Raw genomic sequence first — 57,032 nt, forward strand, 5'->3', positions numbered from 1 at the left:
AGACCCTCACTTAGCTCAGGTCGCCATCTGTCCCAAAATCCCTGACGACGGACAGTGAACCGTATGCAGACTTCTTTGGACGTTTACGTCTTGGGATGGTTGTTGAGGTCTATCGGGCTGTAAGGCTTAAGGCAGAGACCGTCCTTCGGGACAGTCTCTTTTTCATTGTACTACCAGTCAGCTCCGGCGACGTTTTCTAAACGTTTTGGAGTCCGAAGATATAAGGTTTCTATTTCGTTGAAAGGTGTACCATGTTCAAAACCAGAAAAGTCTGTAAACGTGTGTTCAATCCAAATCGTTTTTTCATCAGTTTGCAGGTCGCCTTTCGTTAGAACCTTGTAAGGACATCCTGACTTGAGCAACGCCCAGGCATCCCCAACTTGACGCTGAGCTTCTGAACTATCCCGATCGCGCCAGCTGTCTAAGTGCACGATAGCTTTTTCGCAGATATTAATGAGTTCCTCTCTGGTGTAGTTTGTTTTCATACAGCTTAATGGTGCCACAGATCAAGAAGTCCGCAACCAGCACCTGTGGATAACCAATCCTAGCTACGTTCTGAGCTACCTTTTTTACACTCACTGCACAGCTAAGTATTTGATTTTATTGAATCGAAACAATGGCCTAGCCACCTATCAGATGGCGGTTCCCAAATTCGATCCGCGCGCCTTAAGTATTTGAAAATAATAGTAAAGGTGGCGATCCCGGCAGGATTCGAACCTGCAACCTGCCCCTTAGGAGGGAACCGTTCATATCACTATTCCTTTTATGATTTCTTGCTTTTGGGTGTTTGTGCAGTGTCCGCCTGTACGTGCTTTGTACGAAAACGGGCCCTGACATCGGCCTCATCCGTCTCTGCGTGGGCATAGATACGCATCGGCAAATTCGGGTCTGACCAGCGGCCAGCCTTGGCCGCCGTGACCGGATCAACGCCCTGACGGACGACCAATTCGGTGAAAAAGCCATGCCGTCCTGCTGGGTGCGCTGAGAGGTACGGGATGCCCGCGCTTTTGCAGATCGTTTTCCAACGCGTGTTGTAACCGGTCGAGCTGCCATAGCCGAAAACACGAGGCTTCATGAACTTGCCGGTCTTGCGGTTCTTCGGGCGCTTGTGCGGCAAAGCCAGCAGCTCGTCCATCATCTGTGGTGAAACCGTGATCCAGCTCTCCGGATGTCCTTTCTGCGCCTTCACCCTGACCTTGTTCTCGGCGGGCCGTAGATCGTCAGGCTCAATCGAGACAGCCTGATCGATCCGCGCCGCCGTCTCGAACATGAACCGAACCAGCGCGGCATTATATGGGTCAGCAGCTTTACAGAACGCCTCGATCCATTCCTTGTCAGCGGGCTTGCGCTCGACGCGGCTGTTCTTCCCGCGACGCTTGTCCTGCGCGATCCGCTCAAATTTGTCATAGGGTTTCACCCGGATCAGCGGCGTGCCTTCCAGCTCGTGCGCGTTATTGATGACCGCACTCGCTGGCGTCACGATTTCGCGCCACCAAGTGTCGGTCGATGCCTTTGGTTTAAGTTTGGGGCCAAGGCCCTTCAGAAGCGCTCCGGAGATTGCGCCCAAAGGCATGTCACCAATTTCCTCGACAATCGGGATCAACTGCTTCGCGGTCTTGGGGGAGGCATTGTAGAGCATGATTGCATCGGAGAACGTCTTGCTTGGCTCATCGCCAACGACATGGCGACGTATCTGCAGCTCAGTTTCGCGGTTTATCCAGTCCCGTGCGCCCGCTTCTGTAGATGCCTTAGTGCTTCGCCGGTATGGGCCTGCGATTGGCCTGCCGTTGTACTCGACCCAGCCCTTAGCCCAGTAGAAGCGACCCCTCTTGTAGATTTGGAGCGGCATGCCTGGCCTCCTTCGAATATCTTGTCGATCTGCGCGGGCGTGATCAGCATGGTCCGCCCCAGGCGGTAGAAAGCGCCGGTTTCGTTTGCCCGCTCGCGCAGCGTGCGCTCCGAGATGTCGATCCCCATGCTGGACATAACCTCGACCCATTGGGCAGGCGTTTTTCCAAGCCCCAGGATTTGCGAGCTGTCTGATTTGTCGGCCTCTGCCATTTCAGTCGTCCTTGTCCGCTTGAGTTGAAACTGCACGCCGCATGGAATCGCTTGTTAAGCACCATTTGACGTGGTCAGATGGGAATAACCGGAATAGTTCGTCATTTTTTGCAATGTTCGCGAAAAAATACGATCTCGTCAAATGGAAACTGAGAATGGCGCGGAAAGACGCTGAACTGTTTGCTTCGATGGGTGCGCGCCTGACCATTGCGCGCAACGAAGCAGGGTTGTCTCAAGCTGCGATGGCTGAAGCGCTTGGTGTCTCGCCAAGGGCTTACCACAGCTACGAGAAGGGCCAGCGCGGCATTCCGGTGGAAGCTTTGGTGGCGTTCGGTGAGCAATTCGATGTCGATGTGCCCTGGCTCTTATTGGGCACCAAGGCGATACGCGCGGGACACGATTTCAACGCTTTAAAGGAGATCGAGACCTCGCTCGATCAGCACCTAAACGCGGAGAAAATCAAAATAAAAAGTGAAAAGCGCGGGGCCATAGTCGCGCGTTGGTACCAGTCGCATGTCGAGGGACGGGAAGTAACGGATGATGACGTTCACACTTGGATCGAACTCGTAAGGGAGTAAGCAAATGCAAAAACCAAGCGACCAATGGAAGAAACAACGCCGGGCAGCACTGGAACGCGCGCGCCGCAATATGATCGAACCCTTGGAGGTCGTTCACCTCGCACTTCTCGGTGCCAGCGCGCTGTACTTGGCCGGATTTCTGCGCCTGAACCTATTCGGTCAGAACGGCGAGTTCTCTCTGGCTTACGGAACCTTCATTCTGCTGGTAGCTGCTGCCGGACTACTTGTACCTGTTCTGACAGGATCAGCATTGACCCTGCACCTCACCGACCGACGCCTGGGAAAGCTCCTCAGTGAATGACACCACTGCAATGATGGGCTCTCGGGTCGCACAGCGACTGGCGCACCATGCTCGCGCGCAGCGAAGAGGCCTAACTTGAATGGCCTTCGGAGTGTTCATTCACCGCAGTGACTCGATCTACGATGACGTTCCCTCGGAACGCTATCAGTTCCCGCCTCAATATTTGTCCCGCGCGCAGCAATGTGAAGGTGACTGGATCGTCTATCTTGAGCCAAGCAAGGTAATAGACACGAAAGGGTACTTTGCAGTCGCAAAGGTTCAAGAGATCATCTCTGACCCTCGAAAATCTGACATGTATTTGGCAGTGATCGAGCCTGGGACTTATCTCGATTTCGGCGATCCGGTACCGTTCCGCGATACGGAGAACATCGTTGAGAGAGGCTTGCTGAACGATGAAGGCCGCATATCAGGTCGCGCACAAGCAGCTGTAAGGACGCTATCCAATGAAGACTTCGCTAGGATCATCGAGCGGGGTCTAGACGATGAGGATGACGTTCTACCCCGTGTGGGAGACCTTGCGGCCGCCACTGGCTTTCAAGATGCCCAAACTCCTTTTCAACACATCCCTGCACGTGAGCGCGTTAATCAACTTACTAGTAGGGCTGTACGAGACCGGAACTTTAGAAAGAACGTGTTGCGTGCATACGGCGAGCGCTGCGCTATCACGGGGCTGCGTTTGATCAACGGGGGCGGGCGAGCCGAAGTAGAAGCGGCCCATATCCGGCCAGTGGAGCACAATGGCCCAGACATCGTCAGCAATGGTCTTGCATTGTCAGGAACAGCGCATTGGATGTTTGATCGAGGCTTGGTCGGTCTGGATGGCGACCTAACGATACTTGCGTCGCGACAAAGCAACGACTTGGCTGCCGTGGCTGCGATGATAAATGCAACTGGAAAGTTGTTGGTTCCGGACCGTTTAGCGAATAGGCCGAGAATAGAGTTTGTAGACTGGCATCGGAGACACGTCTTTAAAGCCTGACAACGAATGAACAAGTTCTAACGCTTGACTTGCATCCTGCGGCTCCGTTTGGAGAAGGGCAGCGATCTTGTTACCGCTGCCCTTCAAGTCAGGTATCACTTGCGCTTGATTGTCTCGACAACGTGAGTAGCCTTCTTTGATTGGGCCTTTTTCACTGTTGTGAAGCGACCGGTTTTGGCGCTGCGGCCAACTTTGAACGACTTGGATTTCATTGTTTTCACTTTCGTTAGCAGATTGAGAATGGAAGGCGCGACCATCGCGCCTTCCGGTCTTTAGGCGGTGGGCTATTCTGGGATCAGAATTGGCCACGCACGGAGCCCAAACGCTTTCGCGTAGAGCCGGTTGCCGGTTTTTGGGCATGTCCGCCAAGGGCGAAAGACATACCGATGTCCCGGCGGAGGGGGCGTGTGACGCTTGGTCATTACACTCTCCACTACGGGGCGTATCTTGCCTTTTTGCCCAAAATCCGCTAACGCAGTCTTTGCTACGGAGACTGATTTGCGCGTTTTTGGGAGGCTCTGCATCGTCAAGCCCCTGATGCACGATGAAGAATTCGATGAGATGGCTCGGGCGCAATCCCGAGCCTTCTTAGTATTTTGAAGCCTCCTTGGAAATTTTGTCCAGGCGAACTGTTGCTGCGGCCTTAGAGACACCAAACTTGAACGAGACGGTCTCCGGCGTGTCGAAGATCGTGATCAAGCCTTTCGGCATTAGAAGGGTTCCAGCGAACCTATCGGCTTGCTTTTCAGCAGATTCAAAGGCCCGCAGCTTTTGCCCCGGCATCGCCCGCTCAAACGGCTGATTTTGCCCAGTGTGCAGTAGATAGTGACCGAATTCATGCGCAAGTGTGAAGCGTGCTCGATGTCCGCCCCCTAACGCCTCATCGTAAACGTCCTCCCTGACTCGTATGAAGGACCCCCTCGGGCACGTGAAGCCTTCTGCGCTGCCCATTTCAGTCACTGTGCCGACTTGGAAGCTGAAATTGTCTTCAGCTTGAGCGAGTTGTGGCAGCGCCTTTTCCAACACGTCGAGTATTGGAAACTGAGGTTCATCTTGATGCCGAAAATACTCGCGCACTTTGTCGGCAACGGCATCAACGCTGGGCCAGCTCATAGGCTGAACGCGGTAGTCTTGAGAACCAGTCATTATCCGTCCTCTTGTTTTTTGAGGATCGAAACAATGCGTTCCAACTCCTGCTGCGACAAAGCGTCAAAACTCGAACCCATTCTTCTAGCCATCAAGCCGGCGGCCTCTCGTTCCAGATTGGACGTTGGTTTGACCGTGAACGTCTTGCGGGACGCATCCGCAAGGTTTCGCAATAGGTTAGCGACTTCCCAATCGAGTTGGTAAGCAGAAACAATACCTTCTTCAAAACCCTGCGGCGGGCTTTTCTCACCTCGCTCAATGGCGGAAATGAAGGCTGGGGATTTCCCAATCAACTTCGCCATATCGGCAAGACGTTGGTCAGTGTCTATTCGAATTTTGCGGATTGCCTTCCCAAATTCAGTGATCATGGCCGTCTCCCTAGGATGGTTAACGGATGCATAACACACCCCGAAGCGCTAAACAACCTTATGGTAGTATAATTCTTCAGCCAGTATTTCCGGGTACACTCAACGCCGCAATGTGTATCATGTATTGACACATGTATCGCACTGAGATACATATCTCCCATGATCCAAAGCACTAAGGGCAAACACGCTGCCAACGCTGTGAAAGGCAAGTATGGCAAAGGCTTCCCGGGTGATTTGGTCAAGCGCACGCGGGCCATGCTTTCGGCGCTGGATGCTGCGGTTGTTGTCGGGGATTTAAGGTTCCCACCTGGCAACCACCTGGAAGAACTCAAAGGGGATCGGGCCGGACAACACTCCGTGCGCATCAATGGGCAATGGCGCATCTGCTTTGTCTGGACGCCGAACGGTCCCGCCGATGTCGAGATTGTGGACTACCATTGAGAGGATACGCTGATGAGCTTGCTTGAAGACCCGATGCACCCTGGTGAAGTCCTGAAAGAGCTTTATCTCGATCCCCTGGAGATGGGGGCCATTGCGTTTGCGCGGCGTTTGGGTGTGCCTCGGACGCGGATCGAGCGTTTGATCAAGGGCACGACTGGGATCACACCTGACACGGCGCTTCGTCTTGCCCGTGTGTTCAACACGACCCCGGCCTATTGGGTGAACCTGCAGACGAACCACGACATGGCCCTAGCAGCCAAGGAGATTGATGTGTCGGATATTGAGCCCCTCGTTGCCGTCTAGCGCGTAGGCAGTGCTCACAATATGGCTACCTGTGCTTTCAGCCATCATCATACCGATAGTGCCTGTACCTTGAGGGGCAAGCCTTCTAGCAACATTGCCTCGCGGCCGCCTGCCAAAGCGTTTAGGAATGTCTGATAAATGATAAGTTAATATCTGATATCAAACAGATTTTACGGATGTCACTTGCATTGTCTCGTATCTTGTTGTATTGAATCTGTGTTGGCGGGAGTCGTTTGCTGACTTTGTAGCGGGGTTGCCTAAATCAGCCCCATTATAAGATTTAGATTTTTTGTCTAGCAAACAATGACTTCCTTGGGCACGTGAATGCTGACAGTTCGATCGGAGTGCTCACTCGATTCGGACGCGACATGGATTGAGACCCGTGTTGGCTAAGCTCCTAGCTGGTTTTTTGAACTGGCTTGTACATGGAATAGAGTAACGTCGCCCCGTTTGGGGGTGACGTTATACTCACATAGTACGGAGAATAGCCTTGTCGGATGACGAAGACCTTCAGCAACATATCGAAGACCTCAAAGACGCGTTGAGGGAATACCCTGAACCTCAAATTCAGGGCGCAAAGCTCAATCAACTCATTGCAAACGTGGTCCCGGAGCTCGACTTCCGCCAGGCTGTTGGAATTCCCGTTGGCCCTGGTGCCCTCAAGAAATTCGTTTCAGATTATTTGTCTGACACACTTGCACACGTCGGCCATAACGGTGGGGATGTGATGTACGGAATCGAAGGTCGGAGTGCGATCGCAAGCGCGATGCAATCTGCCGCATATTGGAAAACATTCGTTAGTCCCAATTCTCAACTGGAGTTAGTTTTCCAGAAAGACAGCGAAGAGTTAGCCGTAAGAACAGTCTCGGAACTGCAGCAAGATGACCAAATTATTTCAAAAGTCACAATCGATGAACACGATAGCATTAGAGAAGACTTCCAGACTGGCCTAGACCCAGATATGGCCGAAAAATTGAAAGGGCTGGAAGGAGAAAAAGACCCATATGGTGAATGGCTGGGACGACTTCGGCAGCAAGGCAACCATATGGCGAAGAGATGGGGCGAGTTCCGACGCAAATCTCTTATCGAGTTGTTCGAGAAGAGATTGGAAGACCTGAAAATTTCAGGCGACGTTGCAGTCCAGTGCACTCAAAAACTCGCAGACTCGCAGTTCTCCTCTCACCTCCAGACCAAGCAACAGAGGTCAACAACCGTATCAACTCCACGTCAAGTTAAATCGGACAAGCTTCCCCACCTTCAGTCGAGATCATCGGAAGGGCTTGATGATGCACGTAAGTTCGCTCAAAGTGTCATAGGCTTGATGGGCTATGAGGACATTCGTGCTGTCCGTCTTCCACTTGGTGCCGTTTTGGATGCGATGGGCATGAAACGGTGATTAAAGGATCACCGGTTTCGCCATGCAGGTTTCCAGGATTTTCGTTGTTGTAAGGCCTGACCAACAGGATGCAATTGAGAAGTTTTGCTTCCATAACCTGATCCCAAGCTGGCGAGAAAAGATCGTAGCGATTCCGGTTATCCCTCCGAAGAACATTAGTCGCGACATTCCTCAAGAGGTCGCTGAGATGATTGCCGGCTATTTCGAGGCCTATGACGGGTGCCCGCAAAATAAGTTGCTTTTGCACAAGGAGGTGGGCTGCTCTCATGAAACCTTACAGACTTTGTGGTGCGAGGCAGGGAACAACGAGGATGCCCTGGATATCGTCTCCACGAAACGAATGCGAGAGATAATCCAAAAAGCTAGCGTCGCTGAGAATGGATTTTGGAAGAATTATGTTGAGAAACAGTTGGCTGAATTTGATGCTGGCAAGTCAAGTTCGACTGCGTGGTTGCAGCAATTCAACGAGCTTGGTATCGGTCCGATAGGTCGGCGGCTGATTATGAAAATTCGCGCTCTGCGCTACGACGGTTCGATGCTGCCATTCGCTCCGAAGGAACATGAAAAGATCGGTCAGAAGACCTGTTACTGCTATATCGAAGATGACGATCAGGGCGGTAGTTGGGTTAGTGTAAAAGACCAACTTACCCATTCTCACAAACCAGAAAGGATAGGGAAAGTACTTTGGGACTCAAAAAGCTCAAAGTTTGAATTGCCTGACCGAGACGACGACGAATTTGTTATCTGCGAAGACGGCCTATGGAGTGGTAAGGAAACGGTCAAACGATTGGAGGCACTTGTCGCGACAGGTGCGAACGGCAGAATTAGGTTGAAGTTTGTCGCCGCGAGCGACTTTGGGCTGATGGTTGTCAGGCACGCGATTCGTCACTTCAACCTTACACATCAGGTTCAGGTCGATGCTCATGACGCCGAGATTGTGAAGTTTTTGAGCGACGGTCTACCGGCGGAACTGATTGCTGGCGATCAGTTCACGCCAAAGGCGTACTACACTGCGCTGCATGAATACGTGCTACCGTGGGCCTTCCTTGATGAAACGGAATGGCCCGACGGACGAGAAGCCGCCATGGACGTTTGCAGAGATATCGGTGCCCAACTTATTGAGCGGTGGTACACGGCCAACTGGCCCGACAAGGACGTTGCCGCGGCTGTGGACCGGTTTTCGCTTGGTGGCGGAAAATTTGCCTCTGCTGTTTTTTTCAAGCGGAGCGTACCCAAGGTCTGTCTGCCACTTTTTTGGCTTGATGGCGAAGTCGTGTACAACGGCAAAGCGATTGAGTGGCGTCCTCTTTTGATCGATCCGAGACGGATTGGGAATGAAAAGCTTCTATATTGAGCCCGTCGACATCGCTCAATGCCTCAATCCCCTCTCCGCATGCGCCTCCTGGCTATCTAGCTGTCCCTCAATCTCTCGGCGGCGGCCTTCGCTAAGGTCAAGCTCTGCTGCAAGCTCTCGTCCAGCGTCTTGTAGCTCGCCTCGTCGTTCAGCAATCCGCTCAAGGCCTTCATGGATGCGGCCTGTGAACGAATGAGCAAGGTCACGCAGTCTTTTAAGCCAGCCAGCTCCCTCTCGATCCTGCCGGTCGAGCGTGTCTCCAAGGCGGTCAAGTCTTTCGCGGAGGCCTCTGAGGCCGTCACCAACCTCTCGACGCAAGCGAGCAAGTCGCGTTCCAAGGCTGTCAGTTGGGTCATCTAATCCTCCTCGATCCGAATGCATGTGACGTGTCTCTCGCCCATCGTGCAGGTGCGCAGGCGCGCCTTCGTTGGGTCCAGGATCAGCCAGATCCCCTCGGGCCGCTCGATCCGCGTCAGGCCCAGTTCCGTCAGCTCCGAGCGCGTCAGATGCACCGTCCAGAAGAAGCTCGCGGCCATCATCGAGGCGATCCCCGTCAGCACCATCGCCGCGATCAGCCAAGGCGAGATCGTCAGCCAAAGGCGGATCGATCTCAGCCGCGTCTCGAACATGCTCGCCGTCTCGGTCTGGAAGCGGCGTGTATCGCTCGCGATGGTATGCTGCGCGGCGCCCACAATGTTCTTCAAATCGATCCTGAAGCTCTTGAGCTGGGACGAGATCGAGGCGACGTGTTCGGCCCTGATCGTGTCGAGCTCCGCGTTCAGCTTCTCGCTCAGTCGGGTCGGCTTGCCAGTCTTCATGAAAAATCTCTCCTTTCAGCCGCCAACGCTCGCCTGTCTCAGGATCGCGGGCAGTGATGTAAGCCTTGCCGGTGCGCGGCAGGTCGAAGCCAGCCTCAGTCAGCGCGTCGATCATGGACGCTCGGTTGGTGATCAGGTCCACATCAATCTGGTCCTGTATCCACGCGTGCAGCTCTTCTCGGCCCTGAGCGCGGGTCGGGGCCTCGATGGTGTCGCGGACCTCCTGCGCCCGCTCAACATCCATCGGATCAGCCCAGCCGTGGCGCTGGTTCATCACGTCGCGCAAACTGTCGAAGGCGTTCTGATAGCCGGGCGGCGCGATGTTGAGGCTCCGTCCCGAGGTCAGCTCTAAGCGCGGCGTGCAGAAGTGAAGCTCAACGCGGTCTTCGTGGGTATGTCGGACCCAAAGCACGTCATATTGCGTCGGGTCCAGCCCCGCGAAGGCCAGATGCTCGAAGCCGTCCATGACCTCCGCTTGCTGTTCCTCGGTCGGGGCGTCGGTTGCGGCAAAGCTGATCACGCCTGCGCGGTAGGTCCATTGGTGGCGGCTTGCATCGATCAAAGCTTCGGTGCGATCGGGATTGCCGCGCAGGACCTCCGGCAAAGGCTCTCGCGTAACCGTCATCGGCTGGCCGTCCGCATCGCGGATCAGGTCGCGGTTGTCGTCATAGGCCAGCACCTTGTCCGCGACGAGGTAGCCGACCGGACCAGCGCCCGCGCCTTTGCCGTTGCGGAAGAACTTGATCAGCATCGGCGCGCGGCCTCGACGATCTGGGCAAGCTGGCGCTCGATGGTCAGCAGGCGGCGGGCAACGGTGAGTGCGTCAAGGTCGGTGCGGCCCGCCATCATCGCGCGGTTCAGCCAGCGGGCGATCTGGTTGAGGTTGCCACCAATGCGCCCGACGGCCAGCACCAACGCCGGATCAACACGGGGAATGGGCTTGCGGCGGCGGGCCTCAGTCAGACCAAGAGCCTCCCGCAGCAGGGTCGCAGCGGGCAGTCCAGCGGCCTCGGCCTTGGCGCGGAGCTCGGCCTTCTCTGCCACAGTGCACCGGAAGACGAAGGTTTCGGTCAGCGGCTCTTTGGAGCGGGTTTTGCCCGCGCCGGTGGGGTTCGAAGGGGAGGCTTGCCGCCCCTCGCAAGGTCCCGTGTCAGAAGCGCCAGCGTATGACATGGGTCGCCTTGCTGTTTGCGCTTCGGTCCGATCATTGGCACTCATGATCTGAGGCCTGCCGCCTGGATTTGGGCTTGTGTGACGAGTTCAGCGGCCAGCAATGCATCGATCTGGCCGGGCGTTATATGGCGGCAAAGCGGATGCTTGTCTGTCACCCAGCCCGCCAAGCCCGTCAGCATCTGTGCTTCCTTGGCTTTCAACTCTTCTCGGCCCCTAGCGATGTCCTCGACGTAGGCACGCCATCTCCCAGACCTAAACCAGTTGTCCGAGAAACAGACTTTCGACCGGGTGAAACCTGCGCTCTCGGTCGCGTAGGCCTTCACCGCTTCGGTCAGGTCTTTGGCGCTGACGCCGTCGTCCAGTGCCGCTCTGATCCGGCTCAAACAGTCTGCCTTCCCGCGCAAGCGGTCGGGCGGATAGCAGGCCAAAACCTTCTCGGCCTCTTCGTCCTCTGCCGCCCCGCGCTCGCGCGTAGGAGGTTTATGGATGGTTTTAGGATGGTTTGGGGGCCATGGTGGCCCCGGTACCCCGGTCACTGTGACCCCCGTTCTGGGTCCAGTCTGGACGGGGTCCACTGTGGCCCCCGTCTCGATATCGGGTTCAGCCGTCAATTCCAGCGCCTCGATCCGCGCCAAATCGATCCGGTAGACCACAGTGAACCCGTTCTTGCACCCCCGCGCGCCGGTCTCGACCAGGATGCCTTCTTTCAGGAAATCCCGGATCGTCCGCTTGACTGTGGTCTCCCCCAGCTCCGTATGCCGCTGGATCGTCCCCTTAGAACACCAGATGCCCGACCCATCATCAGAGGCCTTGTCCGCCAAAAACATGATGATCTGCTTGCGCGTCGCACTCCCGAACTTCCGCTCGGCACACGCATTCGCAACCCGCCAACTCATTGGAAGGCCCCAAAAGCCGCACGGACGTGCGAATTTTGTACAGGTTTTGTACGAGAATTCGGTCGTTTTTGGAGAAATTGGCGGAAAACCAAACGGGAGTTTCTGCACGCTTCTGCAGAACTCCTTGCAAATAAGCCATAATTTTCAGGCGTTTTTGGTGACCCCGGCAGGATTCGAACCTGCAACCTGCCCCTTAGGAGGGGGCTGCTCTATCCAGTTGAGCCACGGGACCGCCGGCCCTTGGTTTAGAGCAAGTTTCAGAAGTTGTCATCGCCTTATGATCCGAGAAATCACATGAGCTTGATAGGCAGGGTTCACCTGCGCTACGAAGGCGTAACAGAACAGGAAAATCATTGTGACAAGACCGAAACAGCGACCGTTGACCCTGCGTGATGTATCCGAGGCGTGCGGGGTGTCGGAAATGACGGTCAGCCGGGTATTGCGCAACAGGGGCGATGTCTCTGCCGCGACACGCGAACGGGTGTTGGAAGCGGCCAAAACCCTTGGATACGTGCCCAACCAGATTGCCGGTTCGCTGGCATCGCAGCGCGTAAATCTGGTGGCCGTCATTATCCCTTCGCTGTCCAACATGGTGTTTCCCGAAGTGTTGACAGGGATCAATCAGGCTTTTGAAGACACCCCGCTGCAACCTGTTGTCGGCGTGACCGATTACCTGCCGGAGAAGGAGGAACGGGTGCTCTACGAGATGCTTTCATGGCGTCCTTCCGGCGTCATTATCGCCGGGCTCGAGCATTCTGAACCGACACGCGCCATGCTGGAAAACGCAGGCATTCCGGTGGTTGAGATCATGGACACGGATGGCAATCCCGTGGATGCGATGGTCGGAATTTCCCACCGCCGCGCGGGCCGCGAGATGGCCGCGGCCATTCTGAAAGCCGGGTATAAGCGGATCGGTTTCATGGGGACGAAAATGCCGCTTGATCACCGGGCGCGAAAACGGTTCGAGGGGTTGACCGAAGGTTTGGCCAAGGCGGGAATTGAGATCGAGGCACGGGATTTCTACTCCGGTGGCTCGGCGCTTGCCAAAGGGCGCGAGATGACCCAGGCCATGCTGGACCGCGCGCCCGATCTGGATTTCCTCTATTATTCCAATGACATGATTGGGGCAGGTGGATTGTTGTACCTGCTGGATCAGGGAATCGACATCCCCGGGCAGATCGGCCTTGCGGGGTTCAACGGTGTCGAGTTGCTGCAGGGGCTGCCGCGGCAGCTTGCCACGATGGACGCCTGCCGCGCTGAGATCGGGGCCGCAGCCGCGAAGATCATTCTGGATCGCAGCGCGCTGCCGGAAGATGCGGACCCGGGAGCTCCGGAGCGTATTACACTGACGCCCAAGATTGCCTACGGGGATACCCTGCGCCGATATCAGCGCGGATGAACAGGCTGACGCTGAACAATACCGAGGCCCGGCGGCTGTTCCTGCACCGTCATGGGCTGAGCGAACCGCCGCAGGGTAACGCCAAAGGCCCGGAACTGCTGGCATTGATCAAACGGCTTGGATTCGTGCAGCTTGACAGCATCAACACCGTCGCCCGGGCGCATGACCTGATCTTATTTGCCCGGAGGCCACGCTACCGCCCCAAGGACCTCAAGCGCCTCTACGAACGTGACCGGGCCCTCTTTGAGCATTGGACACATGATGCATCCGTCATTCCCATGGACTATTACCGCTGGTGGCAACTGAGGCGCCAACGCGACGCAGAAAAGCTGAGGAACCAGTGGCGCGACTGGAGACGCGAAGGGTTCGAGGCCCGCTTCCAGACCGTTTTGGATCAAATCCGGGACGAGGGGCCGCTGTGTTCATCCGATGTCGGCGCGGGTGAAAAACGCGGGTCAGGCGGGTGGTGGGACTGGCACCCGTCCAAAACCGCGCTGGAATATCTGTGGCGCAGTGGCGCGCTTTGCGTTGTGGGACGTAACGGATTTCGCAAGCGTTATGATCTGACGGAGCGGGTGATTGATGAAACGCTTTGCCAACCGCTGCAATCGCCGGATGACATGGTCGCAACCATAGACTGGTGTTGCAGCGAGGCGCTGACCCGTCTGGGGTTTGCCACTCCCACGGAGCTGGCCGCTTTTTGGGACCATATCTCGATCGCTGAAGCCAAGGCGTGGTGCGCGGATGAAGTTGCTCAAGGGCGTTTGCAACCGATCCACATCACCTGCGTGAACGGAGCGCTGCGCGAATGCTACGCCCGGCCCGGCATCGGCACCGATCCTGCGCTGGCGCTGGACCCCACACCGCGGTTGCGCGTGCTCAGCCCGTTCGATCCGGCCCTGCGGGACCGCAAGCGGGCCGAGAGACTCTTTGGGTTTGACTACCGGATCGAAATCTTCGTGCCCGAGCCGAAACGCCGCTATGGCTATTATGTCTTCCCGATCATGGAAGGCGACAGGCTCGTGGGGCGCGTCGACATGAAAGCGTTCCGTGACCGCGACACTTTGCAGGTGCGCGCGCTCTGGCCGGAACCCAAGGTGCGCTGGGGCAAGGGGAGGCAATCAGCCTTTGAGACCGAGCTGTCTCGGATCGTACGACTGGCTGATGTCAGCCAGATCGCCTTCGATGACGGATGGCTGAAGAGCGATCAGTAGGTAGTGGCCGCGCGTGCCGCCTGATCATACTGGCCCGACATCAAGCGCAGCAGCGATGCCGCATGGCTGACCTGCTCCGGTTCCAACCCCAATTCTCCGACCGCGCGCAGGAGAAGACCTTCGCGAATCTCGCGATATCTTTCGCAGGTTTTCGCCCCTTTTTCGGTTGCGGCGACGGTCTTTTCCTTGCCCTGACGGCCATCCCTCACCAGTCCCGCCTTGATCAGCTTCTTGATCGCGTAATTGACCGTATGGGTGTCTTCGATGTTGAGAACCAGGCAGATGTCCGCCAGTTTCTTGGGCCGTTCGCGATGATACACCGAATGCAGCACCAGCACGTCCAGCGCCCCAAGTTCCGGGTATCCGGCCATGGCAATTGCGCGCACCATCCAACGTTGAAACGCGTTGTTTGCCAGTGTGAGGCCAAATTCCAACTCAGAAATCTCTGCAAACGAACCACTTGCGAGGTGCGCGGAGGAAACAACAGGGCCAAGGAAACCATCAGACATGGCTTTAGACTGCCTGATAATAACAATTTGTCAACATTTTGTTGACGTGTTGTGAAAGTTGGGCAGTATTGACGCCAGAGAATCATTTTGACGAGGATTCGCGATGGGTCGAGTGCACCCGGGGCCAGACCTCCAAGCATCCAAAGACTTCAGCAGGCGCAAGACCTGCGAAAACTGCAAAGAACCAACCAACGGAGAGATCAATGACACTGACACGTAAACTCTTGGCGGGCGCTGCCACGCTTGCGCTGACGGCCGGTGCTGCCGCACCCACGTTCGCGGCAGAGACATGGGACATGCCGATGGCCTATTCGGCGTCCAACTTCCATTCCGAAAATGGTGTGGCCTTTGCGGAATGCGTTGGCGCCGGCACCAACGGCGAGATCACAATCGAAGTGCACCCCGGCGGCTCTCTCTTTGCAGGCGCAGACATCAAGCGCGCGATCCAGACCGGCCAGGTTCAGATTGGCGAGCGCCTGCTGTCCGGTCACCAGAACGAAAGCGCCGTGTTCGGCTTCGACAGCATCCCGTTCCTCGCGCCTTCTTTTGACGACAGCGAAAAGCTCTTCAAGGCCGCGAGGCCAAAGATCGAAGCCTTGCTGGACGAGCAGAACCTTGAACTTCTCTACGCCGTGCCATGGCCGCCGCAGGGGCTCTACTTCAAAAAGGAAGTGAACAGCGTTGCCGATATGGCGGGCGTCAAGTTCCGGTCCTATAACAACACCACAAGCCGTCTGGCGGAGTTGACAGGCATGCTCCCGGTGACCGTTGAAGCGGCCGAAATCAGTCAGGCCTTCGCCACCGGGGTGGCCGAAAGCATGGTGTCCTCCGGGGCCACCGGATACGACCGCAAGGTCTGGGAGAGCCTGACGCATTTCTACGAAGTCGATGCCTGGCTGCCGCGGAATTACGTGATGGTCAATCAGGACGTCTGGGCGGATGTCTCCGACGCCAACAAATCCGCGATCCGGGCCTGCGCCGACGCAGCAGCCGCCCGTGGGCTCGAAGCTTCCAAGGCCTATACGCAGTTCACCATGGACGGATTGGCCGCGGGCGGCATGACCGTACAGCCTGCAGGTGACGCTCTGATGGGCGAATTGCGCGAGATCGGCGCAACCATGACCGCCGAATGGCTGGAAGCAGCCGGGGACGAGGGTGCCGCCCTTGTCGACGAATTCAAGGCGATGCAGTAATCGCCCGGAAGCGGCCCTGCGTACGGGGCCGCTTTTTCTTTCCTTCAAACGAGTGGGGGTGGTGACGTGACTGCGATCCGCAAGACGCTTGATTTTCTGTACCTGATCGCCGGTGTGGCAGCAGCTTTGTGTTTGATCGCGATCCTTTTGCTCATCGTTGCCCAGATGATCGCGCGGTGGACCGGAGAAATCTTTCCCGGCGCGCCGGATTACGCGGGCTATGCAATGGCCGCCGCCAGCTTTCTGGCCTTTGCAAACGCCCTGAACAAAGGCGCGCATATCCGCGTGTCGATTCTGCTGAATTCCGTGCCATCTGGCATGAAACGCGTGCTGGAAATCTGGTGCTTTGCCCTGGGGGCGGCAATCACCTGGTATTTTACCTACAACGCCACCTGGTTTGTCTATTGGTCGTGGAAGTTCAATGAGGTCAGCCAGGGGCAGGATGCCACGCTCATGTGGATCCCTCAGTCGGTTATGGTTGTTGGCGGCGGGCTGGTTGCCGTGGCGCTGACGGACAACCTGGTGCACGTGATACGGCACGGCAATCACCGGATCACCCGCGACACCGTCGAAGATACACACGAGGTATAAGCTGATGACCGAACTATACGTAATCGCTCTGTTCCTCATTGTCCTGTTCCTTCTGCTCGGCACTGGCGTCTGGGTGGGGTTGTCGCTAATGGGGGTTGCTTGGGTCGGCATGATGCTCGCCGACGCCAACCGCATCGGCGATTCCATGGTGCAGGAGATCTGGCGGTCCTCGTCCAGCTGGACCCTCACGGCCCTGCCGATGTTTATCTGGATGGGCGAAATCCTTTATCGCACACGATTGTCCGAAGACATGTTCAAGGGTCTGTCGCCCTGGCTGGCGCGCCTGCCCGGCGGCCTTGTGCATACCAATATCGTGGCGTGCACGGTGTTTGCCGCCGTGTCCGGCTCGTCTGCCGCGACGCTGACCACCGTGGGCAAAATGTCCATTCCGGAGTTGCGCGCGCGCCAGTACCCGGAAAACATGGTGATCGGTACGCTTGCGGGGGCCGCAACTCTCGGCCTGATGATCCCTCCATCGCTGGCGCTGATCGTTTACGGCGTTACGGTCAATGAATCGATCACCAAGCTCTTTTTTGCAGGGGTGTTTCCCGGTTTGATCCTTGCAGGGATGTTCATGGCCTATGTCGCCATCGTCTCCTTTGCATCAAAGGACTGGAACCCCAGGGTCGAGACCGGCATGAGCCTTGCGGAGAAACTCCGCAACTCCCGTTTCCTGGCGCCGGTCTTCGCGCTCATCAGCGTGGTCATCGGGTCGATGTACCTTGGATACGCGACCGCGACCGAAGCCGCGGCGATCGGTGTCATCGGAGCACTGACCCTTGCATTGTTCCAGGGCTCGCTGACACCTTCGTCATTCCGCGAAAGCCTGATGGGGGCGATGCGCACCTCGGCCATGATCGCCCTGATCCTCGCGGGTGCCGCTTTTCTCAAACTGTCGATGGGCTTCACCGGTCTGCCCCGCGCATTGGCCGACGGCATCGCCGCGATGGAGCTGAGCCGCTTCCAGCTGCTGATGGCGCTTTTGGTCTTTTACATCGTGCTGGGCATGTTTCTGGATGGTATCTCGTCGGTGGTTCTGACCATGGCCGTGGTCGAACCCATGGTCCGCGAAGCGGGCATCGATCTGATCTGGTTCGGCATCTTCGTCGTGGTCGTCGTGGAAATGGCCCAGATCACCCCGCCCATAGGTTTCAACCTCTTTGTGCTGCAAGGCATGACCAATCACGAAATGGGCTACATTACCAAGGCGGCCCTGCCGATGTTCCTGATCATGGTGCTGATGGTGTTCGTGCTGATCTGGTTTCCCGATATCGCCACGTGGCTGCCCGAAAACCTCCGACAAACCCCGGGCTAGGTGAGGTGATACGTCTGCTATGGTTCATCTCCGACAATGCACGTACTGCTCTGATTATCGGCCTTGCGGCCGGGCTGGCACTGCCCAGCCTCGCCGCGACCCTCCAACCGTTCCTGCCGCAAATGGTGGCCGGGTTGCTGATGATCACAGCCCTGCGGATCGGGTACCGGGCGGCCACCGGGGCACTGTCCGATCTGCGATGGGGGCTGGGGTCGGTCCTTGTGTTGCAACTGGTCCTGCCCATGGGCCTGTTTGGTCTGTGTTACGTCTTTGGCATCGCACACACGCCTGCGGCCATGGCCCTGATGCTGGCCACCGCGGCACCCGCAATTTCGGGATCGCCCAACCTGGCGCTTCTGCTGGGTCAGAACGCCGGGCGGATGATGCAGATACTGGTTCTCGGGACGGCAGCCTTTCCGGTGACCGTGTTGCCTGTTTTGTGGTTGATGCCCGAACTGGGAAAGGCACGGGAGGTGACAGCTGCCGCCCTTTTCCTGCTGGTTGTGATCGCGCTCGCCACTGCCGTGGGGTTCGGACTGCGCGCATGGCTCTTCCCCAGACCGAGTGCCCGCCAGATCAAGGCGCTGGACGGTTTGTCGGTGCTGGCGTTCTCCGCGATCGTCATCGGGCTTATGGCCGCGCTGAACCCGGCCTTGCGCACCGATCCAGGCACCGTCGCTTCATGGGCGCTCCTGGCATTTCTGATCAGCTATGGCGCTCAAATCATCGCTTATGTGTCGTTGAAGAATTCTCGTCTCGCCCATGTGGCGGGACCTTTGGCGATTGGTGCGGGAAACCGGAATATCGCGCTGTTTCTCGTCGCCCTGCCTCCCGAAGTTCTGGCACCGCTGATGGTGTTTGTCGGGTGCTGGCAATTGCCGATGTACCTGACCCCCCTGTTACTCCGCCCCCTGTACCGTCAGGAGCAGCCAAGTGACTGACTTTCCGCGTATCAGCACGGTCGGGCTGTCTGGCATCATCGTCAGCTTTGCCGATGAGATGAGCGAACCTGCCAATCGCGCAGCGCTGGCGTTCCGCGCCGCCGTGAACGATGAGGGCTGGCCCGAAGTCAGCGAAACCATGATGTCACTGGTATCCGTGTTTCTGTCGGTCGATCTGGTCACCACGCCCCCGGAAACCATCGAGGACCGTGTGCTTGCGTTGTTGGGCAGGCAGGACTGGCAGGCCGCACCGTTGCCGCCGGGCCGCACGCTATGGCATGTGCCCACCGTCTACGGCACGGACCTCGCGCCGCAGCTCGAAGAAGCGGCCGAGGTCGCCGGTCTGGACCCGGACGTGGCAATCCGGCAGCTGTCTTCGGCGCGGGTGCGGGTGCTGACGCTGGGGTTTGCACCGGGCCAGCCGTATCTAGGTGAATTGCCCGAAGTCTGGAACATTCCCCGCCAACAGGGGCTGACGAAAAGCGTGCCCTCCGGGGCGCTTGTCGCCGCCATCCGGCAACTCATCATCTTCACGGCACCGACACCCACCGGCTGGCGGCACGTCGGGCAAACCGCTTTTCGCAACTTCCGACCTGACGCCCCACATCCCTTTGCGTTGGCGCCCGGTGACGAATTGACCTTTCCGGCAATCGAGCGCTCCGCCTATGACAGGCTCACGGCAATGGACACTACCGGAGACGGTGGTGCCGACAAGGAAGCGATCGCATGAGCGCGGAACTGATGATACGCGCGGCGGGTCCGGCAATGAGCCTGCAGGACATGGGGCGTCAGGGGTATCTGGTTTTCGGCCTGACGCGGGGGGGGGCAGCGGACAGGCGCGCGCTTTACGAGGGCGCCGCCCTGCTTGGACAGCCCCCCGACTGCGCCGCCATCGAAATGGTTGGGATGGGCGGCACATTCGAAGCCACGGCAGACACCGTCATCGCGCTGACCGGTGCGCGCATGACCGCGACCCGTGACGGCGCGCCGCTGGTCTGGAACGCCTCGCACGCCTTGCCCGCGGGCGCGATGCTGGTCATCGGTGGTGCGCAGGCAGGCACCTACGGGTACCTGCACGTGGCCGGAGGGTTCGACGCTCCGCTGCAGATGGGCGCGCGGGCGAGCCACCTGAACGCCGGGATCGGCGGGTTGTTGCAGGCGGGTGACGCCTTGCCGCTGTGCCCCGGACAAACCGCCCGCAGCGGGTATTTCCTGACGCCCGAAGATCGCCTGCAGGGCGGCACCGTGCGCGTTGTCACCTCGTTTCAGTCGCACCATTTTTCCGAAGAAACCCGGGTGCGTTTCGCGGAAACCGGGTTCCGCCGTGACCCCCGCGGCAACCGCCAGGGTGTGCGGATGGAAGCGGACGGTGACGGATTTTTCGCAGAAGGCGGTTTGAGCATCGTCTCTGAAGTCATCACCACGGGCGACATACAGGTCACCGGGGATGGCGCGCCCTACGTGCTGATGTGTGAAAGCCAAACCACGGGAGGTTATCCGCGCATCGGCACGGTCATCCCCTCGGACCTGCCAAGAGTGGCGCAGGCGGCCGCCGGCACTGCACTGCGTTTTGAATTCATTGACCATGACGAGGCCATCGCAATCGAAACCCGGGCACGCGCCGACATCAAGGCACTTGCTTCCCGCATCCAGCCGCTGATCCGCGATCCGTATGATATTGCGGACCTGTTGCGCTACCAGCTTGTCGGGGGCGTCATTTCTGCCACGGCCGATCCGTTCGAGACATGAAGGATACTGAACATGACACGTGTAGATCTCAACGCTGACATGGGCGAGAGCTTCGGCCCCTGGAAAATGGGGGATGATGCCGCACTGCTCAAGACCGTGACATCGGCCAATATCGCCTGCGGCGCGCATGCCGGCGATCCCGACGTGATGACGGCCACCATGCGTATGGCGATGAACAACGGTGTCGGCATTGGCGCGCACCCGGGCTTTGCCGACCTGCAGGGGTTTGGCCGCAGGCGGATGAGTATCCCCCGCGACACATTGCAAAACTCGATCCGGTACCAGGTTGCGGCGGCTGTTGGCGTTGCGAAATCGCTTGGGGCGACTGTCCGACATCTGAAAATTCATGGCGCGATGGCCAATATGGCTTCCGAGGACGAGGCGCTCGCCCGCGATTTGTACGAGGCGGCGCTGTCCGTCGACCCGGACCTGATCGTCATGGTTTTATGCGCCACGGCACAGGAAAGTGCCGTGCGCGCCCTGGGATGTGCCTATGCTGGCGAGATTTTTGCAGATCGGGCCTATAATGACGATGCCACGCTGGTTGATCGCAGCCTGCCCGGCGCGGTGATCCACGACCCCGATGTTGCCGGTAAGCGCATGGTGGAGATGGTGCAGGCAGGAGCAATAATTACCGAAAGCGGCAAACGGATCGAAACGAGCATCGACACTATCTGCCTGCACGGAGATACGCCGACGGCTGTTCAGATAGCCGGTTCGGTTCGCAACGCGTTGGAGGCATCGGGCGTCGATGTCCGCCAGTTCGATGGCCGCCGGCCCTGATGGTACCGGCGGGCGGGCGGTTGGCAAAGCCGCCTAACGGTTCGCCGTTTCCTTTTTGAGGAATGCGATCAGATCAGTACGATCCTGAGGTTTCGTGATCCGTTGCATCGGCATTTTTGACCCGGGCACGTAATGGTCCGGCCCCAGATCAAACAGCAGGTCAATCGTGTCATCGGTCCAGGTTATGTCCGAATTCTGCAGGGTGCTGGAATAGATGTACCCCTCGACACTGCCGGCCGCGCGGCCAAAAAGGCCGTGCAACGTGGGGCCTGCCCGGCGTTGACCGTCCGGACCCAATGCGTGACAGATCGAACACTTGCGCTGGAACTGTCTTTCGCCGTTGGACATCTCTTCGGGCGATTTCAGGAAACTGCGTTCGGTATTGCTCATCTGCGGTGCGGACCCGAGGCTTGCCACCGGCCAGCTGTACATGGCGTCGTCCAGACCGCCAGCATGGATGTTCCGGCCATCCTGCGCAAAGGCCAACGCCCAGATCGGCCCCGACAGGGTCGCCCGGAAATCGCTGGCGATGCGCCATGTCTCCGTATCGATCACCATGATGTAGCCCTGTGCGTCCCCCACCGCGATCCGCGCCGCAGCGGCGTGAAAATCCATCGCGAGGATCGGTCGCCGGTCTGCTGTGAAATCATGCAAGGGGTCGCCATCCGGCAGGCTTGCAATGCGGGTTGTGCCATCGACCGCGCCATAGGCAATCCAGCTCTCGTCCGCACTGAGGTTGATGGTATTGATGCCAAATCCGTGGTTCACCAATCGCCGAACCGGGGCACCGGTCGCGGCATCCCAGATGCGGATCGTGCCATCCGCCGAGGCGCTGTAGATGCGCGCGCCATCGGGTGAAAACGCGACATCCGTCACGATGTTCGCATGCCCCTTGATCTGCAACGGCGGTGCCGCCCCGTCCACCGACCACAGGCCAACGGTCCGATCCCAGCTCGCAGATGCGACGCGCTGGCCGTCCGGCGCGACCGCGAGCTGGATGATTTTCGCGGTGTGCTCTCCCAAGCGACGTGTCGTGCCCGCGACCGGGTCCCAAAGGCGCACGGTGAAATCGTCACCCGCGGAGACAACACGCGCGTCGCTGACGGCAGCCACCGCGTTTACAGCCGCCGTATGACCCTCAAGCCACTGTGGTTCTCCATCGCGCCACAGCCCGACTGAATTGTCGAAACTGCCTGTCAGGATGGTGCCGTTATCTGTCGATGCAATGCCTTTGATAGGCCCGCCATGTCCCTTGAGCGTGAAAAATTCCTGTGCTTCGGCGCGCGTGGTCAGCAGAAGGATAACGGATAAGAACAGGACCAGCATTATTGCTGGCAGATGTAACCAGAAGGGTTCTGTCTTCCGAAGTGCCGGTCGGATCATTCTCTCTCCCAACGTGCCGCGCCCGGGTGGCTGCCCACCAGTCAGCGCAAAAATCGTCATAAGCTGCGGCGAATTGTTACAAGGAAACAGGAAACAGGTCCATCATGGCAAGTCTAATGGCGACGCCCCCACCTTCCTGGAACGGTCGGGGATGAGCACCAGCCTCCGCCGGTGCATTGCACGGACAGCATGCGTGGCGATGATGGAGGAGGTAAAAAATGCACCTGTCCGCTTGAGCCGAGCCGCGACGCAGGGTCCCGGCGCGGATATGGCCGCGTCCACCCAAGGGCTCTCGTCATGCGCAAGAGCGTCGAGATACACTCCCTGTCTATCGCCGAAGGAGGAACAGAGGCTTGCCGTCCGCGCCCCGGTTACGCCAGTGATGTCGTTCAGACCGGGTGGCGCCGATGCATGGTGGTCCCTCCGGCACGCCCTGCACCTCGCAGCCGTCGACGCGGCTCATGCAGCGCGCCACGCGGGTGAGGCCGGCATTTCGACCGGTTTCGTCACGGACACGGTGGAGGGGTCTGACCACCGCCATCTGATCCGCAGGAATGCCGGTTTCAGCGATAATATGCCGCTGGAACTGGATGACGGCAAACGCCCCACCGTGCCGCCTCTTTCGCGGCCCCCGGATGAACACCACCATTTCCTTGCAGTCACGCGGGGCCCCTCCTGCCGCCCGACTGACCTGCATCAAGCGGTGCGGCGTGAAAGCTTGGCATCATTGGGCCGGAGCCGTCGCAAGAAAGGGATTGAGGATTATGCAAAGCACCGCGGCGAGTGTCATTGACCTGAGCCTGTTGACCCGTGCCGACGTGCCGCTCGTCGGCGGTAAGAACGCCTCGCTGGGCGAGATGATCGGCGCCTTGAGCGGGAAAGGTATCCTTGTGCCACCGGGGTTCGCCACGACCTCGGATGCGTTTCGCCGCTACCTGACGGCCAACGATCTGAACACCCGGATTGCGGCGGAACTGGATAAACTGGCCAAGGGCAAGTCCGAGTTGGCCCAGACGGGTGCCGCGATCCGCGCGCTTATTCTCGGCGGTGACTGGCCCGAAGACATTGCCCAAGCAATCCTGACCCACTACCGGGACCTGTCGGAAAGACATGGCGGGAAACCCGTGGCGGTGGCAGTTCGCTCCAGTGCCACCGCCGAGGATCTGCCGGATGCCAGTTTCGCAGGCCAGCAGGAGACGTTTCTGAATGTGACGGGTGATACTGCCCTGCTGGAAGCTTGCCGCAAGTGTTATGCATCGCTCTTTACGGACCGCGCGATTTCCTATCGCCAAATCAAGGGGTTCTCTCATGATCAAGTCGCGCTCTCTGTGGGTGTGCAACTGATGGTACGTGCCGACACCGGCGGATCCGGGGTTATGTTTTCCATTGATACGGAGACCGGGTTTCCCAAGGTTGTTCTGATCAATGCGGCCTGGGGGCTGGGCGAAAACGTGGTGCAGGGGACGGTCGATCCGGATGAATACCAGGTCTTCAAGCCCTTCCTTGGCAACCCCGACCTGACCCCGATCCTTGAAAAACGTCTGGGCGGCAAAGAGATCAAGATGATCCGCAATCCTGAAGGGACTGCTCGCAACGTGCCGACCTCCCGGGCGGAACGCGCTCAATACGTGCTGAGCGACTCGGAAATCCTTACTCTCGCCCGGCAGGCCTGCGTGATCGAGGAGCATTATGGCCAGCCGATGGACATGGAATGGGCCCGCGATGGAACCACCGGTAGGCTCTACATCGTTCAGGCCCGGCCAGAAACGGTGCAGTCACGCAGCGATACCGGCTCGCTGAAATCCTACGCGGTGCAGGAGCCGGGTCCGACACTGCTGACCGGGCTGAGCATTGGCGACGCCGCGGTTGCCGGCCGCGTGAGCCTTATCGAGAATGTGCAGGATATAGGCCAGTTTCCGGACGGGTCGGTCCTGGTTACCTCCACGACCGATCCCAACTGGGTGCCGATCATGAAACGCGCCGCCGCGATCGTAACGGACCATGGTGGCCGGACATCTCATGCGGCAATCATCAGCCGGGAACTGGGATTGCCGGCGATCGTGGGCTGCGGTGATGCCACGCGGGTTCTGCACGATGGACAGGATGTCACCGTTTCCTGCGCGGGCGGAGAAGAGGGCGTGGTGACCGAAGGGCTGTCAGAAATCACGGTGACCGAAGAGGCGCTCACCGAGCTTCCACAGACCCGCACCAACGTCATGCTTAACCTTGCCAACCCGGCCGCCGCTCTGCGCTGGTGGCGGTTGCCGGTGCGTGGTGTCGGGCTGGCGCGGATGGAATTCGTCATCAGCAACGCGGTGCGCGTGCACCCGATGGCGCTTGTGAACTTCGACCAGATCACCGATGAGACAACCCGCCACGAGATCGAGGCACTGACCACCGGATATGACAGCAAAACGGCCTATTTCGTGGAGCATTTGGCGCGCGGCCTGTCGCGGTTAGCGGCCTTTTGCTATCCTGAACCGGTCATCGTGCGCATGAGCGATTTCAAGACAAACGAATACGCCAGCCTTCTGGGCGGACGCACATTCGAGCCGCATGAGGAAAACCCGATGCTTGGGTTTCGCGGCGCTTGTCGCTACTACTCACAAGACTACCGCGACGGGTTTGCGCTGGAATGTCAGGCCATTTCTCATCTGCGCGCCGAGCTTGGCTTCGACAACGTGATCGTCATGATCCCCTTCTGCCGCACGCCGGAGGAGGCTGACCGCGTGCTGGCGGTGATGGCGGAAAACGGGCTGGAGCGCGGTCTTGACGGGCTGGAAATCTACGTGATGTGCGAAATCCCGGCTAACGTGGTGCGCGCCGGTGAATTTGCCCAGAGGTTTGACGGGTTTTCCATCGGGTCCAACGATCTGACGCAAATGACACTTGGCATAGATCGCGATTCACAAGAGCTTGCGGCACTCTTTCGCGAGGACGACGCGGCGGTTCTATGGATGATCGAGACCGCGATACGCCAAGCCCACGCCGCCGGATCAAAGATCGGGTTTTGCGGTCAAGCCCCCAGCAACGACCCCGAATTCGCAAAGAAACTGGTTGGTTTCGGCATCGACAGCATCTCTGTCACCCCGGACAGTTTCATCAAGGTGCTGCGCAACGTTGCAGAGGCAGAAGCCGGTTAGACCTGCTCCACCGGGCAAAGTGGCAGCAGCGCTTCGACGACGGTGCGATCACAGAGTTCCGTGCCTTCCGTGCCCATCGTCGCGCTGGCTGCGGCCACGCCCCATTGCAGCGCCACATCAGGATCTTCGCCCCGCGACAGCGACAACGTCAGCGCGCCGACAAAAGCGTCCCCGGCACCGATCTTGCTGACCACGGGAACTTGCGGTGTGCGGCAGAGGTATCGCGCCCCTGCCGTCACAAGGATGGACCCTTCGCCGCCCCTGCCGGTCACGATGGAGCGGGCGACGCCGCGCTCCATCAACTCCTCTGCAAACCTGATGCAGTGCGCGACGGTGGGCAGCGCATGGCCCGCCGATTGTTCCGCCTCCCTGTGGTCAAGCCGCAAGATCTCCACAGGTGCCGATGGCTCGGCAATCAGGCGCGCGAGGGCGCTTTTGGATGTATCAACGATGAGCCTGTCTGTCTTCGGCGCAATCGCCTTCAGAACGCGGTTGGGGAAAGTGTCGCCCAAGCCCGGTGCAACGCCACCGCTGAGCACAACGTAACCGTCCGGCGGTGCCTTGGCGGCAATGCTGTTGAGGAGGTGGTCAGCATCTTCCGACCGCAAGATCTGACCGGGCAGGCTGAACCGGAATTGCTCTCCCGTGTGCTCGTCCGTGACGGCCAGGCTTTCGCGGGTTTCTCCTTGAACGGGCACCGGATGCACCGGAACCGCTTCTGCCGACAGAAGCCGGAGAAGCCGGTCACCCGATGCGCCCCCCACGGCCACCAGCGCAGTGGCGCTGCCGCCCAGTCTGCAAATGGCCCGTGCGACATTCACGCCGCCCCCGCCGGGATCAATCCTGGGAGCCCTGCAATAGAGTTTCGGCCCGGCGATCACCCGTTCGACCGATGTCGCAAGGTCAACCGCCGGATTAAGCGTGATCGTCAGAATTGCCGACATTACCTGCACCTTTCCAAGCTGTCGTTAAGCATATGCATCGCAACCTACCCCCTGGACACGTATCCTGCATCCGTTCCAGCCCACCCCCGCGCGCGGCACGTTGGACCGGGAAAACGGTCTTATCCGTTGATACATCATTTCCATGGGATTCCGGTATGCCTGATGGCGCTGGCTGTGGCTCAGTCTTTGTGCTGGATCATCGCCAGGCGCATGGTGGCGGCAAGGATCGCCTGCGACAATACGGGCGACCGGCCTGACCCGATGACGGCGTCATTGTCGCGCTCATCGCTTTCACGCAGACTGCAGCGCCAATGCCCGTCCTTGTCATTGGCCCTGCCGCGAATATGCACCGCCCAGTTGGGAAAGGCCCGATCGGTAACATGCATGGCGGTATCCGCCGTGCTGATGTGTTCCGCAAGTTTTTCATCGGGGTCGACAGCATCCGGCAGCAGGTAAGCAAGGCCGCGGACCACCCCATCGAAATCCGCCACTGTCAGGTCGGTTCTCGTCTCCAGTTCTTCGATCAGAACGTCCAGTTCAGGATCCTTCATTCGCTTGCTCCCTTGTCTTTCCGGGATCGCCCTTGATTTCCGCGATACCAATCACGTAATTCTCGCCGTAGGTCCGCGCGCATTTCGGGCAGGTGGTGTAGAACATGTAGATACGCCCGGCAACGTGGCCGCCTGCCTTTGCGGCGATTTCCATCTCGTGCACCCAGTCCGCGGCCTTGCGGTAAGACCCTTCGAACACACGCGTCATGAAGTCGCCCGAAAGCGTCGTCATCTCCTCCTCCGGCACTGGCCCGGTGACGGCAAAGAGGTGTTCGCCTTCAGTTGCAGACAGGTCACGGCTCAGCACAAGATAGCCGTCGGGATCCTGCGCACCGGCGGGTTCGATATGGCCCTGGACCCGGGTGAACACCTTGCCCATGTTGACAGGCACATGCAGGAGGCTTCGCGTTGTTGCCCGGACGAACGGTTTGTTCTTGAAATGCAGGTGCCTGCCATCCCATCCGCGCGGGTCGAAACGCGGGCAGCACCCCGTCGTGTTTGCCGACATATCCATCACTGGCAGCGCATTCGTTTGCACAGGGTTATCTCCCGGTTTCCGCACCGGTGATCCTCTCTCACTTTGGCCGGGCGTGATTGACATTTGTCATTTACAGCGCGCGAAATTCGGAGGCTGGCGGGCGGGGGCAACCTGCGGCAGGCCTTTCGGGCACATAACACTGGCATGATGCCGTCTTGCAACGACCTGACGGACATCCGGGGATTTTGCGCGTCGTTTATCAGTTCATGCCGGACCGTTTCGGCGACGCATGCCTTTCCCGTCGCACCCTGACGGATCTGGTTTTTCCATGCCCCGGGAACGGCACCGTGTCAGAGGTCCAGATCGCGCCATCTACCGTGACATGGCTATGCCCGGCATCACCTGCGTGGCTACCGTCAATGACAATTTCAACCCAACCGTCTTTCCCTGCCAAGGTGACTTGAGCCGCGCCCCAAGCCGCGGGCAAGCACGGGTCGATCGAAATGGCGCCCTCCTTCAGCGTGACCCCGAGAATACCCTCGACGGCCAGTTGCCAGGACCAGCCTGCCGCCCCGGTATATCATGACCACCCGCCCTGCCCGGTGCGACTGCCCGTCCCCGAAACATCACCCGCCAGCACGTAAGGCTCCCTGCGGTAGTGATCCGCCGCATCCCGGTCGGCGGTGCGCCGTACCGGATTAATGAGATCAAACACCTGATACGCTCGGTCCCCGTCGCCTACTGCAACATAGGCCATTCCCAGCCATGTCGCCGCATGGGTGTATTGACCGCCGTTTTCGCGGATGCCGGGGGGATAGGCCTGAATGTAGCCGGGGTCGCGATCCGTCTTGTCGAACGGCGGCGCTAATCGCGCACAAAGCCATCCATGACAGGCGGCGCCTGTCGGAGAACCTGTAGCCATGGCGCATAGACCTCGATGTCGCGCGCGGCGACATGCACGTCATGGCGGTACCGGTCGAGCCATGTGATGACTTCGTCCTCCTGATCTTCGGTAATGGTCTCGGTGGCTTCGATGGCGTCGCGCACCACGGTTTCCAGCGGGTGCCACAGCGTCGTGCCAAGCGTTTCGAGACGCGGCAGCCACTGCATTGGGGAGGATCGCGCCGCGCCAATTGCCGCGCGGATCGAAGTTTCGATCTCGTCCAGGCGTGTTGCATCATGTTCCGGCACATCCCTGATGGCACCGATAAGCAGGTCGAGCGTCGTGTCCAGACACCCGAAGCAGGCGCGATAAAATGCCGGTTGATCGGCAAGCTCCAGACACCCCTGCTTCAGCGTAATCAGGGCGACCGCCAGATTACCGCTGTCCACGGTGGAGACATACTGCGGCTCCAAGGGCTCCAGCGTCCGGGTGTCGTACCAGTTCAGAACGTGGCCGCGGTAGGCCTGAACCCTGTCAAGCGCATCCAGCGTGTTGCAGCAGCGCGCAAGAAAATCGCCGGTGGTGATGAAACCGAAATCACGCGCGGCCAGTGCGGATGTCAGGAACATGCCGATGTTGGTCGGCGAGGTCCGATGGGCGATCCCTTCCTTGTGGCCAGCCTGATAATTGTCGGGTGGCAGCCAGTTGTCATCGGGGCCAACGAAGGTTTCAAAAAAATGCCACGTCCGCCTTGCAACAAGGCGCAGGAAATGACGCTGATCCTCATCCAGAGTCTGGCTGCGAAAGATCCGCGGGCGGGCTCTCCAGACAGAGATTTCGGGTGCGAGGAACCACAGCACCAGGACCGGCACGGCAGGCCAGAACCCGTGCGGGTCATAAAGCGCCAGATGACCGGCCAGCACCAGCGCCAGCGCCGAGGACGACCACATCAGCCGCCATGACGCTGTGCGAATACTGAGATCAGACATCATGGACGCGGCATGGGCCGCCGAGGTCCATTCCAACCTGTTTCGTCCGGCGATCCAGATGCGCCAGGGCGTTCTGAAAACGGCGTCGAGGATGATCAGCGTATCGCTCACCAGAAAGGCAATCGAAAAGAACCATCTACCGCTGGCGGTTTTAAGTGTGTGCAGCGCTGATCCCAACCGTCCCCAGCGAACACCCCCCGTGGCGATGGCAAAGAGTTCCCCCACAAGGTAGCTTCCGGGCGCGGCCACGGCCAGCACCGTCCAGACCAGCGCGCTGCCGAGCAGCACCAACCACGCGCCGAGAAAGAACAGCAAGAGCGCCGGCGGCACGAGGCTGCGGCGCAGGTCGTCGATCATCTTCCACCGATCCAGCAGCGACAGGGTGTTCCTGACCGGTTGGCCATCTGCATCTGGTACGCGGCGCCGCAACCAGGGCAACAGCTGCCAATCACCGCGTATCCAGCGGTGCTGGCGCATGGCGAACTCCGGATAGCTCACCGGCAGATCTTCGTAGAGCACCAGGTTGCTGGCGAGAGCGGCGCGCCCATGAAGCCCTTCAAAGAGATCGTGACTGAGGACCGTGTTGTCGGGTACCCGATGCGTCATCGCACCGCGAAGGGCGGCAATATCGTAGATCCCCTTGCCAAAGAAAATGCCAGTGCCGAAGATATCCTGATACACGTCCGACACGACCCGGCTGTAGATGTCGACCGCCGTATCGCCGCTTTGCAGGTGAGAAAAATGCGTGCCTGTGCCCAGCTTGGGCAGAACTTCGATACGCGGTTGCAGGATCGCGTGACCTGCGATGATGCGGCCGCTGTCATTATCTGACACCGGTTGGTTTAGCGGATCGGCCATCATCCCGATCAGCCGATTGGCCGTACCGGGTGGCAGTTGCGTGTCTGCGTCCAGCGTGATGGCGAAACGCAACCCGCCCAGATCAGCCACCGGGCCTGACGTGACCGGGAATGCATCGGTGTCCTGCCCCAGGACCAGCCTGTTGAACTCCTCAAGCTTCCCCCGTTTACGCTCCCATGCCATCCAGCAGTCTTCAGCCGGGTTGAACTGCCGTTTGCGGTGCAGCAGAACGAATGGCTCAGCACCGTCGGCACTGCGCTGCGGGTTCAGGTGCTGTATCCTCTCCGAGAGCGCCTCTTCTATCGCGGCGTCCACTGGCAAAACCTGGCTGTCGGCATCGACGGGATCAGACAGAATCACGTAGCGCAAGGCCGGGTCCGGGTTCACCAGCGACAGCACCTCGATCTGATCAATGATCCTGCGCGCCTCCGCCACATCGCCAACGATCACCGGCACCACGATCGCCGTTGCAAACTGCGGCGGAATGGATTTGGCGTAATCCATCTCGGGCAGAGGTTCGGGGCGGGTAATCCTTGAAATCGTCCAATGCACGATCCAGACGCTGAGAATCGTGGCCGGAACCAGCGAGATCAAGACGCCGAAAATCCACTGCGGCACTGTCGCGTCCTGCAACAGCAGATAGGCAAGCGGTAAAAGCAAAGCCGCGGCGACACCCGCGCTCAGGCTTGCCGCATAAATCACGCCACGCCGCGCACCAAGCCAGCGGCGCGTCGCCAGCGCCGCCGGCACATGGCATCCCAGATCGGCTTCAAGCGAATTGACTCCGTCCCCGATGAGCCAGTAGCCGACATGGTAACCGGCAGCTGCACCATCGTGTTGCCGGCACTTTCGGATCGCCCGGCGCGCAACCTCCGGCTCAGCCAGATCGCAGCGTCGGGAAAGTTGCTCGACGGCGGTGCGGTACCTGTCCCGGGTCTCGAAGGTCATCTGCCCGTAGACGCCCGCCGGATCACACAACAGTTCCTTTTCTATACAGCTGGTATCGTCCACGAAATCAGGCCACTGAATGTTGTCCAGAGCAATGAGATTGGTGATGGCCGAGGCGATCGGTTCGGTGGGCCCGGCATCTGCGGCACGATCCGCGCTGTCGCTTAAATCAACTGGTGATGGCACTTCCGGATCAAGCCTTGCGAAGGCAAGGATCAGCCGCTCGAGCGAGACAAGCCGAAGCATCGGGGGCAACGCCCAGAGCTCGGCATTGGTCAGGCTGGAAACCGCTTGGTAGGCACCGACGAAGGCAGTCAGATTGGGCAGGGAGAGTTGCGGTTGCAGCGCGTCAAACGCCACCTGCGACAGCTCATACGCGCGCGCAAAACCTGCGCCATCGGCATGTTCCAGCGCAACCAGCTTGCGGTAAAACTCCGGCGGCATGTCTTCCTTGAGGCGCCGGATAGCGCGCATCACGACGTAATCATTGTCCAAAAGCCAGTCTGCGGCCCGGACATGTTCCGCCGCGGGGTCGGCGCACTACGCGCGGACCGTGTTCAGCCAGTCGCACAGCGATGGCAGCGCCTGCAACCCCCCGGGCATGACCGGCGGACCGGCGGTTGTTGTGTGGCGCAGCGCCAGCGCGTTCGCCGCGGTGTCAAAACCCGACAACGCAGCACCCGTGGTCATGTGTCCGTGCGGGTCGGTTGTCCGGTTCCGGCTGAGGTGACCGCGCCGGTCGCATGCCGATCCTGATCGTTAAGCCGGTGCCGGACCATCAGAACCGGAATGTCGGCGCGATCCAGAATATAGCTGGCCACGTCACCCGCCGGAACGTCGCTGTGTCCGCTCTGCCCATGGGTCGCCATAACGAGGAAATCGGCCCCCTCCTGGGTGGCAATCTGAATGAGCGCGCGTCTCGCGTCACCGCTGGTCACGATGCGGGTCGATATCCTGAGACGGTGGTGTGCCAGCCTGTTCTTGATCCGTTTGAGATGTGCCCGGCCAGCGCGCGTGTTTCTCTTTGTGACCTCGCTGTTGAGCAACATGGCTTTGTTGTCCATCACGCCAAACTCGGTCAGGCCGGGGTCGGGCGTGACGTAACACAGCATCAATTCGGCATCCTCGGCCTTGGCCAGCGCAACCGCCTTCGGCAGCGCACTTTCCGACCGGGCCGAGCCGTCAATCGGCACCAATATGCGCTGGACCCCCTTTTCCGACAGGTCAGGCGCGGTTTCAGGGATCATCAATATGCCTGGGCTGTTGGAGTTCACCACGCCGCTGATGGTGTCGCAGAGCCGCCAGCGCCCATCTTCCCGCGACCGCAACGCGGCGGCAATATCCTCTTTTCTTGTGTCTACAAAGGCCGATATCTGCTCTGCGCATCGGCCTTCCAGAAGTTGCGTTTCAATGCCATTGCTTTCGGTTTCAACTGCCTTCGCCAAGCGGTTGAGGCAGCGCCGTGCCATCCGTTTCTTGATTTCCCAATCCACGGGATCAACAGGTCCGGTCCCGTTTGCCCCCGGCGTCATGACCCGCAAAAGCAGCACGCGCCCGCCGAAGACACGAGCAATTGTCTGTGCATGCCGCAGTGCGGATACGTCTTTCTGGTCCTGTCCGAAAAACACCAGAACATCAGACTTGTTGGCAGCTGTTGGTGTTACCTCGGCGTCCTGGAGCTTTTCCGGGGCGGGCTTTGCATTCTGTGATTTGGCGGCCATGTTCGCAATCTGCTTTTAAAAGGGATCGTTCTGGCGCTGTTCTCCAAAGCGATGTTGGTGGGGCTGGACGATGTTCAGTTGTCCACGCAGGACAGGAGCAAATGCAGATAAGTCACCATCCGCAACGAACGGCGTTGCATGCACAGGCGAAAAGCTACGCGTTTCTGGAGCGGATCGATTGATGTAAATCAAGACTTTCGCGTCTCTCGGTACGCCCCGGGATGAACCCTGGCAAAAGAAACGTTGTGTGGGATCAACCCAACGGTCGCGGGCCTGTCCTCACGCTCCGTGCGCAGTCCCTTGCCCGTCACCGCGTCAACGTAAACTCGGACCCTGTCGGGCATGGGCGGACCCATGGACAAAGAGCAGCACGAGAACGATACAGCGCAGCATTTCCATCTTGCTTGTCCCTTAAAGGGTGTTCGAAACCGGCTTGTGCGCAGGCGGCACATCGTCAAACGCAACGGCTGTCGCGGACTGCGGCTTCAGGATGATGGTGCGTCACCTGCATCCCGAGGCGGCGGGACATGCATCTTGTGCTCGACCGTGGCGACCAGAGAGGAGGCCCCCAGAACCACAACCGGGCAACGGGATGCGGCCAGAACGCGTTTGAGCTGTTCCGCGTCGCGGACCGGCCCACGGAAGAGGTCGATCAATACGACTTGCGCATTGGTCCTGTCGAGGGCGGCAATGGCGTCCTCGACCGTGTCAAATAACACCTTGGTGGGATGCTCCTCGCCGCGGGCCTGCACGGCCAAAGGACCAACGCCGAACGCAATCAAATCTGCCCGCAGGTGGCTGGCAAGCATGTGTGAGAGCCCCAGCAACTGCCCGTCATCCGGGGTCAGCGGGTCGAACATGATAACCTTGCCCGCAAAGGAATGGCTGCTGCGATACCCGAATATCAGCGCGTCCCAGCCCGTTGCCACGCGTGTCGCGGTATCGATCAGATCGCCCATCTGACGTTCAAAGGACCAGTCCACCGCGGCGAGGTCCGCTGTCTTTTTCAGAAGCTGTTGAAAAGCATTGGCATCCGCGTTCATCAGCGTGTGCATTTGCGACGGTGATGGCGTAATGAGCAGCGCGCCGCTCGCCGAAACAATACGTCGGTTCGGGATGGCACAGGCCGCCCGCGTGTCGTCGTCATCAACCAGTAATCCGCCAAGGCTTCGCGCAATACCTTCGGTCATGCGCTGTGCGATATGCATGGCCGCAGCGGCATCCGCAAAGGAGCTTGCGCTTACGAGGATACGCATTTTGGACGCAGGGCCGGGGCTCATGACGCGCCACCCTGCGCGGTCTTATCGGGCGGTGCTTCGGCAAATTGTCGGCGTTTTTGTGCAAAGGCCCTGAGCCTGTCTTCGACCAGTGCGTTGACCGTGCCTGTCGGGAAAACGGTGTTGCGCCGTCTTTTGCCCGCCGGTTTCCCGGTCAGGATTTCGATCCCCTCATCGATTGACCGGATCGGAATAACCCTGAATTTACCCGCGCGCGCGGCCTCTACCACATCCTGTCGCAGCATCAGGTTGTCCACGTTCGAGACCGGGATCAATACCCCCTGATCACCGGTCAGCCGTCTGGCCTTGCAGATGTCGAAAAACCCCTCGATCTTTTCATTGACGCCGCCAATTGCCTGGATTTCTCCACGCTGATTGACGGATCCGGTCACGGCAAGCCCCTGTCGGATCGGGATGCCTGAGAGCGCCGACAACAGGGCAAAGAGCTCTGCCGCCGAGGCGCTGTCGCCTTCAACACCGCCATAGCTCTGCTCGAACACAAGGCTGGCATGCAGCGACATCGGGACGTCCAGCGCATAGATTGAGGAGAGGTACCCTGACAGGATCAACACCCCCTTGGAATGGATCGGCCCGCCGAGTTCAACCTCGCGTTCGATATCAACCAGCTTGCCGGCACCCAGCCGGACCCGCGCCGTAATGCGGGACGGTCGCCCGAAGCGGTGTGTGCCGATGCCGATCACCGACAGGCCATTGACCTGCCCGACGGCATGGCCCGCGGTATCGATAAGAACCGTTTTGCGCACCACCGCCTCCTGCATCCTGTTCTTGATGCGCCCGGCGCGGTAATCCGCCCGTTCAACCGCGTGGTTAATGTCATCCGCCTGCATCACTGTGCGCCCGGCCTGTCTGGCATAGTGATCGGCCTCGCGCATGATGTCGCCCAGCACCCCCAGTTGCAGGGTGAGCTTCCTGGTGTCATCGGCCAGCCGCACGGCATGATCCAGCAGGGCGGCGACCGCAGCCGCCGTCATGACGCACAGGTTTTCGCGCGCGGCATAGGCGGCGACGACCTCGGCCAACTGGCGTGTGTTTTTCGCGGTGCGCGGCAGATCATCCTCGAAATCCGCGAACAGTTTGAACAGGGTGCCGAATTCCGGGTCGAGCATGACCAGCAGCATGTGCAGACGCCGGTCGCCGATCAGAACCACACGCACGTCACAGGGAATGGGGTCGGGCTCCAGCGAAATGGTGGATCCCAGGCTGAGCCGGTCAGCCAGCGAGATGATGGCGATGGACTGGCTTTGCAGGCACCGCTTCAACGCGTCCCAGGCGTAGGGTTCGGCCAGCAAGCGCCGCGCGTCCAGCACAAGGTAGCCGCCGTTCGCCCGGTGCAGCGCGCCCGGTTTGATCAGGGTGAAATTGGTGACCAGCGTGCCCATCTGCGACAGGTGTTCGATCCGGCCGGTGAGTTGATTGAGCGATGGCTTATCCTCGAAGATCACTGGTGCAGCAGCCCTCTTGGCATGCGCCTGCGATACCATCACGTTGACGCCGTACTGGTAGAACCGCGGCTCCCGGTGGTATTTGTGGATCGCCGTCGGAAAGGGGCCGTTGTTGTCGTCATCGACGTTTTCAAGGAAGAGTTCGGCATTGGAAATAATATCCCTGCGCACCGCTGCGAGGTAGGACGTGACCTCGGGATTGCCGGTATAGTCATCGGCCAGCGCCTGCACCCGCACCGACACCACACGCTCCGCCATGTCGGCATGCAGTTTTTCAACCTTCTGTCGATGTTCCTTTTCGAGCTGCGGCCCCTCTTTCAGGATGGCGGCAAGTTGGGTCTGCAGGCGCTCGATCTTCTCATCGATTGCCTGCCTTTCGGCGGGCTCCAACTCGGCATAATCGTCCGGCTTGATGGGTTTGCCGTCGACAACCGCCGCAAGCATGAAGCCCATAGGCGTCTTCAGCAGCGCGACATTTTCTTCCTTCACCTGTTCGGCAAAAGCGGCGATGGGTCGTTCCTGCCTTTCCCCGGCTTCCTGCTCAATGGCGCGGCGCTGCGTCTGGTATTCGTCGGAATCGAACAATGCGGGGATGTCGTTGGCCAGATCATCCACGAGATCCTCCATGCCCTTCCGGAGTACCGGCGCCTGTCCGGCGGGCAGTTTTATGGCATTGGGTTTGTGCGGGGTGTCGAAGTTGTTGACATATACCCAATCCGCTGGGGTCGGGCGGCGAGTTGCTTCCTGTTCCAGCAAGGTCGACACCGCCGTGTGCCGCCCCATGCCTTCGCGCCCCGCGACAAAGAGGTTGAAATCCTTGTCGCCGATGCTGGCAGACAGCCTGATGGCTTCGATGGCGCGGTCCTGACCGACCAGCCCGGCCACCGGTTTCAGGTCTGCCGTGGTCTCAAAGCCTAACAGTTCGGGCTGAATTTCGAGGCGCAACTTGGCCGCGGACAATCCGCCGGGAAGTGATGCATCCCTCTTTTCGGTGTTGGCCAATTGCGCCTCCGGATTTCATGCTGATGTTCGTCTGTCCGATGCGGCGTTCGAAACACTTCCGCGCCAACCGGTCAGAAATCGGATTGATGCGGGCCAAAGTCCTGGGGGTGGGGACATGTTGGCTTCGGCCCGCCAAGGGCGAAGGCTCGCCCTGTCACGAAATCTCCAACTGATCGACAACGGCAGTGACACCGGGAGCCGACCATGCGGCCTCTTCTGCCAGCTTGCGCTCATACCATGCCTTCACATGGCCTCTGAGGGTCACCTTCCCACCGGACACGCCCACGTCGATATGGGAGGCCTCGACCGTCGCATGCCTGTGCAAGGCAGCGGAGATTTTCTTTCTGACATCGTCTTTCGACGCCCTGGGAGAGATGCTGATCGCGTTGATCACCGTGGTCACGCCGCGCAGTCCGGCCACCTGATCGCGCGCCTCTGCGCGTTGGTATTGCCAGTCGACATTCCCGGTCAGCGTCACGCGCCCGTTCTTCACCTCGGATTGGATGTCAAACTTCTGAAAGAGCGCGTTCCAGTCACACAGATGGGCGATGCGCGTTGCAATATCTTCATCGGTCACGGTCGTGTCGGACGCGTATTTCACCTTGATGCCATCGACAACCGCGTGCACGCCCTTGATCCGCTTGGCGGCTTTCACTGCGGCGAGTTCTTCGAGATAATTGTGAACGGTCCCATGCAGCGTCACCGATCCGTCATGGACCGTCACGCCAATTTCAGTCGAGTCGATACGTGGGTCAAAGTCTATCTCATTCAGAATATCGTCTTTGATTTGCTCATCCGTTCGCATGTCGATCTCCCTAAAAATGCGGAACGCCTTGATCTTACGCTGGTGTTCGCTGTCCCGTTTGATTTTTGTCAAAACCGCGCATCGTCTGGGGATCTCGCGGGCGGGCCCGGCGTGTGTGCGCAACAGCCGGTCGATAGGCCTGCTGGCATGGCGCTGGCGTCTTTTCCTCAATGGTCGCATGGCGGAAAAACCAGTGCTTGGCGGGCCAGCACTGGCCTGCACGATCAACTGACGATTTGCCAGGTCCCGTCCGGCTGGCGGCAGGCAATCCCGGTACCGACAGCGCGACGCCCGCCAATGGTGATCGTCTGCCGATACTCGCGGCAATACCGGCCAGCGGTCGACGTACCGTCGCGCAGCGCGACAACCGTGCCGTAGTTGCCGCTGTTGGGGTTGTTCCAGCGGATCGTCTCGCCCAGATCGGCGCGATACGCCCGGGTAATCGCGGCGTTGGCCCGCAACCTGTCCGTATCATCCATGGAGCGCCCGATTTCGCTGCCGATCAATGTGCCGATCAGAACGCCCGCACCGGTTGCGGCCAACCGGCCATCCCCCTGTCCGAACTGCGCCCCAAGCAGCCCGCCGAGCACCGCGCCTGTCAGACCGCCGGTTGTCTGGCGCGGGCCGTAATCGTCGGGTGTGCAGCCCCCAAAAGACATAAACGACAAGGCAAGGATGGCACCGCGGAAAAGGGTCATATCTGGACCTCCCATAGACTGCTGCACAAAAAGGTTAGGTCTGATCACGGGCGGCGGGATTGATCAATATCAATGGAAGAAACTGCCCTTGCCGCGTTGGCCTGATGCCACCCGCATCACCTGGGCGATGCCTGCCCGTTGCCCTCAACCGCGCTCGGCACATCGGTGCGGGCCGCTGTTTGACTTTGATCAAAAGGCGGTACGCCCAACCATATAAAACAGGTCCGGTACCCACATAACCGTAGGAGGATTTTTGATGTCATATGAAGACTATCTGCCCAAGAACTGGCTGCGGCACAAACACGATGAGGACAATCCGCTGGTCAGCCTTCGCAAGGAGGTCGACAGCCTGTTCGACGACTTCGGCAACGGATTTTTCCGCGGACCCGGGGATGTCAGCGTGCGGTCGAACCTGAGCGAAACGGACAAGGAGATTTGCATCACCGCCGAGTTGCCGGGCATGACCGAAAAAGACGTCGACGTGTCCGTCAGCGGCGACAGGATCGTCATCAAGGGCGAGAAAAAGTCAGAAAAAGAGGAAAAAGGCGGCGAGAAAGGGCGCGAGTTTCATCGGGTCGAGCGCACGTCGGGATCGTTCCAGAGAGCTATGGCGCTGCCTTTCCACATTGACCCCGACGCGGTCAAGGCTGTCGTCAAAAACGGCGTTCTGACCGTGACGATCGCCAAACCGCCAGAGGCCGTGTCAAACACCACCAAGATCAAGATCGCGACGGCGGATTAGCGCAGGCGAGGCGGTGCCCCACGAGCGCCCACCAAACGCCTGACCCGACCAGGGGAGCTTCGGATGTGGCAAAAAGCGCTTGATCGGATGTTGCAGGTGATGCTGCACTCGGGGGCGATCATCGTGATAATGCCCGACGGCAGCACGCACAGCTACGGGGACGGCACCGGTGTCCCGGTAGCTGTGCGGCTACACGATATGGCCACGGTAAGGCACCTGGTGCTTAACCCCGAACTGGCGCTTGGCGAGGCCTATATGAACGGCACGCTGACCATAGAGGAGGACCGGCTGCAGGAATTACTGGGCTTGGTCGTGCGCAACCTGCGCAGCGCCCCCCGGGTGTTCTGGCAGAGACCGCTTTTGAAACTGCGGGTCGCCCTGCGCCGCTTCACACAAAGGAACGCGGCGACCCGCGCCCGACGTCATGTAGCGCATCACTACGATCTCTCAGACCGGCTGTACGGTCTGTTTCTGGATGAAGACCGTCAATATTCATGCGGCTACTTCCGAACGCCAGATGACACACTCGCACAGTCACAGGCGCAAAAGAAAGACCATATCGCCCGCAAACTGCTGATCCGGCCCGGCATGAAAGTGCTGGACGTCGGATGTGGCTGGGGCGGCATGGCATTGACCCTCGCGCAGGATCACGGTGCCGAGGTTCTCGGCATCACATTGTCCAGAGAGCAGCTTGCCGTGGCGACGCAACGCGCCGCGCGGGCGGGCCTGTCGGATCAGGTGCGTTTTCGCCTCTGTGATTATCGCGGCGTCGATGGCACTTTCGACCGGATCGTGTCTGTCGGGATGTTCGAACATGTCGGACTGCCGCATTACAACAGTTATTTCAGGACTGTCCGGGACCGGCTGGCGGACGATGGCATCGCTTTGGTGCACACGATCGGATGGGTCGCCCCGCCCGACGCGACAAATCCGTGGATCGCTAAATACATCTTCCCCGGCGGCTACATCCCGACGCTTTCCGAAATTTCCAGAGCGGTCGAGACCGCCATGCTGTGGCCTGCCGATATCGAATGCTGGCGGCTGCATTATGCCTACACGCTGCGGCACTGGTTCGACCGGTTCAACGACAACGAAGCCGATGTGCGGGCGCTTTACGATGCACGCTTCGTGCGAATGTGGCGCTTTTACCTCGCTGCCTGCGAACAGACATTCCGGCACGGCCGTCAGGCGGTGTATCAGCTGCAACTGTCACGTCGTGTCGATGCGGTCCCCCTGACACGCGATTACCTCTATCGCGACGCACCCTTGGGGCAAATGCGCCGTGCCGCGGAGTAGTTTTCATGGCGGCCTGTTTACACCAGGGGAGCACCTTCCGGGGTTCACTCTCAAACAGAAACCACAGGGAGCAAGACGATGATCAACAAAATTCTTCTGGCCCATGACGGATCACACCACGCCCGTCGCGCGATGGATGTTGCCGCGGAAATTGCGGTGAAGTTTGCCGCGGAATTGTCCATTGTGCACGTGCTGATGCACGGTCGGCCCGCCAAAGAGCTGGTCCGCATGGCCGAGATCGAACACATGGTCGAATATGTGCACAAGAAATCGCTTCCGCATGAGGCATACTCTGTCGGAAGCGCCTATGACGCGCTCAACGTTAATGCGTCAGGTAACCGCAGCATACGGGTGATTTCAGCCCTTGGGGATCACCTCGTCACCCTCGCAAAAAACCGATGTGCAGAGCTTGGCGCAACTGTCGGACAGACCTCCGTACGCTCGGGAGACTACGGTGACGAAATACTCGATGCGGCCACCGACTTCGGATCGGACATGATCGTCATCGGCTCGCGCGGTTTGGGAGTGGTGGGGCGGACGGTCCTGGGAAGCGTTTCGCAGAAAATCGTCCATCATGCCTCGCAGCTCGTTGTTGTCGTCAAATAGCGTGTCATCTGGCGGGTCGGGGGTTGATTTCCCTCAAGTCATGCCGGTGGTGACCCGGCTATCGTCCCATCAAAACCCGGTGAGACACAATGCGCGCGATGGTTCTGCACAAAGGCAAGGCAAGGCTGCAGCCCGAAGAGGTCAGCTGTCCCGATCCATCGGCCCGGCAGCTGCGCATCAAGATCGAGGCCTGCGGCGTGTGTCGCACCGACCTGCACATCGTCGACGGTGATCTGCGCGATCCGGCACTGCCGTTAATCCCCGGCCATGAGATCGTGGGCCGGATCATCGACATCGGCGCGGACGTTCAGGGATTTGACCGAGGTCAGCGCGTCGGCGTTCCCTGGCTGGGTCACACCTGTGGCCACTGCGCATATTGCCGCAACGATCAGGAAAACCTCTGCGATGCTCCGGGCTTTACCGGGTATACGCTGAACGGCGGGTATGCGCAGGAATGCGTCGCGGATGCACGGTATGTCTTCGCCCTCAACGACGCGGCGGATCCCGCGGCGCTTGCCCCCCTGCTGTGCGCGGGTCTGATCGGGTTTCGCAGTCTGCGAATGGCCGGTCATGCGGAGCACGTCGGCTTTTACGGCTTCGGCGCTGCGGCGCATATCCTCACGCAGATCGCCGTCTGGCAGGACCGCAAGGTGTACGCCTTCACCCGTTCGGGGGACGATGCGGCACAGCGTTTTGCACTTGAAACAGGGGCGCTCTGGGCCGGCGGCTCGGATGAGCCTGCACCGGTGTCGCTGGACGCTGCGCTGATTTTCGCGCCGGTCGGCGCGCTGGTTCCGAAGGCGCTGAAGGATCTGAAGAAAGGCGGGCGGGTGGTTTGCGGCGGCATTCACATGAGCGACATCCCGTCATTTCCCTATGATGATCTCTGGCAGGAACGACAGGTCATGTCCGTGGCCAATCTGACCCGCGAGGATGGAGAGGCCTTCTTTCCTCTGGCTCAGGTGGCCCGTGTCCGCACACGGACGACAACCTACCCACTGGAACGGGCCAATGAAGCGCTGGATGACCTGAGGCAGGGGCGTCTGCAGGGCGCGGCCGTGCTGATACCGGATGCCTGAAGCGCAGGGCGCCGTTGAGATTTGTCAAACATCACCGGGTGCCCGCCGCTAGGCTCCGCGCCATGGACAATCTGGTGTTCACATTTGCTGACCGCAAGGAAGCAGGTCAGAAACTGGCCAGCGAGCTGGCGGGCCGAAAACTGGATGACCCGGTGATCTTTGCCTTGCCGCGCGGCGGTGTGCCCGTCGCGGCCGAGGTCGCGCGCCGCCTGAAGGCGCCGCTTGATCTGCTGCTGGTGCGCAAGATCGGCACGCCTGGCAATCCGGAAGTAGCGCTTGGTGCGATCGTTGAAGGGATCAACGCGCAGGTCGTGATCAATCAGGACATCCTGCAACTGTCCGGCGCGGACATGGACTATCTGGAACGGTCCTACGCAGGCGCACTGGCCGAACTTGACCGCCGAAAGCGACGCTTGATCGGGGACCGGGACAGGCTTGACCCGGCGGGCCGAACCGCAATCGTGGTCGATGACGGCCTCGCAACAGGGGCCACCATGAAAGCGGCGCTGATCGCGCTGCGGCGCAACGGGGCGCCCATGATCATCGTGGCATTGCCCGTTGCGCCGAAAAAAGCATTGGCTGAACTGAACGCCTACGCCGATGAGATCCTCTGTCTGAACGCCGCTACCGGGTTTCACGGGATGGGCGGATTTTTCCGCGACTTCCATCAGCTATCGGATGCGGAGACCGTCGCCCTGCTCCGGCAGTGTTGGAAACCCGAGGCATCGGTCCACACGCGAAAGGTGGTAATCCCCCCGGTGGGCCTTGTCGGGGCGTTGACGATCCCGAAGAACCCCGTCGGCCTTGTCATTTTCGCCCATGGCAGCGGGTCGGGCTCCCGCGACCGGCGCGTGGCGGGGACGCTGAACGAACGGGGTTGTGCGACACTTCTTTTCAATCTGCTGACACCGGATGAAGCGCAGGTTCGCAGAAACCTGTCCGACATCGCCCTGCTTGCCGAACGCCTCGTCGGCGCTTCGATGTGGGCGGTATCCGAACCCGATCTCGCCGACCTGCCGCTCGCCATCTTTGGTGCCGACACGGGCGCGGGTGCCGCGCTGGTCGCAGCCGCCGACCTGAAGGACCGCGTGGCCTGCGTGGTATCACGCGGCGAACGCCCCGATCTGGCGGGCCCGGCCTTGCCACGGGTCAACGCGCCGACACTGCTGGTCGTGGGAAGCCGGGATCATGACGTCATCACGCTGAATGAACAGGCGCTGGCGGCCATGAGATGTACGAAAAAACTGCAGATCGTGCCGCGCGCGGGCCACCTGTTCGAAGAACCCGGAACGCTGGACAGGGTGGTCGAACATGCTGCGACATGGATGACACAATACCTCAGGCACCCCGCCGATCCACCCCGCGCAGCTGCAAGCCCGACGCCGGACGGGGATCTCGCTGTCCTGCGGCGCGCGGCAGAACCGCTTCCGGACATCAACGACCCTTCTTTTGGCGCGTGTTTCGATCGTTTCGGGACGCACCGCGTTGTGCTTCTGGGGGAGGCCTCGCATGGCACGTCAGAGTTCTATCGCGCCCGCGCCGCGATCACCCGACGGCTAATCGAAGCACACGGATTTTCCATTGTTGCCGTGGAAGCAGACTGGCCCGACGCTGCGGCCATCGACCGGCACGTGCGGCGCAGCCCGCACCGCCCGATGTCCAAAGCCGCCTTCGCCCGGTTCCCGACGTGGATGTGGCGCAACACGGATGTCGAGGCCTTCGTCACCTACCTGCGAGATCATAACAGCACGCGGTACCCGGATGATCGCGTCAGTTTTCACGGTCTCGACCTTTACAACATGAACGCGTCCATTTCTGCGGTGCTGGCGTATCTCGACCGGGTCGACACATCGGCGGCACAGGTTGCGCGTGCCCGCTATGCCTGCCTGTCACCGTGGTCACGTGAACCTGCCGCCTACGGGCGCGCGGCACTGGCGCATGGCTTTGCCATCTGCGAGAACCCGGTCACCAGCACCTTGGTCGATCTGCTCGAACAGCAACTGGCCTATGCCCGGCACGATGGTGATCAGTTTTTTGACGCCGCTCAGAATGCGCGGCTCGTGGTCAACGCGGAACGCTATTACCGGACAATGTATTTCGGCTCGCATGTCTCCTGGAACCTGCGCGATCAGCACATGTTCGAGACGCTGCACCAGATCATGGATCATGCGGGGCAAGACAGGAAAGTCGTTGTCTGGGCTCATAATTCTCATATCGGGGATGCCCGGTTTACCGATATGGGCCGCAAACACGGAGAGCTGAACATCGGCCAGCTGGCACGCGAGGCATTTGGCGAAGAGGCCGCTCTCGTCGGGTTCGGCACGGCGTCTGGCACCGTTGCTGCTGCCTCCGAATGGGACGCGCCGATGGAGATCAAGACGATCCGGCCGCCCCGTGCCGACAGCTACGAGGGTCTTTGCCGGGCGGTGGATATCGAGCGGTTCCTGTTCGATTTCAGGGCCAAGGAGAACGACGATCTGCGCGGTGTTCTGAGCGCGCCCAGACTGGCGCGCTACATCGGCGTGATCTACCGGCCCGAGACGGAGAGAACGAGCCACTACAGCACTGCAATCCTGCCTCATCAATACGACGCATTCGTCTGGTTCGACCACACCCATGCGGTCACCCCACTGCCCACGATTGCCGCGAAAGGCGGGAGTGAAACATACCCCTTTGGCCTCTGATCGCCAGACCCGGCGGCGCATTGCAAAAAACCGTCCCAAGCACGCAGAACATCCCAGCCACGGCCAACCCGCCGACCGGCATCATCGCGTGCAGATTGATCTTGGTCAGTCGGTCCGAATTTGCCCTTGGTAACCTGCCTCAGCACCGGCGGATGGAGGCTGTTCGCATGGCATACGACCCGATTGAGAAAAACCCCGAAATCGCGCGCCGCGCCAATATGGCCGACTACGCGCGTGCGCGGGCCGAATTCTCGTGGGACGCTGCGAGAAAACAGATCGACGGGTTCCCGGGCGGTCGGCTGAACATCGCACATGAGGCCATTGATCGGCATGCGCGCTCAGGGCACGGCGCACAGGTCGCCCTGCGATGGATATCGAAGTCCGGTCAGCGACAGGATTTCACGTATCAGGACCTCAGCCGACAGACGAACCGCTTTGCAAATGTCCTCAAGGGCAAGGGGATCGGGCGCGGCGACAAGGTCTTTGCCCTGCTCGGCCGCGTGCCGGAGCTTTACATCGCGGCACTTGGCACCCTCAAGACCGGTGCGGTCTTCTGTCCCCTGTTCTCGGCATTCGGCCCGGAACCGATCCGCTCGCGGATGGAGATCGGCGGGGCACATGCCGTCGTCACATCCGGCAGGCTTTACAAGCGCAAGCTGAAATCGCTGCGCGCAGACCTGCCCGATCTGCAGACGGTTTTCCTGACGGATGGCCAAGACCCCGGCACCGAGACACTCCCATCCCTGATGGCGCAGGCGGCGGAAGATTTCGACACCGTGCCGATGGCCGCCGAAGACCCGGCGCTGCTGCATTTCACTTCCGGGACAACCGGTACGCCAAAAGGCGTTGTTCACGTGCACGAGGCCGTGGTCGCGCATCACGTGACCGGGCAATACGCGCTCGACCTGAAACCCGGTGACGTCTACTGGTGCACAGCCGACCCGGGCTGGGTGACGGGCACCTCCTACGGCATCATCGCCCCGCTGACCAACCGGGTGACGATGATCGTCGATGAGGCGGAATTCGATGTGACGCGCTGGTATGAGACCCTCGCAGGCGAAGCCGTCAATGTCTGGTACACGGCACCCACCGCCATTCGCATGCTGATGAAGGCAGGGGCCGGTGCCGCACAGGCCCAGGCCTTCCCTGCGCTGCGGTTCATGGCCAGCGTCGGCGAGCCGCTCAATCCCGAGGCGGTGATCTGGGGCAATGACACCTTCGGCATGCCGTTTCACGACAACTGGTGGCAGACGGAAACCGGCGGCATCATGATCGCTAATTTTGCGTCGATGGACGTCCGGCCCGGCTCCATGGGTCGGCCGATGCCGGGGATCGAGGCGGGCATTCTCGAGATAAGAGACGGCAGTGTCCGCGAGCTGACGGACCCGATGGCGATGGGGGAGCTGGCACTGCGCCCCGGCTGGCCATCGATGATGCGCGGCTACCTGCACGAAGCAGCGCGCTACCGCAAATGCTTCCGCGACGGCTGGTACCTCAGCGGTGATCTGGCGATGCGTGACGCAGAGGGGTACTTCTGGTTCGTGGGGCGCAGCAAGGACCTGATCAAGAGCGCGGGCCACCTGATTGGCCCCTTCGAGGTTGAAAGCGCGTTGATGTCGCATCCTGCCGTGGCCGAGGTCGGTGTCATTGGCGTTCCGGACGAGACCGCGGGCGAAATCGTCAAGGCCTACGTGGCCCTGAAACCCGGGCATACACCCAGCGAAGACCTGCGTCTGGAAATGCTCGGCCATGCGCGCAAGCACCTTGGACCCGCTGTCGCCCCCAAGGAGATTCTTTTTCGCCAGAACCTGCCCAAGACCCGCAGCGGCAAGATCATGCGCCGCCTGCTGAAGGCGCGCGAACTGGGTCTGCCGGAGGGAGACATTTCAACACTCGAAAGTGACGAGGCATGACCGACACATTAGACAAACCGCATCTGGACCACGCCCATGTGCGCAGCCTGTTAAAGGAAATGATCCGCATCCGCCGGTTCGAGGACACATGCGCGGAGCTGTACACCCTGCAGAAAATCCGCGGGTTTCTGCATCTTTACGACGGCGAGGAAGCGATTGCTGCGGGCATCATTCCCCTGCTGGGCGCAAAGGATCGCATTGTCGCCACCTACCGTGAGCATGGGCATGCCCTGGCCCGTGGCGTGCCGATGGGCGCAATTCTTGCGGAGATGTACGGCAAGGCTCAGGGCTGCGCCGGCGGGCGTGGCGGGTCGATGCATCTTTTCAGCCGGGATCACAATTTCTATGGTGGCAACGCAATCGTCGGTGGCGGCTTGCCTCTGGCTGTTGGTCTCGGGCTTGCCGACCGGATGGCCTCCGGCGGTGCGGTCACGGCGTGTTTTTTCGGCGAGGGAGCCGTGGCCGAAGGTGAATTTCACGAAAGCCTGAACCTTGCCGCGCTATGGCGTCTTCCGGTTCTTTTTATTTGCGAAAACAACGGCTACGCGATGGGGTCGGCGCTGGATCTGACAGAAGCGCAAACCGACATCGGCGCCAAGGTGCGAAGCTATGGCATTGACGCTCAGACCGTTGACGGCATGGATGTGGTTGCCGTCGAAGTTGCCGCGCGTCAGGCGTTAAAGGCCATTGCGGACACCGGCAGGCCGCAGTTTCTCGAATGCAAAACCTACCGGTTCCGCGCTCACTCCATGTTCGATGCACAGCTTTACAGGTCCAAAGAGGAAATTGCCGAGTGGCGCGAAAAAGGCCCCATCGTGCGGTTCGGCACCTGGCTCGCCCAGTCCGGCCTGCTGCATGAGCCCGAGGTAGCCAACATCACCGCCGAGGTCGACGCGGAAATCGCCGAGGCCGTCGCCTATGCGGATCGTGGCAGCGACGAGCCGGTGTCTGATCTGACGCGCTTTGTCATGGCACCCGAACGCCCCGCGCCGCCGGTTCCGGAACCGCCCGGCAAGATCGTGACGACAACCTACCGCGAGGCTGTAAAGGCCGCGATCACCGACGCGATGACCCGCGACGACCGGGTGTTCCTGATGGGCGAGGACGTGGGCCGCTACGGCGGGTGCTACGCAGTCAGCAAGGGCCTGCTGGACAAATTCGGCCCGGACCGGGTGCGCGATACGCCCCTGTCTGAATCCGGGTTTACCGGTGCGGGGATCGGGGCGGCGATAGCTGACATGCGCCCCATCGTGGAACTGATGACGGTCAACTTTTCCCTGCTGGCACTGGACCAGATCCTTAACACCGCGGCCACGCTGCGGCACATGTCCAACAACCAGTTCGGCGTGCCGCTTGTGATCCGCATGGCCACCGGCGCGGGCAAGCAACTCGCGGCACAGCATTCGCATAGTCTGGAAGGCTGGTATGCACATATCCCCGGGCTGCGGGTGCTGGCGCCTGCCACGCTGGAGGACGCGCGCGGCATGCTCTGGACCGCGTTGCAGGATCCCGACCCGGTGCTGATTTTCGAGAACGTGATGCTTTACAACCGCGAAGGCGCCTTGGCGGAAAACGCCGGTGCCGTGGACATCGACCGGGCTGTTGTGCGCGCGCAGGGGACCGATATCACCCTGATCACCTACGGGGGGTCGCTCTTCAAGACGCTGGACGCTGCCCAAGCGCTCGCCAGAGACGGCATTTCGGCGGAGGTGATCGACCTGCGCTCCCTGCGGCCCCTGGATATGGACCCGATTGTTGCATCCGTCGCCAAAACCCACCGCGCGCTGGTGGTCGACGAGGGATGGAAAAGCGGCAGTCTGGCGGCGGAGATCGGGATGCGGCTGGCCGAAGACTCGTTCTTCGATCTGGACGCGCCGCTGGCGCGGGTCTGCAGCGCGGAAGTGCCGATCCCCTATGCGCACCACCTTGAACAAGCCGCGATTCCGCAGACGGACAAGATCGTCGCGGCAGCGCGCAAGCTGATGGAGGCCACCCCGTGAGCTGTTTTCTGATGCCCTCTCTGGGCGCTGATATGGAGGCCGGAACCTTGGTAGAAAAATTGGTAGCTCCCGGTGACACCGTGCGACGCGGTGACGTCATCGGGGCGGTTGAAACGCAAAAGGGTGTCATCGAGATCGAGGTGTTCGAGGACGGCATTCTTGCAGACTGGCTGGTCAAAACCGGCGAGAAAGTCCCGGTCGGCACACCCCTTGCCACGATTCGCGGCGCAGGCGACCCCGCCCCGCCGGACCTGCCCAAACCCAAGCCGCCGGAACCAACCCCGCGCGAGGCACCGCAGCCCGTCGATCCGGTCGCGGACCCCCCGGCACCCGAAGAGGTGCCGCTGACAGACCCGGTGCCAACCGGCCCCACGCCGGAGATCCCGCAGACCCCGGACGTGGAAATCCCACCACCCGACAGCCAACGCCGTCGCATCACGCCAGCCGCACGACGCCTTGCGGCGGAACGCGGGGTTGATCTGTCGCGGCTCGACGTGACCTCTTCCGGGGTCATCTCCCGCGCCCGGATCGAGGCAGCCGCGCCGGATCCGCCATCGGCACCCGACCCGGGCATGCGCGGCGCGATTGCCGCCGCGATGTCGCGCTCCAAACGGGAGATACCGCATTACTATCTTTCGCATGAGGTGGATCTGACCGCGGTGGATGCTTTCGTGACCGCAGCCAATGCTGCCCGCCCGCCCGATACCCGTATCCTGCCGGGCGCGGTCTATGCCCGCGCGGTTGCAGAGGCTCTTGTCAAATATCCGGAATTCAACGGCTACTTCACCGATGGTCATTTTGAGCCCAGCGATGTCGTCAACCTCGGTTTCGCCATCACCCTGCGCGGCGGGGGCCTGATTGCCCCCGCGCTTCTGGACGCCGGCACCGTGGATCTCGATGCGCTGATGCAGGCCCTGCGCGACCTTGTTACCCGCGTCCGGGCAGGCCGGTTTCGGGCGCGCGAACTGTCCGATGCGACGATCACGCTCTCCAGCCTTGGCGAGCGCGGCGTCGATCAGCTGCATGGTGTCATCTATCCGCCGCAGGTCGCGATTGTCGGGATCGGAACGCCCCGGCTGCGCCCGTGGGTCCGCGACGGCAAGGTCACGCCCCGTCTGGCGGCAACCCTGACGCTCGCCGCGGATCACAGGGTCAGCGATGGCCGGCGGGGGGCCTCGTTTCTCAGATCGATCGACGGATTTTTGCAGGAGCCCGGGACACTATGACCCATGCGGATGCGGAAACCGCCCTGCGCGAGGAATTGCACAGGATCGCCCCCGATATCGACGTCGCACAGATCGACGCGGATGCGGACCTGCGGGAGGAATTCGACATCGATTCAATGGACTTCCTGACCCTCGTCACCGCGTTGTCGAAAAGGTTGGAGATCGAGATGCCGGATGCCGACTACCCCAGGATGCAGAGCTTCAACGCGCTTGTCCTCTATCTGGCGGGCAAGTCCGGCCAATGATCAGCCGGGGCGCAACATCGGCGCCATGTCCAGACGGTAATCCTCGCCCACACGAAACACCGTCTCATTGGGCACCTCGTACCAGTCTTCACCAAAGGTGACCGGCTCCGACGCGATCTCGATTGCCTGATAGGCGGTTTTTGGGTCGTGATGCACATGGGGCTGGCCGCAGATCGGGCAGTCGAAAATGTGATCGCGCGGCAGGTAGTAGAGCGACCGGTTCAGCCGCGACCCGACCATATGCGTGCCATCTGTCAGTACGATGTTCAGACCCACCCGCGCGTCGCGGTCGATCTCTGCCGACCACGCCACAATCTGCGCCAGACCGGCCCGCACTGTCGCCAGCAAGCCACGTTCGGGATGCTGCAGAAACAGGCTGAGCAGGTAGCGGAATATATGCTCGCTGTCGGTTGTGCCGCTGATCTCGGTGCGGTGAAGCGGGTCCATGTGTTCCAGCAGCCTGAACCTCACCCGATCGAAATTGGGGATCGTCCCATTATGCGCGAAAATCCAGCGGCCATGATGAAAGGGGTGGGTGTTTTCAATGCTCGTTCCCCCCACGGTCGCGCGCCGCACATGGGCCACCACCGTTTTTGCATAGACCCGCGCCGCTTTGCGGGTGAAATGTTCGCCATGAAACGCAGCCCACACCTGCTTTTCGATCATCGGCACACCGTCGGGATAGTCGGCAACGCCCCAGCCGTGGCCATGGGCGTAGCCCTGCATGTCGCCCTTGCTTTGCGCCATCAGCGCGTTTTGCGCTTTGACGAGACCGCATTCGACCTTGGTCGGTTCATTGGCGTGCATTGCATACAGTCGGCACATGGGTCGGGTCCTCTCGCTTCACCGCAGAAATTAGCAGGTCCTGCGGGCGCGGACTGATCTTGATCAAAACTGAGTCCGGTTGCGTGTTATAGTCGACGCTATGCCCAATTTTTCACCAACTGTTGAGCATGCGGGGGAGGACATCGCCAAAGCGCTTGTGCGCGATGAGCCTGCGTTCCTGTCCGCGCTGGATTTTGGGCCCTGTGTCAGACAGGGCACCGGCGACGGGCCATCGCTTCTGATCGGAGATTCGTCGGAGATTGCGCTTTTGTCGGCGGACAACGGGTCGCGGCTGGAGCATCGGATGGCCTTGCTTGCCCGGCGCGGGGATCACGTGCTGCTGCGCCGTCGTGACCCGGATTTCGAAGACTATCTGAGCACGTCCCTGGGTCTTGCAAACGTGACGTTCCACGAAGGCGACCCGCGCAGCCATGTGCCGCTGACCAAGCAGGCATGGACATCACAGGCATGGGTCGACACCTTCGCCGCACTTGCCGATCAGGCAAAGGGGCTGACCATCAAGTCTTATATAACAACCGGCCATATATGGCGGCTGGCGCAGCGCATCGGCGAGCGCTGCGGCCGCGTCATCCACGTCTGCGGTCCGTCGCCGCAGATCACAAGGCGGGCGAACGACAAGCTTTGGTTTGCGCAGGTGGCACGGCGCGTGCTGGGCGAAAACGCCACGCCGCCCACCCTTTCTGCCTATGGGCCGGCTGCGACAGCGGGACTCGTTCAGCGGATCGGCAAGACCGCCGACCATGTCATCGTAAAAGTGCCCGACAGCGCCGGCTCCGCCGGTAATCTGCGGCTCGATAGTACGGTGGTGCGCGGCATGCCCCTCGCCGACCTCAGGACGTTCCTGCTGGAGCGCCTCTATGCCCTCGGCTGGCACGACCGCTACCCGGTTCTGGTCGGCGTCTGGGATGAAGGCGTCGAAAGCAGCCCGTCGGTCCAGCTTTGGCTGCCTCATGCGGCGGCGGGGCCCCCGCAGGTCGAGGGCGTTTTCGAACAGCATGTGCAGACCGGCGCGGCCACCTTTGTCGGCGCCTCCCAATCGACCTTGGGGCGCGGGCTTCAAAACCGCCTGCGCCTGGACGCCAGGCGCCTTGCCGCCGTTTTCCAGCAATTGGGATATTACGGCAGATGCAGCCTCGACGCGGTCATTTGCCGGTCCCCGAGGGCGGCCCCCACGATTCACTGGATCGAATGCAACGCGCGGTGGGGCGGCGTTTCCATCCCCATGACCGTGGCACGCCAGCTGGGAGACAGCCGAACGCGCCGCGCCATTTCCATCGCACAGGAAGTGATGCCCGACCGGCACATGACAACCCGGGACCAACTGCTTTTGCTGCAGGACCTGTTGCTCAGGGTTGATCGGCAGACCACGGGCATCGTGATCCTGTCCCCACCCGACAGTTCCAGGGGGCTTGCCGCAAACCTCTTCGCCATCGCCGAGACGCAGCGCGCTGCCGCTGACCTGTTGCGCGACGCAATGCACAGGCTCATCAGGGCCGCGGAGTAGCGATGCCCGGTATCCGCGTGGCGGGCGGGGCAGCTGTGGCAGGGTTGAGACGTTAAGCGATTGATCCAACGCAATCATCGCGGAATAAAGGGCGCTATACTTGGCATCAGGCCAACCCCCATGGAGCGCGTGAATGGTTTTCATCACCTTGCAAACTGCCCCGGACATCCTCAGCAACACGGCGCTGGAAAAGACCCGCAGGCACCCGCGCCGGTCAGGGCAGACGCCACGCCCCATTCACATTCACGGTACAGGTCGGTAATCGACATTCATGCGCGCCTATGTCCTGATACCCCTCTACCTTTTTGTGGTCTGCCTGCCGGTCTTGCTGTCATGGGCAAGCGGTATGCCCGCCCGATCGTTTCGCAACGATCTTGCCTCCGGCCTCGGTCTGCTGGCATTTGCAATGATCCTGGTGGAATTCGTGCTGTCGGGCCGGTTCCGCTCGGTCTCGTCCGGTCTGGGCCTTGATATCACCATCCGCTTTCACCAGCTGGTCGCCCGAACGGCGCTGGCTTTCGCATTGGTGCATCCGTTTTTGTACCAATGGCTGCCCGGTCCGTCCAGACCGTGGGATCCGACCCGCCAACTCACCCTTACGAGCGATTTTGTCAGCCTGTTGTCCGGGATACTGGCCTTTGTGCTGCTGCCGGCTTTTGTCCTGTTGTCAATGAAACACGATGATCTGGACTACAGGTACGAGACATGGCGGCTGATCCACGGGCTTGGCGCTTTGCTGATCGCCGGTCTGCTGCTGCACCACGCGCTGAGTGCCGGGCGCTACAGCGCTGACCCGATGATGATCTGGATGTGGGGCACGATGACCGCCATCGCTGCATTCTCGCTGCTTGCCGTCTATGTTCTGAAACCCGCCTATCAGGCGGCACATCGCTGGCGCGTGTCCTCGGTGGCGCGACTCACGCCCCGGCAATGGGGGGTGACGATCACCCCGGACGGCCATGCCGGCACGCCTTACAAGGCCGGTCAATTTGTCTGGCTCAACATCGGCCACAGCCCCTTTTCCCTGCGCGAGAATCCGTTTTCGATCAGCTCCGCCCCCAGCGCGGGGCCGGACATGAGCTTTGTCATCAAGGAACTGGGAGATTTCACATCGACCCTTGACCAGATCGAGATCGGCGAGAAAGCCTATATCGACGGACCCCACGGCACACTGACGGTCGATGGTCGCGACGAACCCGGCATCGCCCTGATTGCGGGTGGCGTGGGGATCGCACCCCTGATCGGCATCCTGCGGGACCTGCATCTGGCACAGGACGCCCGGCAAAGGGTACTGGTCTACGGCAACCGCGCAGAAGAGCAGATCGTGTTCCAGGATGAAATCGACCGGCTGGCCAAGAGTGAGAACACCCAGGTCGTCTACGTACTGCAGGAGCCGCCGGACTACTGGTTCGGACCAAGCGGCCTTATTGACGCCGGTCTGATCACCCGCACCTTTGACAAGGGGCAGTTCGGCAGCTGGCTTTTCGTTTTATGCGGGCCAACAGCGATGATGACCAGCGTGGAGGAAGCTTTGATGGAGCATGGCGTTGCGCCGGATCGCATCCTGTCGGAACGGTTCCAGTATGATTAGATGGTTTCGACAGCGTACAGAGGAAGAGCGCGTCCGATGGGCGGTGATCATCACCAGCATCTTGGTTGTCTGCGTCCTTCTGGCCTTCGCGCTGAGATGATCACCGTGGTGACCCGGGTGCCCGGACGGCAAGGTTCTGTGCCGCGGGTCGGATGAGAGGTACGGCCACGGCCACCGGGGCGGCCCTTCCGGCTCATCGGCCTTTCGGGTGCGAATTGGCGTCATTTGACACCCGGGTTTGATCCACATCAGTTCAATAATGAGCCGATGCGTCATGATGGCCGGTGCCGCGCCTGTGCATCTTCGCAAGGAAGGCAAGAACCGGAGATTCGATATGGACAGAACAACAACGCTATTCGTCATCAATCAGGATACGCCCGACAACGTGATATCAGAGGTGGCCGACGCCGCGGCGGAAAAACAGGCGCGATTGAGCTGTCTGCTGCTCGGACCGGCCCCGCCCTTGCCCACCTACGCTTACGGTGTGCCGCCCTACGGTGCGATGAATATCCCGCCGAACTGGGTAAAAATCGTGGAAAAGGAACAGCAGGCGCTGAACCACCGGGTCAACGAGGTCGAGGCGCTTCTCGCGCGCAGCGGTCCTGCCGGCGACGTGATCGGGCATCTTTGCGCAACCACCGACATCAAGCATCTGGTCGGAACGCGGGCACGCGTTTGCGATATCGCCCATATCGCCCCGCATCTGCATGACGCGCCCGACATCATGCGCGAAGCTGCGCATGGCGTGCTGTTTCGCTCCCCGATAGGGTTGATGCTGAACGCGGCCCCTTACCGGCCGGTCTCCAGGGTCTTTGTCGCCTGGAACAGCAGCGATGCGGCGGCAAAGGCGGTGCACGCGGCGCTGCCCTACCTTCTGGCCGCGCAAGAGGTTGTGATCGGCTGTTTCGACCCGGTCATAACGGCAGACAAAGAAGGGGCAGATCCGGGCACGGATGTCGCAGCATGGCTCAGCCACCGGGGCTGCACCGTGACGGTCACCCAGTATCCAAGTGGCGGGCGCGAAATCGCCCAGTGTCTTCAGGACCGCGCAAAAGAGGGGGGTGCGGACCTCCTCGTGATGGGGGCCTATGGCCATACGCGCATGGTTCAGGCTGTTTTTGGCGGCACAACCCGGACACTGATGGAGCAGACCGACCTGCCGGTGCTGTTGGCGCATTAAGCCGCTGGACGTGACGCTGTTACGACCTGCAGACGCCGGGCCGGACGATCGCGCGCGACAACTGCGCCCCCTGTTTGCCCCGATGCCCAGAGACCGACGACTTCAGCTGCGGTCACCCGGGTGTGACGGCGTCTCGGAACGCGGCTTCCCTGCCCGCCTGAAATACCTGATGTCGGCCACGATCAGCGAAACGCCAAGGGGGATCATCCAGAACCCCAGAATCGGGAGGAAGCCCAGAATGCCCCCGATGATCAGAAGAATGCCGATCACGCTGCGCACCTTGGGGCGCAGGTATAAAGTGGACCGCGTTGCAATCTCTGAACTCCGGCGTTTCAACCGGTCAAGCTTCGATCCACGGGCTGTCATTGCCTTTGCTGATGTCCTTGCGCAGCACAAACGGCGGCATAAGCGGCGAAAATCACGCCAGAGGTGGTTTTTGCCATGATCGGCAGTTTTGCGGCGGGGGCCTTGATGTGCATCAAGCTCTGCCCCTGCCTCATATGATATCGGTCGCCTGCGGGCTGATATAGAGGTCCATATGTCATCAAGAGGTACAGGCGTGTGATAACCAAAAGGATCATCGCGATCGGTGTCGTCATTCTCGCAAGCGTCGCGATCTATTTTTACTGGAACACCCAGAACCGTGGAAGCCTCCCCGAAGGCATCGTGCAGGGCAACGGGCGTATTGAGGCCGTTCAGGTTGACATCTCGACCAAATACGCCGGTCGGGTCGCGGATGTTCTTGTGCATGAGGGCGATTTTGTCGAACCCGGCCAGATCGTTGCAAATGTCGAGATCTCCCAGCTTCAGGCGCAATTGCACCGCGCCAAGGCCGAGATTGCCAGTGCCGAAAGTCAGGTTGCCGCCGCAGAAGCGGAGGTCAAGATGAGCAAGGCGCAGCTGTCTCTGGCCGAGCAGGAACTGAACCGCGCCGCCAGCCTGCTGGAGCGCGGCCACACAACGCAGGAAAGCTACGACATCCGGCGCACCGCGCGGGATGTGGCGATCTCGACACTGGCGTCCGCCGTCGCCAAGCAGACCTCGCTTGAGCGCGGCGTGGACGCGGCGACAGCCACCGCAGAGGAAATCAGCACACAGATTCGGGATGGGGTGCTGATTTCGCCCGTGATGGGGCGCGTGCTGTACCGGCTGGCCGAACCGGGCGAGGTACTGGGCACGGGCGGCAAGGTGCTGACCGTCATCGATCAGGATGACATCTACATGGAGATTTTCCTGCCGGCAGCGCAGGCGCATCTGGTCAATGTGGGCAGCGAGGCCCGGATCAAACTCGATATCCTTGATGTCGCGATCCCGGCAACGGTCAGCTTCGTGTCGCCGGAATCGCAATTCACGCCCAAACAGGTGGAGACCTCGACAGAACGCGACAAGCTGGTGTTCCGGGTCAAAGTGCGGGTCATGCCCGAACTCGTCCGACAGAATATCGAACGCGTGAAAACCGGCCTGCGCGG

The 57,032-nt window shown here is 60.3% G+C and carries 54 protein-coding genes and 1 tRNA gene (1 of these 55 running past the window's edge); 32 read left to right on the plus strand and 23 right to left on the minus strand.

The window, feature by feature from the left end:
• Positions 1–170: 170 nt before the first annotated feature.
• On the minus strand, positions 171–485 hold the full coding sequence (locus KX928_RS00005; protein ID WP_219497569.1) for a hypothetical protein: 315 nt from the start codon (positions 483–485) through the stop codon (positions 171–173).
• Positions 486–763: 278 nt separating this feature from the next.
• Positions 764–1,999, minus strand: a complete 1,236-nt coding sequence (locus KX928_RS00010; protein ID WP_257883450.1) for a tyrosine-type recombinase/integrase — start codon at positions 1,997–1,999, stop codon at positions 764–766.
• A gap of 103 nt (positions 2,000–2,102) precedes the next feature.
• On the opposite strand from KX928_RS00010, the gene KX928_RS00015 reads away from it, so the two are divergent.
• From KX928_RS00015 to KX928_RS00025, 3 genes are all read left to right on the plus strand, one after another.
• Positions 2,103–2,639 carry a helix-turn-helix domain-containing protein gene (locus KX928_RS00015; protein WP_257883451.1) on the plus strand — a complete coding sequence of 179 codons (537 nt, stop codon included), beginning with the start codon at positions 2,103–2,105 and terminating at the stop codon, positions 2,637–2,639.
• 4 nt (positions 2,640–2,643) lie between these two features.
• Positions 2,644–2,940, plus strand: a complete 297-nt coding sequence (locus KX928_RS00020) for a hypothetical protein (protein WP_219497571.1) — start codon at positions 2,644–2,646, stop codon at positions 2,938–2,940.
• Positions 2,941–3,019: 79 nt separating this feature from the next.
• Positions 3,020–3,919, plus strand: a complete 900-nt coding sequence (locus tag KX928_RS00025; protein ID WP_219497574.1) for an HNH endonuclease — start codon at positions 3,020–3,022, stop codon at positions 3,917–3,919.
• A gap of 588 nt (positions 3,920–4,507) precedes the next feature.
• Here KX928_RS00025 and KX928_RS00030 read toward each other — a convergent pair.
• Complete coding sequence (locus tag KX928_RS00030) at positions 4,508–5,065, minus strand: ImmA/IrrE family metallo-endopeptidase (protein WP_219497575.1); 558 nt, start codon at positions 5,063–5,065, stop codon at positions 4,508–4,510.
• Positions 5,065–5,433, minus strand: coding sequence for a helix-turn-helix domain-containing protein (locus KX928_RS00035; RefSeq protein WP_219497577.1), 369 nt, complete (start codon positions 5,431–5,433; stop codon positions 5,065–5,067). Before KX928_RS00035 ends, KX928_RS00030 begins: the two co-directional genes overlap by 1 nt.
• Before the next feature lie 159 nt (positions 5,434–5,592).
• Between KX928_RS00035 and KX928_RS00040 the strand changes: the two genes are divergently transcribed.
• The 4 genes from KX928_RS00040 to KX928_RS00055 all read left to right on the plus strand — a co-directional run bounded on the left by KX928_RS00040 (position 5,593) and on the right by KX928_RS00055 (position 8,927).
• Positions 5,593–5,874 carry a type II toxin-antitoxin system RelE/ParE family toxin gene (locus KX928_RS00040; RefSeq protein WP_219497580.1) on the plus strand — a complete coding sequence of 94 codons (282 nt, stop codon included), beginning with the start codon at positions 5,593–5,595 and terminating at the stop codon, positions 5,872–5,874.
• Between the two features lie 12 nt (positions 5,875–5,886).
• Entirely contained in the window at positions 5,887–6,177 is a 291-nt protein-coding gene (locus KX928_RS00045) for a HigA family addiction module antitoxin (RefSeq protein ID WP_219497581.1), read from the plus strand.
• Between the two features lie 490 nt (positions 6,178–6,667).
• Positions 6,668–7,573 carry a hypothetical protein gene (locus KX928_RS00050; protein ID WP_219497583.1) on the plus strand — a complete coding sequence of 302 codons (906 nt, stop codon included), beginning with the start codon at positions 6,668–6,670 and terminating at the stop codon, positions 7,571–7,573.
• Positions 7,574–7,595: 22 nt separating this feature from the next.
• On the plus strand, positions 7,596–8,927 hold the full coding sequence (locus KX928_RS00055) for a phosphoribosyltransferase-like protein (protein ID WP_219497585.1): 1,332 nt from the start codon (positions 7,596–7,598) through the stop codon (positions 8,925–8,927).
• Positions 8,928–8,942: 15 nt separating this feature from the next.
• Here KX928_RS00055 and KX928_RS00060 read toward each other — a convergent pair whose 3' ends face one another.
• From KX928_RS00060 to KX928_RS00075, 4 genes are all read right to left on the minus strand, one after another.
• Positions 8,943–10,496: a relaxase/mobilization nuclease domain-containing protein gene (locus tag KX928_RS00060; protein ID WP_219497586.1), complete on the minus strand. Its 1,554-nt coding sequence runs from the start codon at positions 10,494–10,496 to the stop codon at positions 8,943–8,945.
• Positions 10,490–10,918, minus strand: a complete 429-nt coding sequence (locus KX928_RS00065; protein WP_257883452.1) for a plasmid mobilization protein — start codon at positions 10,916–10,918, stop codon at positions 10,490–10,492. The genes KX928_RS00060 and KX928_RS00065 overlap by 7 nt, the downstream gene beginning before the upstream one ends.
• Positions 10,919–10,959: 41 nt before the next feature.
• A complete protein-coding gene (locus KX928_RS00070) occupies positions 10,960–11,745 on the minus strand; it encodes a hypothetical protein (RefSeq protein ID WP_257883453.1) in 786 nt (261 codons plus the stop codon).
• Between the two features lie 224 nt (positions 11,746–11,969).
• Positions 11,970–12,046, minus strand: a tRNA-Arg gene (locus KX928_RS00075).
• Positions 12,047–12,235: 189 nt separating this feature from the next.
• Here KX928_RS00075 and KX928_RS00080 point away from each other — a divergent pair.
• Positions 12,236–13,213 carry a LacI family DNA-binding transcriptional regulator gene (locus tag KX928_RS00080; protein WP_373274785.1) on the plus strand — a complete coding sequence of 326 codons (978 nt, stop codon included), beginning with the start codon at positions 12,236–12,238 and terminating at the stop codon, positions 13,211–13,213.
• Positions 13,210–14,427, plus strand: a complete 1,218-nt coding sequence (locus KX928_RS00085; RefSeq protein ID WP_219497591.1) for a winged helix-turn-helix domain-containing protein — start codon at positions 13,210–13,212, stop codon at positions 14,425–14,427. Before KX928_RS00080 ends, KX928_RS00085 begins: the two co-directional genes overlap by 4 nt.
• On the opposite strand, the gene KX928_RS00090 is transcribed toward KX928_RS00085, so the two are convergent.
• Positions 14,421–14,936 (minus strand): winged helix DNA-binding protein, encoded by a 516-nt coding sequence (locus KX928_RS00090; RefSeq protein ID WP_219497592.1) that lies wholly within the window; start codon positions 14,934–14,936, stop codon positions 14,421–14,423. The genes KX928_RS00085 and KX928_RS00090 overlap by 7 nt on opposite strands.
• Positions 14,937–15,139: 203 nt before the next feature.
• On the opposite strand from KX928_RS00090, the gene KX928_RS00095 reads away from it, so the two are divergent.
• From KX928_RS00095 to KX928_RS00125, 7 genes are all read left to right on the plus strand, one after another.
• Positions 15,140–16,129, plus strand: coding sequence for a TRAP transporter substrate-binding protein (locus KX928_RS00095; protein WP_219497594.1), 990 nt, complete (start codon positions 15,140–15,142; stop codon positions 16,127–16,129).
• Between the two features lie 66 nt (positions 16,130–16,195).
• Complete coding sequence (locus KX928_RS00100; RefSeq protein ID WP_219497596.1) at positions 16,196–16,720, plus strand: TRAP transporter small permease; 525 nt, start codon at positions 16,196–16,198, stop codon at positions 16,718–16,720.
• Positions 16,721–16,724: 4 nt separating this feature from the next.
• The gene (locus KX928_RS00105; RefSeq protein WP_219497598.1) at positions 16,725–18,035 is read left to right on the plus strand and encodes a TRAP transporter large permease; all 1,311 of its coding nucleotides are present in this window, start codon (positions 16,725–16,727) and stop codon (positions 18,033–18,035) included.
• A gap of 5 nt (positions 18,036–18,040) precedes the next feature.
• Entirely contained in the window at positions 18,041–18,976 is a 936-nt protein-coding gene (locus KX928_RS00110; protein ID WP_219497600.1) for a hypothetical protein, read from the plus strand.
• Positions 18,969–19,706, plus strand: coding sequence for a 5-oxoprolinase subunit B family protein (locus KX928_RS00115; protein WP_219497602.1), 738 nt, complete (start codon positions 18,969–18,971; stop codon positions 19,704–19,706). The genes KX928_RS00110 and KX928_RS00115 overlap by 8 nt, the downstream gene beginning before the upstream one ends.
• Positions 19,703–20,725: a 5-oxoprolinase subunit C family protein gene (locus KX928_RS00120; protein ID WP_219497604.1), complete on the plus strand. Its 1,023-nt coding sequence runs from the start codon at positions 19,703–19,705 to the stop codon at positions 20,723–20,725. Before KX928_RS00115 ends, KX928_RS00120 begins: the two co-directional genes overlap by 4 nt.
• A gap of 12 nt (positions 20,726–20,737) precedes the next feature.
• Positions 20,738–21,508 carry a LamB/YcsF family protein gene (locus KX928_RS00125; RefSeq protein WP_219497606.1) on the plus strand — a complete coding sequence of 257 codons (771 nt, stop codon included), beginning with the start codon at positions 20,738–20,740 and terminating at the stop codon, positions 21,506–21,508.
• A 33-nt stretch (positions 21,509–21,541) separates the two neighbouring features.
• Here KX928_RS00125 and KX928_RS00130 read toward each other — a convergent pair whose 3' ends face one another.
• Positions 21,542–22,891 (minus strand): c-type cytochrome, encoded by a 1,350-nt coding sequence (locus KX928_RS00130; protein WP_257883454.1) that lies wholly within the window; start codon positions 22,889–22,891, stop codon positions 21,542–21,544.
• A 382-nt stretch (positions 22,892–23,273) separates the two neighbouring features.
• On the opposite strand from KX928_RS00130, the gene KX928_RS00135 reads away from it, so the two are divergent.
• Entirely contained in the window at positions 23,274–23,684 is a 411-nt protein-coding gene (locus tag KX928_RS00135) for a hypothetical protein (RefSeq protein WP_219497608.1), read from the plus strand.
• Positions 23,656–26,034 (plus strand): phosphoenolpyruvate synthase, encoded by a 2,379-nt coding sequence (gene ppsA / locus KX928_RS00140; protein ID WP_219497610.1) that lies wholly within the window; start codon positions 23,656–23,658, stop codon positions 26,032–26,034. Before KX928_RS00135 ends, ppsA begins: the two co-directional genes overlap by 29 nt.
• On the opposite strand, the gene KX928_RS00145 is transcribed toward ppsA, so the two are convergent.
• From KX928_RS00145 to KX928_RS00195, 11 genes are all read right to left on the minus strand, one after another.
• Positions 26,031–26,978, minus strand: coding sequence for a 1-phosphofructokinase family hexose kinase (locus KX928_RS00145; RefSeq protein ID WP_219497613.1), 948 nt, complete (start codon positions 26,976–26,978; stop codon positions 26,031–26,033). The two genes, ppsA and KX928_RS00145, sit on opposite strands and share 4 nt — an antisense overlap.
• A 179-nt stretch (positions 26,979–27,157) precedes the next feature.
• A complete protein-coding gene (locus KX928_RS00150; RefSeq protein ID WP_219497615.1) occupies positions 27,158–27,529 on the minus strand; it encodes a hypothetical protein in 372 nt (123 codons plus the stop codon).
• Entirely contained in the window at positions 27,516–28,067 is a 552-nt protein-coding gene (locus KX928_RS00155; protein ID WP_219497617.1) for a hydrolase, read from the minus strand. Before KX928_RS00155 ends, KX928_RS00150 begins: the two co-directional genes overlap by 14 nt.
• A 520-nt stretch (positions 28,068–28,587) precedes the next feature.
• Positions 28,588–28,929 carry a GH36-type glycosyl hydrolase domain-containing protein gene (locus KX928_RS00160; protein ID WP_219497619.1) on the minus strand — a complete coding sequence of 114 codons (342 nt, stop codon included), beginning with the start codon at positions 28,927–28,929 and terminating at the stop codon, positions 28,588–28,590.
• On the minus strand, positions 28,872–32,162 hold the full coding sequence (locus KX928_RS00165) for a DUF3131 domain-containing protein (RefSeq protein ID WP_219497621.1): 3,291 nt from the start codon (positions 32,160–32,162) through the stop codon (positions 28,872–28,874). Before KX928_RS00165 ends, KX928_RS00160 begins: the two co-directional genes overlap by 58 nt.
• 63 nt (positions 32,163–32,225) lie before the next feature.
• Positions 32,226–32,375: a hypothetical protein gene (locus tag KX928_RS00170; protein ID WP_219497623.1), complete on the minus strand. Its 150-nt coding sequence runs from the start codon at positions 32,373–32,375 to the stop codon at positions 32,226–32,228.
• Positions 32,372–33,406, minus strand: coding sequence for a universal stress protein (locus tag KX928_RS00175; RefSeq protein ID WP_219497624.1), 1,035 nt, complete (start codon positions 33,404–33,406; stop codon positions 32,372–32,374). Before KX928_RS00175 ends, KX928_RS00170 begins: the two co-directional genes overlap by 4 nt.
• Positions 33,407–33,891: 485 nt before the next feature.
• Positions 33,892–34,686: a Rossmann-fold NAD(P)-binding domain-containing protein gene (locus KX928_RS00180; protein WP_219497626.1), complete on the minus strand. Its 795-nt coding sequence runs from the start codon at positions 34,684–34,686 to the stop codon at positions 33,892–33,894.
• Entirely contained in the window at positions 34,683–37,148 is a 2,466-nt protein-coding gene (locus KX928_RS00185; RefSeq protein ID WP_219497628.1) for a Lon protease family protein, read from the minus strand. Before KX928_RS00185 ends, KX928_RS00180 begins: the two co-directional genes overlap by 4 nt.
• A gap of 154 nt (positions 37,149–37,302) precedes the next feature.
• Positions 37,303–37,953 (minus strand): BON domain-containing protein, encoded by a 651-nt coding sequence (locus KX928_RS00190; protein WP_219497630.1) that lies wholly within the window; start codon positions 37,951–37,953, stop codon positions 37,303–37,305.
• A 224-nt stretch (positions 37,954–38,177) separates the two neighbouring features.
• A complete protein-coding gene (locus KX928_RS00195; protein ID WP_219497633.1) occupies positions 38,178–38,651 on the minus strand; it encodes an RT0821/Lpp0805 family surface protein in 474 nt (157 codons plus the stop codon).
• Positions 38,652–38,907: 256 nt separating this feature from the next.
• Between KX928_RS00195 and KX928_RS00200 the strand changes: the two genes are divergently transcribed.
• The 9 genes from KX928_RS00200 (at position 38,908) to KX928_RS00240 (ending at position 50,442) form a co-directional block, all read left to right on the plus strand.
• Positions 38,908–39,393, plus strand: a complete 486-nt coding sequence (locus KX928_RS00200; protein ID WP_219497635.1) for an Hsp20/alpha crystallin family protein — start codon at positions 38,908–38,910, stop codon at positions 39,391–39,393.
• Between the two features lie 63 nt (positions 39,394–39,456).
• On the plus strand, positions 39,457–40,689 hold the full coding sequence (locus KX928_RS00205; RefSeq protein WP_219497637.1) for an SAM-dependent methyltransferase: 1,233 nt from the start codon (positions 39,457–39,459) through the stop codon (positions 40,687–40,689).
• Positions 40,690–40,767: 78 nt separating this feature from the next.
• On the plus strand, positions 40,768–41,295 hold the full coding sequence (locus KX928_RS00210; RefSeq protein ID WP_219497638.1) for a universal stress protein: 528 nt from the start codon (positions 40,768–40,770) through the stop codon (positions 41,293–41,295).
• Between the two features lie 89 nt (positions 41,296–41,384).
• Positions 41,385–42,374 (plus strand): zinc-dependent alcohol dehydrogenase family protein, encoded by a 990-nt coding sequence (locus KX928_RS00215; RefSeq protein WP_219497640.1) that lies wholly within the window; start codon positions 41,385–41,387, stop codon positions 42,372–42,374.
• A 62-nt stretch (positions 42,375–42,436) separates the two neighbouring features.
• Entirely contained in the window at positions 42,437–45,058 is a 2,622-nt protein-coding gene (locus tag KX928_RS00220; RefSeq protein WP_219497642.1) for an erythromycin esterase family protein, read from the plus strand.
• 167 nt (positions 45,059–45,225) lie between these two features.
• Positions 45,226–46,971, plus strand: coding sequence for an acetate--CoA ligase (acsA, locus tag KX928_RS00225; RefSeq protein ID WP_219497645.1), 1,746 nt, complete (start codon positions 45,226–45,228; stop codon positions 46,969–46,971).
• Positions 46,968–48,971 (plus strand): pyruvate dehydrogenase (acetyl-transferring) E1 component subunit alpha, encoded by a 2,004-nt coding sequence (gene pdhA, locus KX928_RS00230; RefSeq protein WP_219497647.1) that lies wholly within the window; start codon positions 46,968–46,970, stop codon positions 48,969–48,971. Before acsA ends, pdhA begins: the two co-directional genes overlap by 4 nt.
• Entirely contained in the window at positions 48,968–50,197 is a 1,230-nt protein-coding gene (locus KX928_RS00235) for a dihydrolipoamide acetyltransferase family protein (protein WP_219497649.1), read from the plus strand. The genes pdhA and KX928_RS00235 overlap by 4 nt, the downstream gene beginning before the upstream one ends.
• Positions 50,194–50,442, plus strand: coding sequence for an acyl carrier protein (locus tag KX928_RS00240; protein ID WP_219497652.1), 249 nt, complete (start codon positions 50,194–50,196; stop codon positions 50,440–50,442). The genes KX928_RS00235 and KX928_RS00240 overlap by 4 nt, the downstream gene beginning before the upstream one ends.
• Here KX928_RS00240 and KX928_RS00245 read toward each other — a convergent pair whose 3' ends face one another.
• The gene (locus KX928_RS00245) at positions 50,443–51,267 is read right to left on the minus strand and encodes a class II glutamine amidotransferase (protein WP_219497654.1); all 825 of its coding nucleotides are present in this window, start codon (positions 51,265–51,267) and stop codon (positions 50,443–50,445) included.
• A gap of 100 nt (positions 51,268–51,367) precedes the next feature.
• Between KX928_RS00245 and KX928_RS00250 the strand changes: the two genes are divergently transcribed.
• From KX928_RS00250 to KX928_RS00260, 4 genes are all read left to right on the plus strand, one after another.
• Positions 51,368–52,792, plus strand: coding sequence for a preATP grasp domain-containing protein (locus tag KX928_RS00250; RefSeq protein ID WP_219497655.1), 1,425 nt, complete (start codon positions 51,368–51,370; stop codon positions 52,790–52,792).
• Positions 52,793–52,925: 133 nt separating this feature from the next.
• Positions 52,926–53,054 (plus strand): hypothetical protein, encoded by a 129-nt coding sequence (locus KX928_RS23900; RefSeq protein ID WP_257883455.1) that lies wholly within the window; start codon positions 52,926–52,928, stop codon positions 53,052–53,054.
• 9 nt (positions 53,055–53,063) lie between these two features.
• Entirely contained in the window at positions 53,064–54,383 is a 1,320-nt protein-coding gene (locus KX928_RS00255) for a ferredoxin reductase family protein (RefSeq protein ID WP_219497657.1), read from the plus strand.
• A gap of 334 nt (positions 54,384–54,717) precedes the next feature.
• Positions 54,718–55,563 carry a universal stress protein gene (locus KX928_RS00260; protein WP_219497659.1) on the plus strand — a complete coding sequence of 282 codons (846 nt, stop codon included), beginning with the start codon at positions 54,718–54,720 and terminating at the stop codon, positions 55,561–55,563.
• Between the two features lie 102 nt (positions 55,564–55,665).
• On the opposite strand, the gene KX928_RS00265 is transcribed toward KX928_RS00260, so the two are convergent.
• The gene (locus KX928_RS00265) at positions 55,666–55,929 is read right to left on the minus strand and encodes a hypothetical protein (protein WP_219497660.1); all 264 of its coding nucleotides are present in this window, start codon (positions 55,927–55,929) and stop codon (positions 55,666–55,668) included.
• Between the two features lie 195 nt (positions 55,930–56,124).
• Here KX928_RS00265 and KX928_RS00270 point away from each other — a divergent pair, with 195 nt between their 5' ends.
• Positions 56,125–57,032, plus strand: the 5' portion of a protein-coding gene (locus tag KX928_RS00270) for an HlyD family secretion protein (protein WP_219497662.1). Its footprint extends 109 nt past the window's final position; 908 of the gene's 1,017 nt are visible here — the first part of the coding sequence; its start codon is at positions 56,125–56,127; the stop codon falls past the right edge of the window.

Source organism: Roseobacter insulae (assembly GCF_019375555.1).
In the GTDB taxonomy this organism is placed as follows: domain Bacteria; phylum Pseudomonadota; class Alphaproteobacteria; order Rhodobacterales; family Rhodobacteraceae; genus Roseobacter; species Roseobacter insulae.

Bases quoted from the DNA above. Each gene is read 5' to 3' on its own strand.
- KX928_RS00170 (WP_219497623.1), bottom strand. From the start codon at position 32,375: ATGACCACGGGTGCTGCGTTGTCGGGTTTTGACACCGCGGCGAACGCG.
- KX928_RS00180 (WP_219497626.1), bottom strand. From the start codon at position 34,686: ATGAGCCCCGGCCCTGCGTCCAAAATGCGTATCCTCGTAAGCGCAAGC.
- KX928_RS00145 (WP_219497613.1), bottom strand. From the start codon at position 26,978: ATGTCGGCAATTCTGACGATCACGCTTAATCCGGCGGTTGACCTTGCG.
- KX928_RS00220 (WP_219497642.1), top strand. From the start codon at position 42,437: ATGGACAATCTGGTGTTCACATTTGCTGACCGCAAGGAAGCAGGTCAG.
- KX928_RS00160 (WP_219497619.1), bottom strand. From the start codon at position 28,929: ATGGCTACAGGTTCTCCGACAGGCGCCGCCTGTCATGGATGGCTTTGT.
- KX928_RS00260 (WP_219497659.1), top strand. From the start codon at position 54,718: ATGGACAGAACAACAACGCTATTCGTCATCAATCAGGATACGCCCGAC.
- KX928_RS00090 (WP_219497592.1), bottom strand. From the start codon at position 14,936: ATGTCTGATGGTTTCCTTGGCCCTGTTGTTTCCTCCGCGCACCTCGCA.
- KX928_RS00120 (WP_219497604.1), top strand. From the start codon at position 19,703: ATGAGCGCGGAACTGATGATACGCGCGGCGGGTCCGGCAATGAGCCTG.
- KX928_RS00045 (WP_219497581.1), top strand. From the start codon at position 5,887: ATGAGCTTGCTTGAAGACCCGATGCACCCTGGTGAAGTCCTGAAAGAG.
- KX928_RS00030 (WP_219497575.1), bottom strand. From the start codon at position 5,065: ATGACTGGTTCTCAAGACTACCGCGTTCAGCCTATGAGCTGGCCCAGC.
- KX928_RS00020 (WP_219497571.1), top strand. From the start codon at position 2,644: ATGCAAAAACCAAGCGACCAATGGAAGAAACAACGCCGGGCAGCACTG.
- KX928_RS00250 (WP_219497655.1), top strand. From the start codon at position 51,368: ATGCCCAATTTTTCACCAACTGTTGAGCATGCGGGGGAGGACATCGCC.
- KX928_RS00195 (WP_219497633.1), bottom strand. From the start codon at position 38,651: ATGACCCTTTTCCGCGGTGCCATCCTTGCCTTGTCGTTTATGTCTTTT.
- acsA (WP_219497645.1), top strand. From the start codon at position 45,226: ATGGCATACGACCCGATTGAGAAAAACCCCGAAATCGCGCGCCGCGCC.
- KX928_RS00215 (WP_219497640.1), top strand. From the start codon at position 41,385: ATGCGCGCGATGGTTCTGCACAAAGGCAAGGCAAGGCTGCAGCCCGAA.
- KX928_RS00015 (WP_257883451.1), top strand. From the start codon at position 2,103: ATGGAATCGCTTGTTAAGCACCATTTGACGTGGTCAGATGGGAATAAC.
- KX928_RS00190 (WP_219497630.1), bottom strand. From the start codon at position 37,953: ATGCGAACGGATGAGCAAATCAAAGACGATATTCTGAATGAGATAGAC.
- KX928_RS00255 (WP_219497657.1), top strand. From the start codon at position 53,064: ATGCGCGCCTATGTCCTGATACCCCTCTACCTTTTTGTGGTCTGCCTG.
- KX928_RS00205 (WP_219497637.1), top strand. From the start codon at position 39,457: ATGTGGCAAAAAGCGCTTGATCGGATGTTGCAGGTGATGCTGCACTCG.
- KX928_RS00025 (WP_219497574.1), top strand. From the start codon at position 3,020: ATGGCCTTCGGAGTGTTCATTCACCGCAGTGACTCGATCTACGATGAC.
- pdhA (WP_219497647.1), top strand. From the start codon at position 46,968: ATGACCGACACATTAGACAAACCGCATCTGGACCACGCCCATGTGCGC.
- KX928_RS00040 (WP_219497580.1), top strand. From the start codon at position 5,593: ATGATCCAAAGCACTAAGGGCAAACACGCTGCCAACGCTGTGAAAGGC.
- ppsA (WP_219497610.1), top strand. From the start codon at position 23,656: ATGCAAAGCACCGCGGCGAGTGTCATTGACCTGAGCCTGTTGACCCGT.
- KX928_RS00060 (WP_219497586.1), bottom strand. From the start codon at position 10,496: ATGCTGATCAAGTTCTTCCGCAACGGCAAAGGCGCGGGCGCTGGTCCG.
- KX928_RS00240 (WP_219497652.1), top strand. From the start codon at position 50,194: ATGACCCATGCGGATGCGGAAACCGCCCTGCGCGAGGAATTGCACAGG.
- KX928_RS00125 (WP_219497606.1), top strand. From the start codon at position 20,738: ATGACACGTGTAGATCTCAACGCTGACATGGGCGAGAGCTTCGGCCCC.
- KX928_RS00175 (WP_219497624.1), bottom strand. From the start codon at position 33,406: ATGGCCGCCAAATCACAGAATGCAAAGCCCGCCCCGGAAAAGCTCCAG.
- KX928_RS00150 (WP_219497615.1), bottom strand. From the start codon at position 27,529: ATGAAGGATCCTGAACTGGACGTTCTGATCGAAGAACTGGAGACGAGA.
- KX928_RS00035 (WP_219497577.1), bottom strand. From the start codon at position 5,433: ATGATCACTGAATTTGGGAAGGCAATCCGCAAAATTCGAATAGACACT.
- KX928_RS00070 (WP_257883453.1), bottom strand. From the start codon at position 11,745: ATGTTTTTGGCGGACAAGGCCTCTGATGATGGGTCGGGCATCTGGTGT.
- KX928_RS00265 (WP_219497660.1), bottom strand. From the start codon at position 55,929: ATGACAGCCCGTGGATCGAAGCTTGACCGGTTGAAACGCCGGAGTTCA.
- KX928_RS00135 (WP_219497608.1), top strand. From the start codon at position 23,274: ATGTCGTTCAGACCGGGTGGCGCCGATGCATGGTGGTCCCTCCGGCAC.
- KX928_RS00065 (WP_257883452.1), bottom strand. From the start codon at position 10,918: ATGTCATACGCTGGCGCTTCTGACACGGGACCTTGCGAGGGGCGGCAA.
- KX928_RS00080 (WP_373274785.1), top strand. From the start codon at position 12,236: ATGACGGTCAGCCGGGTATTGCGCAACAGGGGCGATGTCTCTGCCGCG.
- KX928_RS00245 (WP_219497654.1), bottom strand. From the start codon at position 51,267: ATGTGCCGACTGTATGCAATGCACGCCAATGAACCGACCAAGGTCGAA.
- KX928_RS00130 (WP_257883454.1), bottom strand. From the start codon at position 22,891: ATGATCCGACCGGCACTTCGGAAGACAGAACCCTTCTGGTTACATCTG.
- KX928_RS00005 (WP_219497569.1), bottom strand. From the start codon at position 485: ATGAAAACAAACTACACCAGAGAGGAACTCATTAATATCTGCGAAAAA.
- KX928_RS00095 (WP_219497594.1), top strand. From the start codon at position 15,140: ATGACACTGACACGTAAACTCTTGGCGGGCGCTGCCACGCTTGCGCTG.
- KX928_RS00010 (WP_257883450.1), bottom strand. From the start codon at position 1,999: ATGGGTCGAGGTTATGTCCAGCATGGGGATCGACATCTCGGAGCGCAC.
- KX928_RS23900 (WP_257883455.1), top strand. From the start codon at position 52,926: ATGGTTTTCATCACCTTGCAAACTGCCCCGGACATCCTCAGCAACACG.
- KX928_RS00085 (WP_219497591.1), top strand. From the start codon at position 13,210: ATGAACAGGCTGACGCTGAACAATACCGAGGCCCGGCGGCTGTTCCTG.
- KX928_RS00200 (WP_219497635.1), top strand. From the start codon at position 38,908: ATGTCATATGAAGACTATCTGCCCAAGAACTGGCTGCGGCACAAACAC.
- KX928_RS00055 (WP_219497585.1), top strand. From the start codon at position 7,596: ATGCAGGTTTCCAGGATTTTCGTTGTTGTAAGGCCTGACCAACAGGAT.
- KX928_RS00210 (WP_219497638.1), top strand. From the start codon at position 40,768: ATGATCAACAAAATTCTTCTGGCCCATGACGGATCACACCACGCCCGT.
- KX928_RS00105 (WP_219497598.1), top strand. From the start codon at position 16,725: ATGACCGAACTATACGTAATCGCTCTGTTCCTCATTGTCCTGTTCCTT.